The following is a 57,671-nucleotide window of genomic DNA, read 5'->3' on the forward strand; positions in this document are numbered from 1 at the left end:
CGCCGGTTCGAACCGGCGGGGTGGCCGGACCAATCGCACCGGATGATCACCGCTGGCTTCCGCGTCAGGAACTTTTCGTTCCGGTCGATTCCGAGCGTGTGCTATCGGTTGGCTGGAATCACCACGATCTCGCGACCGCATTGGATGAGGCCGGTGTCTGCGAGTTTCTCGAGCGAGTAGCGGGGTTACTCGCCTCGGCACTCGACCGTATTAGCTCCCAGACCCGTGACCCGACAACCGAGATCGCCTCAGAAATTCGCCTCGGTGCGTTTCAACAAGCGATTGAGGACGCCGCCGATGGCGTCGCCATCCTCGACGACGAGGCGTACGTCTATATCGACCAGACGCACGTCGATATGTACGGGTTCGACAGCAAACAGGAGTTGCTCGGTCGAAGTTGGCGAGAGCTATACGCTGCGGATGAAGCGGCACGGATCGAGAAGGAAGCTTTCGACGCGCTCGAACGCGATGGTCACTGGCAGGGGCGAGTAACCGGAAGTCGGCCCGAAGGAACAACGTTCCCGGCGGAGCTGTCCCTGACGATGGTCGCCCCGTCTCGAATGGTCTGTACGGTACGTGACGTGACCGACCGTGAAGCGCGGGAACACGAGCTCTCAGTAAAAGAGCGGGCGCTGGACGAAGCAGGGACCAGCATCCAGATTACGGATCCGACCCAACCGGGGAACCCGTTGGTGTACGTCAACGAAGAGTTTGTACAGCTAACCGGATACGAGCGGTCAGAGGCTCTCGGCCGAAACCCGAGATTCCTCCAGGGCCCCGGATCAGATTCGGAGACGACAAAGCGAATCCGTACGGCGATCGAAACCGAGCGACCGATAACAACTAAGCTGAGAAACTACACCGCGGAGGGTGAACCGTACTGGGTGAAGCTCTCCGTGACGCCGGTTCGAGACGGAAACGGAATCGTGACAAACTACATCGGGGTTCAACACGATATTACCGAGCAACGACGGCGGATCAGAGAGCTCAGAAACCAGACTGAGCGGCTAGAACTTGTTCTCAGCGGGACGGAGACGGGCATCGGTGAGTGGGACTTCAGTACCAACACAGTCACATTGGACGCCACTTTACGAGAGGCGGTCGGAGCGAGCCCGACAACAATAGACGAGTGGCAAGCAATAGTTTACCCGGAGGATCGCGAGCGTGCCGCTGACGCCCTGCGGCGCCCGATCGAGACCGGCGACCCGGCTACTGAGACGATACGAATCAGGGCGGATGACAGCGAAGTCACATGGATAGATCTACACACCGTTGCGAGTGATGCGGGTAATGGCTCTGCCAGTGTGCTGGCGATGGGGCGAGACGCGACGAAGCGCTCCGAGCGTGTAAAATGGGCGTCGAAACTGTTTGATCAGGGCCCGCTGCTGTTCGTTCAAACTCGGGCCGTTAGCGGCGAAGCAGTCATTGAGGCCTGTGACCGGTCGTTTTTCGATGCGCTGGGGTACGATCGCGAGGCGGTGGTTGGACAGCCGCTCAGTGAGTTTTATGACGATAGCTCGACTGATTCGCTCTAGTCAGACGGCTACGAACGCGCGCTTAGCGGCGATCTCACCGTCGCAGAACGCACACTCGTGACGACGGACGGTGACACGGTTCCATGTCTGTTACGGGCGATCCCGCGCACCGTCGACGACGAAGTCGTAGGTACCGATGTGCTGTTCATCGATATCTCTGAACGCGAGAAGTACACTCGGCGATTGGAGGCAGTGTTTAACAGCCCGCACCAGTTTACTGCGTTAGTCCGCCCCAACAAAATCGTGACTGACGTGAACGACACGCTGGCAGCCCGCATCGGTATTAATCGGTCGACAATAGTTGGTGAACCAATCGACAAATTCCCGTGGCTGAACCTTGACCCGAACCACGGACTCACAGTTTGTGAGGCGGTCAACCGCGCGGGTGACGGTGAACTCGTCCAGACAGAAGGAGAACTACAGGGTCCAGACGGTCTCGCACACATCGACCTGTTGTTCAAGCCGATTCGTAACGCCGCTGGTGAAATCACGCTGATCGCCGTTGAGGGGAAAGATATCACCGTGAAGACGCGACAGCGACAGCATTTACAGGTGTTACAGCGGGTCGTCCGACACAACGTCCGCAATGATTTAAATAAGCTCGTGGGATGGACGACGATGCTCGCCAAGGAACCGGACGCTGACTGTCGTCAGGGTCATCTCCGCCGACTGACGCGTATATTCGACAGGTGGGAACGACTTACGAACAAAATACAGGTGATTGACCGCGCGATACGGGAGATACCACACGACGATTCGACCGTTAACATCGCTGAGGTCACTGAAACGGCCGCAACGGCGGTACGGGATGACTATTCGGACGCAACGATCGCTGTTTCTGTCGACGCGACCGGCGGGACTGCCTCACGATGGCTTACACACCCACTTACCGAGGTAATAAAGAACGTGGTGGCCGCAGGAGACCGAGAAGACCCGTACGTCAACGTATCGGTGAGACAGGTTGACAACGGCTGGCTCCAGATCGTTGTGGCCGACGACGGGCCTGGCATGCCAGATATCGAGCGGGGAGTGCTCGTCACCGGCGAAGAGACGCCGTTACAGCACGGTTCCGGGCTCGGGATCTGGCTGATTCGGATGTTAGTCTCAGTGCTCGGCGGGGAGATCGGCGTCGACGTGACCGACACAGGTACCGAAGTTGTGCTTCGCGTTCCGACGTTGTCAGCAAACCGCAATCTGGGTTTAGTCGCACCCGAGCAGATGTCCTAGTAGGTGTAGTGTACAAATCGCGAGAAGTGTAGAACGGTCGATAAACAAAGCGCAATCTCACAACGAGGGTCAGCGATCCGAAACCCAGCAATCGAGGCGGGAGTGTGGCGCGGCTTCGTCGGGTAATATTAGTGTATTCACTCCGGGGTAGACTCGCCGCCGTCTTCATCAACTATCCCGGAAGGCTGTCGGTCCACTGCTTGGGCCGACGTTTCACTATCCGAGCACGGCGCGGAGCCAACCACCTGCCATGTGGGGACAACATTTCGCTTCCCACACACTCGCGCCTCAATCTGGCCGTCGCCGGTTCGCATCTCAATAACGTAATCGAAGTGTGCCGACCCAAACCAGCTGGAACCGTCGATGTCGCTGGCTGGTGGCAGGTGGATGAGCCCGCCGACGTCCTGATTTCGCCACTGGCCGACCAGTTCGTGGAGGAACCTATCGAGTGCAGTCGAGTCATGATGTGCCAGCAGTTGGGTCAACGTCGCGATCGCGAATGTTCCCGTTTGGTCACCCGTCGCGAGCTGCGTCGTCGCACGTTCGGCGGCGACCCCGAGTGAAGTGAGGTCACCGCATCGGACCGGTTCGGAGTCGGTAGTTCCGACCTCAACACCGCCGTCGGTCTCGGCACCAGGGGTGGAATCGATGACGAGCGGGTCCATCATCGAGAGCCGCGACCGAACCTCATGGCGTGGGTACTTCGTCGTCAACAACGCGCCTGTCTCGGTCATCGCCGCGTACATAGCGTAAAATAGGTCATCATATAATTGGGTGCTCGGCGCGGCGAATCCAACGATGTCGTCGTAGTGGACCGCGACATCGGCGATGAAAGCTGGTGCGATCCTCTCTGGAGACGGATGTAAAATGGCTTCGAAGGCCTCACCGGGGTGCCTTTCGGCTGTGAGAAGCCGGTGGACTAGCTTGTTCCCGTAGTCGTCGACGTAGACGGAAGAGTCGACCCATGACGAACGATCTTCACTCGTCGTAGTCGCAGCGGGGTCAGTGGACCGGTTCAGATACTCGTACGCCATCATAGTCAACTCAGACGGCTGAGTACTCATTCTATCTCACCTGTTCCGGTCGGTATTGAGGGCACTTTGACGAGATTCGCGGCGCGTCATTCCATCCTGAACTCATGCGTTCTATTCTTTCAGTATCAATACTATTTCTACGCCCGAAGATATGTGGTAGGCAGAATAGATACCGAATATGTCCGTATCTTAGTAGTAGCCTACAGATATACGTCACTCGAAGAAGCCGCGGATGATCTTCGACTCCGCGGCGCGCAGATGCTGGTGGAGCGTCGACGAGGACACGTCGAACCGGTCGGCGAGATCGGTACCTTTGATACCCCGCGGATCATCATAATATCCTTCTTGGAGCGCTGTCTCGACGATCTCCCGCTGTCGGCCCGTCAAGTCTGTATTCCCGGCCGACTCGTCGCGTCTACCGGATGACCCGGACACATGGCGCTTCGAGACGAGCTGACACGAATCGGAGACGGTAGACAACTCCTCACGGACCCGACCGATCACTTTCGAGTCCGTGGTCCTGAACTCCAAAACGTCAGCGTTCGGGCGGGAACGGACACTGCTCAGTTGTGTGTCTGTCCGCATGAGTACGTCGCGAACCGAGGCTAGCGACCGGTCTGGTGTATCTCTCATCCGCACGGCAATTTCGTGGACGCTGCTATCGATCGAGTCAATACTGTCGAGTTCGATACCCGGCGTCGCCGCGACGTAGTCACGAAATGCGGTCTCGGTGTAGCCGTCGACGCGACCGGTTAGGTGAAAGTTTTCCCTACCTGTTAGCGCGACGTGTTCGACGACGATTGTACCGGACGTCGAGAGGCCTGGGAAGAGCGGCGATGGATCCTGACATTCGAGGTCGAAGGCGATCAGTGCGTTCGACGCGCTCGCGGACTCAATCGTTGACAGCCGCATTCCGGCGGCGTCCACAACCGCAGCAACTGCTTGGCGTTCTGGTTCGGCGAAGCGCTCGGCATCTGTACTGATGAACTCGGCGACCGCGTGGACGGTCTCATAATGACTCACCGGAACCGCGAGCGATTCCCGGTAGCCGAAATGGAGCAGTCGGTTGAGCCACTCGCCGTGAGCTCCTCCGGTCGCTTGTCCGTCGACGATACGCTGTGGTTCGTTTTGTGAGGCAGCGGTGATCGCGGGGAGCGTCTGCCTGTCGCTTTCGTACAGCTTCGCCGGTCCACCTGCCTCAGACACTTCAACCGGGTCAATTCGCTCTGTGACCGGATCATACGTGCCAACGAACGCGTACTCCGCCACACGATCGCCGAAGCCGACAACCGCCTCATGTACTGCTGCCGATGTCTCCGCAGTCACGATCGCTTCAACAGTGTCAACCATCCCCTCCCACAGGTTTTGGTAGCGGTTCGCTTGTCGCTGGGTTCTGGCGACATCATTTGAGAGCCCCGCTATCGATGTCTCCTGGCGGAGTTGTGTGAGTGCTGCCGAGACCTGCTGGCTCACCGCCCGAATGAACGATTCCAACGTCTCATCCCGCTCGTCAACGACTACGCTCAACAGACTCGTATCACCAAGCTGTGTGACGAGTGCCTGCTTCTTGGCCGCGCCGTCCGCGTCGATAACGGCGTCGGCCGGGAGCCAGCACGTGTCGGACTCGGTGAACGCTCGCCAGAGGTCCGTCTCGCCCGGGTGAATTCGCTGTCGGCTACGTGATTCGGAGTTGTCTCCCGCAGTCGCAAGCCGCACCAACTCCCCTTCTGACGTATTGCGGTCGTATATCGCGAGCTCGTCAGCCATTACCACGTCGCCGACCGCCTTGACACACGCGTCGAACGCGTCTTCCGGATCCGTTGACTTGAATACACGGTTGCTCACGGCATAGAGGTTCGTCAGCCGCCGCTGCCGGTCAAGCTCGTCACGCGCATCGGTGAGATCGGTAATATCGTTGGCGACGCCGAGTACCGCGTCCTCATCGCTGTCGACCGGGGTGAATGGTATTTTCCACGTTTCTAAGACCCGTTCGTTGCCTGCGGCGTCGGTCAGTGACTCCTCGGTGCGGTGGAGCGGCTCGCCGGTCTCGATCACCCGTCTATCGTCGTCGGTGAATGCGTCCACCTCGTCGGGCTCGGCCGTGTAGTCAGCATCAGTCGAACCGATCATGTCTGAGACGGTAGTACCGTACGCGTCAGCGACCGCTTCGTTCGCGAGCAAGAATTCGCCGTCGGTATTCTTCGCGAATATCAGCTGCGGGACTGTGTTCATGACACGTTCGAGCTGATTGCGTTCAGACTCTATGCGGTCGCGCGCAGTACGTAGTTGATGTCGCTGCGCGACGAGCTCGATTGCCGTTTGGAGGTACTGTGTGACGATCAAAATGAGCTCGCGTTCGTCCTCGGCGAGATTGTCCGTTTCCGGCGACCCGACAAGAAACACGCCATCGTCGTCGATAGGGACGATAAATTCGGTACCGATCGGTGTCTCCCGGTTGTGAACGCCCACCTCGGTGGCGACATTCGGATAGTATGCCGGCGTCCCAGCATCGAACACCTCCCACGCAAGCGATTCACCAGGGCGGAATCGCGGTACCTCCTCGACAATCGACGCTGCGCTACTGGAGACAGACACGGGGGCGAGCACGTCGGTGGCAGTCTCCGCAGTTCCACCCGGAGCCGCCGTATCCGTCCCAGCCGGTTCGTGTGCCCAATACCCAGAGAAGGGCCGATCAATAATCTCCGTCACTCCTTTGATCGCAGTATCGATCACGCCCTCATAATTGTCCGCAGTCATCAGCTCTTCGGCGAGCAAACGTGTCTTCTCAAGGCGACGGAGTCGGCGTTCCTGTTCGGTGAGATCGAGATTAACGCAAGTGATTCCACCCTCGGGTAGCTGTGCGAGCGACACGCGCTGTGTAATCGGCGTACCGTCTCGTTTGACCCCGACCAACTCGCCGTCCCACGACCCCGTCTCCTCGACAACTGGGAGAACCTCGGTTTCGATCCGCTCGATGACGTCGTCCGCGTATATCTGCCGCCAAGTCTCACCGAGCAGCTCCTCGGCGTCGTCGTACCCGAACATCTTGACGTGAGCATCGTTGAGGTACGTGTACTCACCGTCACCATTTAATAACGCGATACCAGAGGTTGTCAGGTCCATCGCGGCCGCTTGCTGTTCAAGTCGAGCCAAGCTCGACATACGCTCGCTAACGTCTTGGAAGATTCCGAGGACATACTCGGTGCCCGCGTGCGTGAACGTCGTTGACCTCGCGTCGACTGGCACAGTCGACCCATCTGCACGCAGAATCGTCACCGGTTCCTCTGCGTCGGCACGGACGTGTTCTTTCCGCCCGTCCTGGACCGCCTGAAACCCTTCACGATGACGCGTCTCGGTCGCTGGCGGGTGAAGTTCGGTCTGGTGCATCCCGATAAGCGAAGAGCGGTTGCGACCGAACAGTTCGGTCGCCGCCTCGTTTACCGCCACGACGGTTCCGGTGGCAGCCTCTGCGGTGAGGATCGGTGCTGGACCCTCTATCGCCAGCCGCGCGAGGAACGCGTCGGCTCCGTGGTCGGGAGACATGGGTTCCGGGCTCATCCTGTTATATAATACACTATTCTGGACCGATTTGAGAGTATCGCCGTATGGCCCATAATTAGATTTTACAGCCTAAGAGTGGATTTCGCAGGTAGTAGATTTATATTTTATTATGATAAATATATTAAAATAGTTAAAAACGAGCTGAGAACGAGTAATGACTCTTACACCGGATTTTGGACATGTTAAAATCTATTGAATAGAAGGCACGCATCAAAACAATCCTCCGAGGTTGTGGCGAAACCACATGAACCCTCTTTCTGTTCTCGTAGAGTCCCAGCCACATCGGGTGTTATTAAGCACGGCTTAAACCAGTCTTACCGCGGTCACGTACGGATGGAGTTCGTCCAGTCCAGGCGGCCGGGCGACACAAGGACAAATATGTGGGCAGTCGACGCGGTCGCGTTAAGTTAGAGAATGAGGCGCTCGACTTCAGAGTGTCTATGGCCGAAATCGAACGCCTCAGCGAACGTATCGCGTGGATCGACTTGTCGTTTGGTGGGTTAGAGATGAAGATCTGGCGAGTGCTGCTGCGCCTCTCGGCGCAGTTACACGACACCGCCGATCACGCCACGATGGACGCGACGTTCTTCGATCGTGAAACCGCCAGCAAGCACTACTGTCGTCGGACGAACTATCGCGTTCAAGCGCTGAAAACGACCGCTCTCGGCGATACAAAAACGCAAGCTGTGCTCGACGTTCACTGTACGACCGAGAAACGCCACGACACGCAGATCGGCTGGCAACTCGCCCTTCGCAACGCGGGCGAGATTGCCAGCCTCGGCGCCGACAAAGGCTACGGTTGGCAGCGCTTACGCGAAAAATTGTGCGAAGAAGGCGTGAGGCCGCTGATCAAGAACCGTGAGTTCCGACCCGTCGATTCTGCGCATAACGCGCGAATCGACGAGTCTCTATACGGCCAGAGAACGCTGTCTGAGACCGTCTTCTCAACGATTTAGCGGACGCTCGGCCACGCGGTGCGTGCCCGAGCGTGGTACCGCGAACTTCGTGAGATCGTCCTGATGTGTGCGGTCTACAACATCAAGCGAGCCGTGAAAACGTGAAATCAGATACTTTCTGGCGATTCACCAGGGCTGAGCAGTGATAGACTTTCTGAAGTCGAACGCCTCATCCTCTAATTTTACCTAAAATTCAGGCGCTAATGCCCCATTCTCAAGGAGTAAACCGCGTCAACGGTGAGCGAGTAGGGTGGGGAAGATGTCAAGCGACCACCCCAGCGCCGGGCAGGACTTAATTCGGTAACTACCGTTCAGCGCGAGGAGAATGTCAACGGCCGAGTGGCGTCTCCGGGAATGCCAGAACCGTAACGATTGCCGGGGGAACGTGGAGCGACATGAGTCCGATGGCCTCGCTTAGTGTCACGCTATCGGTGAACAACACGAGTCCGAGATCAGGAATGAACGAGAGTACCAACACGAGAGCGGCAATCCGGACGAATACCTGGTCTGGGGCTGTCGACCGCTGTGTCAGCACTCTGTACACTACAGTTGCGCCGACCATCCCAAGCAGAGTCCACACCACGATAGGCGGATACTGGAAGAACTCCGTCGACGCGACAAGATTTTGTGTTAATGCGATCCAACCGAGGACGAGATTCACGATTAGTGCGATTGCTAATGCCACTACACCGCGTGTTATAAGCGTCTGAGTGTCGATGGGGCGGTAGTTTTCCGTACTCATTGCGGACTGGAGTTACTCGAGCAAGAGTCGACCCCAAATAGCGAGTAAGCGGGGCAGGTGGCTATCGACGTCGTAGTGAGCATCATTATCGCAATGATCCCCAGCACCGGCGAGAGCACTGTTGGAAGTGAGACTATCCCGGTAAGAATCGCGACTGAAACTCCTCCAGCAACAGCACCGACGACGGTTCTGAGAGTTCGGTCTACCGCGCCGACATTCGTGTTCACACTAACAGTGTGGACGGGATACTCATAAAAGTGGTGTTGAGTGACAACTACACTTCTATGATCGGCTTTTTGCTCAAAATACACTAAAACACGATTTAAATTCGTGCGACGATTCGCGTTGTGGTTCATATTCCACAATATTAAAACCAATCAAGCACCTAATGTGAGTGTGGATCACAGCGACAAGAGACGCACGTTCGGCACAGGGTCCGGACCCCTACAGGGAGTGATAACCGACCGCTTCGCGCAGACGAATGCCAACTGGTTTCATCCGACGGTGGATATGTGACTCGCGGTCTGTTATCGAGAGTGAACGTGGTTTCAATAAGGACCATCGCTTCGTTGCTGGTCCTGTTGACGCTCCTAACCTCTGTGGGAGTGGTCACGGCAGTGCCGGACGCGCGGATCACTGTCGGGGGGATCGGCGTGTCCCCGAGTGATCCGGCCGTAGATGAGCGGACGGCGCTGAACGTCACCGTCACGAACTCCGGCGGTAGCGCTGCGGCGGCAAACGTGACTGAGATCCGCGTTCGCAACGCCGACGGCGACGTGCTCGACAGCGTTTCGCGCGCTGGCGCGCTCTCGCCCGGTGACTCGCTGGATGCGACGCTGTGGACGTCCTTCGAGGAGCCGGGCGAAAAGCGGCTCACCGTTCAGGCCGTCGCGAACCAGTCGACGAGCGGCGAATTCGTGACCGTCAGCCGCGACACAGTCATCGAGGTCCAGCCCGTTGAGGTTGCGCTCGACCTCCGGACTCGCGCGCTCGACCCCGAGGACCTCCAGACCGAAGACGGGAACGACAACGCGGCCAGCGACCTCGGAATCGGCGGCATACAGGGTATCCTCGGTGGTGGCGGCGGACTCGAGACCGGCGACGCCGGCCAAGACGGGGAGACCCCCCCGGCCGTCGACTCGCCCGTCGAGGTGACCGTGGTCAACACCGGGACGACGACTGCCGACCGCGTTAGCCTCCGGGCCGCCGGAACCGCGACCAGGGGGGGCGGCGAGGGCGACCGGACCGTCTCCGTCGGTCCGTTCGTCGTTGAGGACGTCGCGCCCGGCGAGGAGCGACGCGTCATCGTCGATCTGGGCCCGCTCGACCATCGCTCGGCGGTGACGGTCACGGCTGCGTTCCGCGCTGACACCGACACGCGCAATGATCGGGGGGCCGACCGCAGCGCGGAGTCGACAGTGACGTACCCGGTCCGCGAGGCGTCGCCGACGGTGACCGACGCGACGGTCCGCCGGACCGCCGACGGCGTCGTCGTCGACGCCAACCTCGGGAACGCCGGCGAGGGCGAGATGACGGGCGCGGTCGTCTCTGTCGGCGACGCGCTCGGCGTCGAGGCGACCGCGGCGGGCGGCGAGTATTTCCTCGGAACGCTCGGCGCCAGCGACTTCGTCGGCTTCGAACTCGAAACGGCGGTGAACGACTCCGTTGCCGAGGAGATCCCGATCCGAGTCACCTACACCGAGCGCGGCGTCCGCTACACGGAGACGCTGACTGTGGCGGCGCCGGAGCCTGACGATGACGACGACGGCGACGCCGGCGGCACACTCAGCCGGATCGGCGCCGGCGGCGTGGGCACGGCGGGTGCGCTCGCCAGCGGAGTCACGCTCGTCGGCTTGTCCGGAGCGGTCGGCGTCGCGATCAGGACGGGACGCATCGGCGGGTCGACCGGACGGCGACGCGACGGGTCGGCGCCGTGACCCGAGACACCGCGGACGACGAGGCGGAGTGGAGCGACGCCGAGGGTGATGCGGCAGTGTGGGGCGACGCCGCGGACGACGGGGAAGGCTGGAGTGATGTCGCGGACGACGCGGACCATCTGAACGGCAACGGCGCGCGGGACGACGACGCCGGTGACGACGACGGCGTTCATGACCGGATCGTGCGCGATGATTACGGCGTCGCGCTCCGTGGGGTTATGAAGCGATACCCGAGCGGCGGCGGGGATCCGGTCGTCGCTCTCAACGACGTCGACTTCGCGGTCAGGCCCGGAGAGTTCGTCGCGGTGGTCGGCCCGAGCGGCTCCGGAAAGTCGACGCTGCTGAATGTGTTGGGGCTGCTCGACGACCCGACCGGTGGTCGGCGGTTGCTCGACGGCACCGACGTGACGAACCTCTCGGTCGGCGAGCGCACGCAGGCGCGCAAAGAGTCGATCGGGTTCGTCTTCCAGGACTTCCACCTGCTCCCGACGCTGACGGCGGTCGAAAACGTCTCCCTGCCGACCGCGTTCGACCCCGGCGACGCGACCGACCGCGCCGCGGACCTGCTTTCCCGGTTCGGGCTTGGTGACCGGCTCGATCACGAGCCGGGCGAGCTCTCCGGCGGACAGAAACAGCGGGTCGCTATCGCCCGGTCGCTCATCAACGAGCCTGCCGTGCTGCTCGCGGACGAGCCCACGGGGAACCTCGACACTGAGACCGGCGAGTCGATTCTCGCAGAGTTCGAGCGCGTGAAAGAGGAGGGCGTCGCCGTCATCGCCGTCACCCACGACTCGCTTGTTGAGGAGTACGCTGACCGGGTCATCGAACTTCGAGACGGGATACTGAAAGACGGTATCGCAGACGAAACGGACCCGTTGGAGGACATCACGTCGGACCGGAACGCAGATGCTGCGCTCGCACCAGGGGAACGATGACCGGCAGCAACACAAGAGAGATCAAGAGCGGGGGTGAAGCCACCGGCCGACTTCGCGGCTGGCGACCGGCTGTTACAATGGCGGCACGAAACCTCCGTCGAAATCGCGTGCGAACGGTCCTAGCAGTACTTGGCGTCTCTATCGGCGTGCTTGCGGTCGCGGCGCTGGGTATTTTTGGGAATGTGCTCGCACTCGGCGCTGCCGACGCTATCGGCGACATTGGCACGCAGGTGGTGGTCTCGCCGAACGCTGACACCGGGGTAGAGTCACTTTCGGCGACCGATGTTGCGGGGATTCGGCGCGCCGTTGACGATCCAGCGGTCGGGGACCCAGCAGTCGTCCCGCTGTACTCTGATAACGGGATCGTTGAGGGTGCGAGCTCACAGACTTTCGCGACCATCTACGGGGTCGAGGAGCCGGGGCTCGCGTTTGAATCCGCCGAAGGGAGGCTTCCGGACCGCCACCGGCAGGGCGCGATCATCGGCGCAGGCGTTGCCGAAGATCTTGGTCTCGGGGCGGGCGACACCGTGGGGATTGCAGGGTCACAGCAGCGCGTCGTGGCCGTGCTTGCTGAGACACAGACATTTAGCCCGGTTGCGCCCGATGACGCCGTCTTCCTCCCGGAATCAGCGTTTGCCGCTGATGGCTACGCGCAAGCCCTTGTGGTCTCGGAGTCTGGTGAGACGGCACAGGCTGCTGCGGACGCGATCCGTGAGGAAGTGAATGCCCGCGAGGAACGAGTCGATCTGTTCGAGCTGGCGGCGATCGTGGACGAGATTAACGGCTTCTTTGACCTCCTGAGTACATTCCTGCTTGGGCTCGGCGGTATCTCGCTCGTGGTCGCCGGCGTCTCGATCCTCAATGTCATGTTAATGAGTACGGTCGAACGCAGACAAGAGATTGGTGTGATGCGCGCGGTGGGGGTGACCCGCCGAGACGTGTTACGCGTGCTGTTAGCAGAGGCTGGCCTGATCGGTGCCGCGGGCGCGGCAGTGGGGACCGCACTGACCGTGGTGCTCGTCGCTGGGCTCGTCGCCGCGACGCCAGCAGTAGACACCAACCTGGTTATCGATCCGACGAATGGTTACTATCTCCTGTTAGCGCTCGGATTCGGCGTTGGCGTGGGAATCGTCAGCGGAGCGTACCCTGCATGGAAGGCCGCAAACGAGCGCCCCGTGGAGGCGCTGCGAAGTTAATCCGGGATTACGGTAACTGGCCTTCGAAAGGATGCTTCTGAGGCGATCACGGAAAGCAAGCGGTCCGTTGTCTCATCGAAGCTGTTCACGACCTCTTCGGGATCGAACTGCTTGACGGTGCGGAGATGAGTATCACCGTGGGGGACGTACTCTTCACCACGCCGGTACTGGAAGCGAGTCGCTCCCCGCGCGGTTCCGCACCGAACCATCCTCATGAACGTCTGTAACTTGAAAAATTGCGTGTCCTCGTACGAGGCGTTTGACGCTCGGCCCGAATCGAAGTGACCGAAGGCGTGATCACGCGCGAGGCGTGTCGTCTGGATGATCTCCTCTTGTGAGAAGGATTTGTCTTCTACTGAGTCTCGGTCTTCTTTTGTATCGTCAACGATCTCAGCCTTTGGACGAACTTCGGGCGCTGAGATGTTGCGATCATGGACTTCTTTGACAACGAAGTGAGCGGCAGCGTAGACGTATTCGTGGATCGCGTCGTCAAATCGGTTCCGCCATACCCGTGAGAACGCCGATTCGTCGGGCACTCGACTGAAGCCGAGGATAGTCGCTACTTCCGGTTGTCGGGTGAGTCGTCGAGTGAAGTTGGCGTATGAGTCACCCGTTATCTCCATGAACACGAACGAGAGGACCATCGCGCGAAAGGAGAGCGGCGCAGGATGCCACGCTGGATACCTGTCTTCAATCGCGTCTATCGTGTGATCGAAATCCTCGAACACGGTGATAAGATCGGTTTCTTTGAGTTTGTCCCGGATGGTAATCCCGAGCTGGTACACTTCGCACAGAGACTGCAGACGGGGTTCATCTTTGGAAGGAGGACTGCCGGAACCACTCATTTAGAAAATGGTGAGGTCGATAGCAAAGTTACCACACCGACATGACTACAAACATATTCTCTTCATCGTCAAATGAATTGTAAGCGTGTGGTGAATGGGTAGTTAACTGTCAGTCATCAGCCGTGGAGCTTGAGGATCCATCTTCAGTCGTGTCGTCTAGCCGCCCGGTTGTGTATCCCCGCCAGTCGTACCGGTCTTGGAGATACAACGCGACCTTCACCAAGGCGAGCAGCACCGGTACCTCGATAAGCGGGCCGATAACGGTGGCAAACGCGACACCGGAGCCGACACCGAACACCGCGACGGCGACGGCGATCGCGAGCTCGAAGTTGTTTGAGGCGGCGGTGAAGCCGATAGCCGTCGTCGTTGAGTAGTCGGCACCGATTCCACGGCCCATGCCGAAGCTGACGAAGAACATCAAAACGAAATAGATCGTCAGCGGCACCGCGATGAGTAGGACGTCACTTGGCTGCGCGACGATGCGCTCACCCTGCATCGCGAACATCACGATCACTGTAAAGAGCAGCGCGATCAGCGTGAGCGGGCTGATCGTGGGTTCAAACGTCTCTTCGTACCATTCAACACCTTTCACCCGCGTGCCGACGAATCGGGAGAAGATACCGGCGGCGAAAGGTATCCCGAGGAAGATCGCGATCGCCTCGAAAACCTGTATCGGTGTAATATTGAATGCGGAAATTCCGGCAACGAGCGATTCCATGCCCAGAATCGGGGGGAGAAATAGAGCGAAGAACCAGATGTACACGCCGTACGTAACGATCTGGAAGACGCTATTGAATGCGACGAGCCCCGCGGCGTACTCGTTCGAACCCTCGGCGAGCTCGTTCCATACCAGTACCATCACGATACAGCGGGCCATCCCGATGAACACCAGTCCGAGGAAGAACTCAGGTCGGGCAGGCAGTCCAGGGACGAGACCGCTAAAGAAGATGACCGCCAATCCGAACATCAGTGTGGGGCCGATGAGCCAGTTCTGGATGAGGCTCAGCCCGAGTACTTTCACGTTCTTGAAGACGGCGGGGAGTTGGCCGTAGTTGACCTTCGCGAGTGGTGGATACATCATTAACACGAGGCCGATCTCCACGAGATGGAGGTCCTGAATCGGCCCGGTCACCCACGGCGCAACGTAGCCGAGGCTGATCCCGATGGCCATCGCGCCGAAGATCCAGACGGTGAGGTACTTATCGAGGAAGTCCATCGAACGCGGGTCCCCGCAGGCCTCGCAGTCGCAGTTCGGCCCGTGCTCGTGGGCGGCGTCGCTCACGACGCCATCACCTTCGTCGTGTTGGGTGAGTCGGGTGGAGAGCGATACCGGTGTGTGGTCAGGTGAGTGTTCATGATGGGTGTGTCGGCAGCGGTCGTTACTCCTCGACCGCGATCACGTCGAGTTGGACGTCCGCACCGCCCGGGAGCGAACAGACGCCGACGACGGTCCGCGGAGGAAGTTCGACGTCGTCGTCTTCGACACGGCGCCGACGGGCCACACCCTCCGACTACTCGAACTCCCGTCCGACTGGAAGGGGTTCATGGACCTCGGCTCGCTGACGAAAGGTGCCGCGCCTGCGAAAGGCGACCAGTACGACGAAGTCATCGAGACGATGAAGGACCCCGAGCAAAGCACGTTCGCGTTCGTGATGTACCCCGAGTACACGCCGATGATGGAGGCGTACCGCGCGGCCGCCGACCTGAAAGACCAGGTCGGTATCGAAACCTCTCTCGTCGTCGCGAACTACCTCCTCCCCGAGGAGTACGGCGACAACGCTTTCTTCGCGAACCGCCGCGCACAACAGGCGCAGTATCTCGAAGAGATTCGAGACCGGTTCGACGCGCCGTTGATGTTGGCGCCGCTCCGGCAGGACGAACCGATCGGGCTCGATGAATTGAGCACCTTCGGCGAAGAGATCACCGGACTCGCAGACGTTGTCGAAGCGGACGCACCGGAGGTGACGCCCTCGTGAGCGACGCACAGGACGCGGAAGGTGCGACCGAGGAGAGCGTGGGCGTGTCCGATGAGGAAGACGTAGAAGCCAACGTCGAGGCGACGCTCCGCGAGTTCCTCGACGTCCTCGGCGAGTCGGAGACCTACCAATAGTTCGTCGAGGCTGACGAGGCGTTACAGAACGATGACGACGCGATGGCGCTGCTTCGCGAGTACCAGCGAAAGCAACAACAGATGCAGCGTGGTGGCTTCGACGAGTCGGTGATGGCCGAGCTGAAGCAACTCCAGACCGAGATGTCGAACAACGAGACGATCCAGCGTCAGCAGGCCGCACAGGCCGATCTGATAGAACTGCTTCAGCGGACGAACGACGCCATCAGCGACGAGATCGGCGAGGAGTTCGCGCGATCCACCGGAGGTGGGTGCTGTTGAGCGCTTCCGGTCAGGACGCCAGCGAGTCCGAAGTGACGGACGAAGAGGTCGTCACGGCCGCCGAGGCGCTCGGCGAGGAGCTCGCGGCGGCGAAAGAGTCCTCCTCGGAGTTCGCGTTCACCACTATGGTGATACAGTGTAACGAAGCGATCGGCGACGAGACTGGTGTCGACTACGGGAGCGTCTGCGGCACCGACGACGACGGCTGCTGTTAGCGGAGGTCACAGGGGCCGTTCCGGCTGACGGCCCTGCCAATTGTCACTCCGCGGATGGAGTTTGCGACAGGAGTTCGTCGAACAGCGAGACGACTCGTTCTTCGATCTCGTCACGGATCTCACGAACCTCCTCGATCGGACGCTTGTGGGGATCGTCGAGCCCCCAATCGCGATTCTCGCCGTTCCACGTCGCTGGGCACACGTCCGATGCCGAACACCCCATCGTGACGACGATATCGACCGCCTGTAGCTCGTCTGGCGTCACCTCTCGCGGCGTTCGGTCGCTGAGATCGATGTCTCGCTCTCCCATTGCTTCGACGACAATCTCGTGGACGTGGTCCGCGGGCTGTGTGCCACCGGTAACGATCTTAAGCTGATCGCCCACACCGCGACGGTCGCACTCGCGCTCAGCGAACGCCGCCGCCATTTGGCTCCGTCCTGCGTTTTGGACGCACACGAACGCGATCTGATGGCCCGTCCGCTCATCGGATTCTGTCACACCTTCACAAGCGAGTGGGATCGGTATAGCTGTTACTTCAGGCACAGCGGCTCTTGATGGACTGTTTGAGAAGTACTCTCAGACCCGTGTTGAGCTATTGAGACGGATATACATCACATATAAGTGCTCAAGTCGACGGCATCGATTCTGCTGTTTATGAGTGATGATTTGCCGGATACTCTAGGATTCGTTTGTGTACAAAATGCTGGTCGCAGTCAGATGGCAACAGCGTTCGCCGAACGCGAGCGTGACCGTCGTGGACTCGAAGACAGTGTTGAAATCATTACCGGTGGCACTCACCCCGCCGGTAGCATCCACGACGAGGTCGTGGCGGTCATGCAAGACCACGAGATCGATCTCTCGGATCGAGTCCCCCGAGAAGCCTCAACGACTGAGCTCGAATCATGTGACGTCGTCGACACAATGGGCTGTTCGACACTCGAACTTGATGCTGAGGACGTCGACGTTCGTGACTGGGCACTGGGGGATCCAGATGGTCAAGGCCCCGATCAGGTCCGTGCGATCCGAGATGATATCGAACAGCGAGTCACAAACTTGTTCGACGAAGTCGACATGAACGGTTCACAGTAAATCCAGGATCTGGTAGAACGGTAATCGGTTAACAGAGCGTTCTTGTCGGTATAATACCGCATTTTAGACCACTTTATTGAGAGAGGAATTAAGGCACGCATCAAAATCTATCCTCCGAAGTTGTGGAGCGATCACGCCATCTACTCGCGTCGTTATCTACCCATGCGGCATCACCTCATACGTGTGACCGGAAGATGATTCCGAAACGCATAGAGGATCGGTTCGGGAAATGACATCCGTTACGTATGCCCTCCACCCACGACGAATCCGCCATTCTGGCGACCGATCTCCGGAAGACCTACAGCTCAGAAGTCGCCCTCGACAGTCTCACGCTCGACATCCCGCACGGGACCGTCTACGGCTTTCTCGGCCCGAACGGTGCGGGGAAGACGACGACGATGCGGCTCCTTACCGGTCTCAGCGATCCGGACAGCGGATCGGTACGCGTCTGTGGCGTCGACCCGAGCGACCGGCGTGCGATCGCCGGTCGGGTCGGCTATCTCCCTGAGACGCCGCCGTTGTACGACGAGTTCAGCGCCCGCGAACAACTCGAATACGTCGCCGACATTCGCGACATTTCGCGGTCCGTTGCCCGAGAGCGCATCGGCGAGTACCTTGACCAATTCGGCTTAGCCGGTGACGCGGATAGGCGGATCGACGGGTATTCGAAGGGAATGAAACAGAAGACTGCGTTCATACAGAGCGTCCTGCACGAACCGGATGTCCTGTATTTAGACGAACCGACATCGGGGCTTGACCCCCGAGCGGCGCGCACTATCCGGGAATCGATCATCGCGTTTGCCGACGCAGGGACCACGGTGTTCCTCTCAACACACATTCTTCCGGTGGTCGAAGCCGTCGCTGACGAAGTCGGGGTGTTGTTTGACGGAAGACTCGTCACCGAGGGGACCCCCGCTGAAGTACAGGCCCGTGCGGAGACTGGCGAGAGTGGATCCCTCGAAGACGCGTTCCTCGCCGTCACGAGCGAACCCGAAACGGATGCGGCCTCTCGGAGAGAATGAGCGTCCGACAGGACGTTCGCCACGGGCTCCGAATTGGGCGAGCGGAGTTCGTCCGAAGCCTCCGTGGGTACCTCGGAAACCCTCGTCGAGTCCTTGGACTCCTGCTCACGGCGCTGTTCTTCGGCGGCGCACTCCTGTTCGCGCTGCCAACGGCGTATGTGCTCGGGCAAACCGCGCGCTCCGTGGCGGCAGTCCCGTTCTTTGCGCCCGCTGCGACGCTCGTTCCTCTCGGTCTCCTGTCGGTATCGGTGTTTCGGACCCTCGAACGACTCGGACACATCGACGGTGCGGATTTCGTCCTGTTGGCGGTTCACCCGCGAGCAGTCGTTATCGGGCTCATCACAGCGGAGGTGGGACGGCTTTCCCTGTGGTTCGGGATCCCGATCGGGGCAGTGGTCGTCACATTCGCACTCGGAATGGGCTCGCCGCTGCTCGTTGCTTTGGGCGGGGCGGTCACGCTGCCGCTCGTTTGCTGTGCCGCCGTCTGGGGGTACGCCGGGGGAATTGCTGTGCTGCGACTCCTGCGGAAACTCCCAAACCTTCGCCGTCTCCTGAAAGGGGTCGGTATCCTCGCGATGGTCGGACTCGTCGTCGCGTCGCAGTTCGCCGGGCAGTTCATCGTTGAATCCGACCTCTCAGTGCAACGGCTGTTGTCGACAGTAGCGTTCGATCCCCTCGTGGAATACGTTGCACTCGCGTTCGTCGGAACACCAGTCTCCAGACCGACCTCCCTAGGGGCGGTGGCGGTGCTCGCGGCGTTAATCGCTCTCACGCCGGTCGGTCTCGCCGTCTCGACCAAGCAGGTTTCTACGCTCTGGTTCACCGATTCAGTCGGTAACAACGAGTCGACGCAGGTGCGGCGATCGAGTGGCGGATTCTCTGCCCCACAGCCGTTCGCATGGACTAAACCCAGTCGTATCGCGTGGGGGATTCTTGTGCGCGGTCGCCGTGATCCGGCGGAGTTGAGTCATCTCTTGATTGCCGTCTTTTTTATCGCACCCTTTGGGACGATGTTTCTCGAGTTTTCGGGCGACGCCCTCGGACCCCTCATCACTGGAGGCGGCGTCGTTCTCGCAACATACCTCTCAGGCGCAACCTTTGGGTTGAACCCGCTTGGTGACGATCGGCCGCAACTACCGTTCCTCCTTCTCACCGAGACATCATCCGCGGCTCTCGTCCGTGGAAGGCTCCTCGCCGGTGTTGCGGTTGGAGTGCCGATCGCTGTTCTCAGCTCGTTCGTCTCGATCCTTTTCGGGATAACGGTGCTTGAGGCGGTGGCGACCGCCGCCGTCGGAGTTGTAATGTGTCTCGCTGCGTCAATGTTCGCGGTCGGCATCGGCTCGGCGTACCCCATCTACGAGGAGCGCGAGTTCTGGGGGACGGAAACGGTCGTCCCATCGACGCTCGTCATGATGGTGTACCTGTTCGTTGTGGGGGGCGGAACGGTTCTTGGGCTGTTCGTGACGTGGTTCGCAGTCACCGGAAACGTCGTGTTGACGCCTGTATTCGGCGTGCTCTTCGGTACGTATCTACTGTTGACAGGCGGCGTTTCGTATGGTTCCTACCGCTATGCGCTCCGGCGGTACCGACGCTATACCCTGGCGTGACCACGCCGTTTCAGATGGGCTGTCCGCCGAGCACACCTGCTGTCAAGCCGATTGATGACACACCGGTGGGACATTCCACCTTGTGAGCCCTGCGAGGTCAACAGCCTCGGGGTCAAGCCCCGTGGCATCTGCCTTGTTGATCTGTGAACTGTTCGGCGTCCCCAATTGGGGCGCGCCCGGTGATATCCCTCTAGAATGATAGCACGGGCCGTATTGATACCGGTCACTCGATGTCGTAGCCCCACTCTCGAAGGACATCGGCGACTTCGTCTAGATGTTCCATTCCGACGAGATACGCCGCCTCTCGGGCGTCAGTGAGTTCGACATCGTCACCAAGTCGTTCTTCAAGCGCAGGCCGGAGCTCCTGACGTTCCCGCTTTACGGTGTGTTCTGTGTAGTGGATCGTCTTGTGGTCCCGATCGTCTTTCACTCCATCGCGACGGTGGATCCACGGCAGCGTCGCCTCGACATCACCGGGATGATCTGGGACGCCCGGCATCGCTGTCGTCGAATCTGGCTCTCCGGTTTCCTCGTGGAGGTCCTCGTGGTGGGGCTCAGGAGCCGGATTCGCAGAGTCTTCGTCAACGTTGTCCTCCTGATCGTCATCGTCTGCGAACGGGTCATCGCCGGCACCGGACTTCATCCCGTTCGGCATCAGGCGCTCACCTCCTCAAGATGTCGTGCCAGCGTGTGGAGCTGCTCAAGCGTCTCCATCTCGTGATCGCGCTTTCGGTCGCGGACCTCATCGACGTACGAGAACGCCGTCCGCTGGGCGTCCCAACATCCCTCAAACAGTGACGCCCGCTCACCGATCGCGACCGGCGCATCGTAGCCGAGTTCGCGGATCCGTTCGAGGTACCGTTGCTGGTCCGCGGTCCGACCGACGCCGTTCGGAACGACCGCAAGGACGCCGACCGTCACACCGACTGTGTCCTCAAAGCCCTGGACGACGTCGCGAAGCCCCTCGATCGACTGCATCCCCTTCCCGGTCGGCTCTAGTGGGATCACAAGCGAACGCGTCGCGGCGATTGCGTTGTAGAGGTGTGGGCCCGCGGTCGCCGGCGGATCGACGACAATTGTGTCGTACTCGTCGGGGATGCCGGCGTCGAGTAGCACTTCTCGGAGCCGGTCCCAGCGGTCGAACTCCTCGCCGAGGTCCTCCGCCATCGACTCTGCCCGGCCGAGGAGATCGCCGAGATTCTCCAGCATGTTGTGGCTTGGTACGAGGTCGAATCCGTATGCTGTCTCCTCGACGAGCTCATGGAAGTCACCCTTCGGCCGGTCGATAAGATGTCGGGCGATGTTGTCGGCGTCGCCGTCCTCACGTGGGGTATCGACGCCGAGGAGGTACGTGAGCGAGCCGTTCTGTGGGTCAAGATCGATCGCGAGGACATCGCGACCGTGCTGGGCGTGGGCGTCTGCGAGATTCGACGCAAGCGTCGTCTTCCCGACGCCCCCAGCCTCTGAGTACGTCGTGTACGTGAGCATGTTATATTAGTTGGACTGTCTGATAATAAAGACACGTCAGACAAACTATCTGGTCTAACTAGTTGTACTAACTAGTACAACTATATGGAGAGATAGTATAACTACTTAGTACAACTGTTCAGACTAACTGATTAGTATGACTACTTCTGCTATGAGTAGTGAATTGCCACTCCCACATTCGCTATCTCAATAGCAAGTCGTATAGGCTGTTCTTTAGATCATATCTACTGATGAGTGCGCCGCTGCGTGACATCAGATTGGTTCGTAATGGTGAGCAGCAGCGGGCTCCAAACCTCATCGGTCTCGACGAATCAGTTACCACGGTTGATGGGACACGATACACTGTCGTGGTCGCTGTTCGTACCGCCCGAGAGAACGATATCTCCCTTCTTCGGGCTCTGATTGATAATGACCTCTACCCGTTTGAGCACAAATCATCGTCACTGCTCCGTTACGGCGGTGTCTCCCCACAAGAGCGTGCTACACGGGTTCAAGGACTTATTGAGGATCTTCGATCTCTCCCGGTTTCTTGGAGCGCTATCTTTTGGGAAGGTCCGCATCGGGCTGCTGAACTCGCAACATGTGCGGTTACCGCTGCGAAAAAATCGATTACCAATCCATTGCAGACCGGAGATATCGCGCATGGATGTGGCCGGACAGCCTTCCTTCATGATGGTAGCGAAGATTCTCACAGTAACTACTTCGAGCAACTGAAGGTGCAGGTGCCCTCAGCATTCGACACTAGTTTCCAGCAGTCTATCTGCCCGGTCTTGCTGACATTCATGGAGAATGCTGATCGAACATATCCCGCGACGAATACTGCGGACTACATCGCTGGCCACATTGCCCACCAGCTGGAAAGCAGTCAATCTGACCTCCCGTCTCAAGTTCTTGAGTTCGACCCGTCATGGGTAGATCCAGCCCCTCAAGCAGAGGTCCCCTACCGACTCGACTCAGTGCGACCAATTCGCGAAGAAGGTGGTCGTTCCCGTGTACTCGCCTGGATTCTGGGAAAGGGCATTCCTAGAAACCCATCACCAATAAACAGAGACCCATACCGAGACCATGTGGAACAAATTGCGGATGACGCTGTCCGATCGTATCTACTTGAGGAGTTCTAGATACAAAGACCGGATGTCGTCGGACCGTGAGCCACTACCTCACTATCCTAGCCGGGAGAGGCGGCGCGTTACGCTAACCCCCTCTCCCGCATCCTCACATGTAGATACCCCGGTCTGAATAATAAGCATTGCGGCTCTGTTGAAGCCATCAGCAGCTGATAGTTTACACTACCAATCGCTCAGTACAGGTGAAGGACCAATCACCGAGTCAGGAGAACTCTATTGAGGGTGTACTGGGTCCGGTAGTGGCCGAAATTCCGGCATCGTGCCTGACCGCTCAATTGTTTGGATTTCGATGTTGTTCACCGCAACAGTGAGCGTTTCCCAGTTACTCGGCACATTTGCTCCACCAACAAGACGAGTGACGGAACTACATTGCGAATCCTCGGGCGTTTCATCTGACGACGTACCGCTACTGAATTCAGCACTGGCGTTGAATCTCAAGACGAACTCATTACCAATGGAATGGGTCAGCTCCGGTTTGACTTCTCCCAACTCGGTACAAAGTCTCGCGTCGAACGTTAGATCCGCAGACTTGCCGTCGCTAACGATGTGGACCCACCCACTGTGAACCTCTCTTTCATTCGGATACGAGGAACTGCTCGTCGAATATGAACCCAGAGACACTTCACCCCCGTCGGCTGCGCTCTCCGATGTACTCGGGTTCTCAGAACGTGATCCACCTAAACAGCCGGTTAACCAGCTAATACAAGCGATAGAGGCACTGGCTAACACTTTGCGACGGGATAGTGGAGAGCGCATCAACACAGTATACACACGTTCTTGGCAAGGGCTTTTCCACTGCCAGCATCTGGGAATCACTCAAGACGCAGTAACAGTCTACCGGCTGTTTCAGGCAAGCATATGTCCGAAGAAGAGGACTTCAACAGAGCCTACAATCCCTATTAATTACCGGAGTGATCTGTCCTGAGTACAGCAGTTTAGTCACTTGTCGTGGTCAATATAGTTGGCTTCCCATTCAGCCCGAGCTTCAATCTCTCTCGTGCCACGGCGAGTAGTGCTGTACTCGTTGGTCCGTCGGTCGCGCTGACTTTTTTCGATGAGTCCCTTCTCAACGAGCGTATCGAGATTTGGATAGAGCCGACCATGATGGATTTCCTTTTCGTAGTAGTCCTCGAGCTCGTCTTTGATCGCGAGTCCGTGGGGGTCATCAAGTCCGGCAACTACGTATAGCAGGTCCCGTTGAAAGCCAGTGAGGTCGTACATGTCACAATTTACGTATTCGAGTTTTGAAATACTATTGATCTGGAGGCGGCGTGTCATAGAATCCCTCTCACACCCCTCTACGCAGTGATTTTTGGAGCTTCATCTCACGCTTGAGTCGGTGAAGTACCGTATTCTCGTCTCGATAGCTGGGCTATCGTGGAGTGGATGCTACAGCGGAGACTGGATCTCGGTGGAGAGCGTTTTGAGGTCTGCTGTCGCGAGCTTGTCGGTTGCGATGAGCCGGAGTCGGGGACGGCCGATGTCCAACGGGACTTTCTCAGTCTCGATGAGGTCAGCATCTTCGAGTGCTGATTTGGCTCGTGAGAAGGTTGCTTTCGAAGCGATCCCCGTATCTTCACCCCACTTTGAGATGTCGTAGAGGAGGACTTCGTTGCGGGCTGCGAGGATGAGCATGATCTCGACGATACTGAGGTATTCGTTGCTGTTGGAAATGTCTTCAGCGTGTGCGAGGACTTCGTCGAACTCGTCTGCGACATCGTCGCCGATCTCCTCTCGGAGCGTCTGTTTCACTACTGAGAGGGCAGGTGTCCGGAGATGATACTGCTCGGCAGCCTCGAATCTAGAGTCGAACTCACCGTAGACTGATGAGACCAGCTCGGGGTCCGAGCTCGAAATACTGTGCTTGTCCATCACAGGAACGACAGCCTCAGACTCGGTTGTGAAGATGGTATTCTGGACTGGCTCCGTGAGTGTTCGGAGGCTAAGTTGCTCCCGGTGGATGAGTTCGGCTATCTTTGATGCTGTGAGGAAGCTGTAGAGGGCGTCTTTGATTTCATCTGAGTCTGCGAGCAGCCGGACCTTGGGCTGGTCCTCAACCGTTACTGCTTCCTCTGCGAAGGCTGCGATTTGTTCAGAGCGGGGATTGATATACAGTGCTGGCTCGTCTCGGTCGGAGATCATCTGAGTGAAAATGTGTTATTGGGTCATCTTCTGTAACTTTACGTATATGTACTTAATAGATTTGGTATCTAACAGGTGTTGAGAAAAGGTGGCTCTGTTGAAACACTATTCTTCAAGCATATTCCTGTCTGAAACAGCCGGTCGATGGGGACTGCGAATTAGTCAAACTGTGAAATGAAGCTCGCACAAGATCGTTAACGCGCACCGCATCTGTGAGAACTTTTTACTCATATCTCGCATAGAACACCATATGGTAGAAACAACGATACTACGACAGGAAGTAAACCCGGATAAGGTGTCCAAACTGGTGGAGTGGATGGAAGAAGCAGATAACAGAGAGTCAGAAATTATTGAAACCCTCCAAGATGAGGGTGTGAAAACGGAATCAGCATTTCTTGAACGGTCTTCACAAGGAATATTCCTTGTAACATATATGGAAGCGGATGATTTACAGCAAGTTCAAGAGATATTTGAGCAGTCTACCCACGATATTGATATCGAATATAAGCAGATTGTTCAAGAGTGTTTGACCGATGGTCAGACCGTAGGTAGCTTCGAGCCTCTTTATCACGCGGCAGATCCTGATAGATAGTACGTCTGTATTGGGGGATTAAGGGCATTAAACTACCAACTTCTGAGAATTCTAACAGATCTGAAATTGCTTTAATTTCTCTATCAGCACGGGACATGTAAGATTGTAGAAGTTAGATATGATTTGCTCCTATCAATTGAAATATTCTTGATCGAACCAACTGGCGGCACGACTTGTGTTAATATTCTCTTCCGCCACACTTGGCCTACTTCTGAGTACGGGTCTATCTAATCTCCTGTTCGCAACAATTAGCGTGGTAAGAGGAGATTCCAGTGTCGAAGAAACGCTGTCATGGCGACGAGAGCACCGGCGACGAGCGCATAATGGATACGATTCACTGACGACCAGTCATCGGACCGCCACCGATCCACCGCGAGTCCGACTGAGATAATCCCGGTTACCGCGCCGAGACTTGGGAGGATGAACAGCGTCCGATAGTGGACAGATGGGTCAGAGAGGAACCCGAACGTATCGAATGAGAGGTATAACATCGTCACCACTATAAACGCAAGAAACGCCGTACTCCCAGCATAAACGAAAGCTTTCGACATCTTCTCTCGGTCCTCACGAAGTGATACAACCCATTCCCGGCGGGTTTCTCCGTTTTCACGGGACGGCGACCAATACGTGTGCCCAGATGCCAGTCCGACAAGTGAGACACCGAGGAACAGGAGGTGTGCTGGTGTTGACTCGTTCCACTCGATGCGTTCTTGGGCTGTGACCGACCCAGAAATAAATAGGTGTGTAACCGACCCATCAGTCGTGCCAAACGCAATTTTTCTCCCCGTGTCTTCGTTCTGAAACAGCATCGGCTCAATCTCTACCCATCGCGACGGGTCGTCCTCGTCGCCCGTGAGCAGCGCACCGTCCTCAGCGATTCGTATCTCTGTCGTCGGTGCCTGTAGCGTCGTGACAAGACTGTCGTGTGTCGTCTCGCCGACTTTGAGCGACCGGTATGTTCCCGGCAACTCGTCCGCATGTGTAGGAGATCCCGTGGGTTCCGGCACTACGGTGTCATCCCCTGAGAAATACTCTTCGAGTATCGTCTCTGGGATCGACTCTCTGGGGGCCGTAGCGTTCGCGCTGTTGAACGAGATGAAGAGTCCAAACCCAACTTCTGGGACGAGAATCAGGTTACTGTGGAACGTCGGCGTCCCACCGTTGTGGCCGATCGCACGAATATCGGCATCGTGTCGCTCAACGAATCCTAACGCCGTTCCTGCGAGTGTCTCGTGGTGCGTGAACCATTGGCGCTGAATGAGATCGATGACCTCGGCATCGAGGACCTGCTCGCCATCAATAATCCCGCTATTCACGTGGAGCTGCATAAATTGGGCCATGTCAGCTGCGCTGGCTGAAAGGGCCCCTGCGGGTGAGATACCGAGGCCAGCAAATTTGGCGTCAAGTCCCCCATCGTGCCCGGTCGCGTGAGCGGAGTAGAGTTCATCTGAAAGTGGCTGGCGGAAACTACTCGTTTCCATGCCGGTAGGGCCGAGCAGTTCATCCTCCATCACGGCTGGAAATCGATCACCGGCAACCGACGCGAGCACCTGTCCGGCGAGCGCAGCGCCGTGATTCGAATACGATCCGAGAGTACTGGGCGCTCGAACCTGTGCCGGCATCGGCGCGAGATGTGACTGGAGAGATTGGACATCGGCCGGATCCGCGTACCACATCCCACGGTTGGTCGACTCAAAGCCGCCGGTGTGTGTCGCCAGATTCGCAAGCGTAACTGGGTCCTCCCAGCTGACCAAGTCGTCCTCAAGATACTCCGAAACTGGCGTTTCCAAGTCCACCTCACTATCACCTGCGAGCCGGGCGATCGCCGTCCAGACGACGGGTTTCGAGACCGATCCAACCCGGAACGGCGTCGTCGGCTCCACCGAGTCCCCGGTCTCACGATCGGCAACGCCATATCCTCTAGTCATCGAGATCTCACCATCTCTGACGACTGCGACGGTTGCTCCGGGTATCTCGTACTCGTCAAGACTCTCAGTGACCAGTTCCTCAACGCGGTTCTCGATACCGGTCAGATCAATCTGAGCCAATTCCCCGTAGTCGACGTCGGTGACAGAATCTGTCTGCGGAGATTCTGCCTTTGTGTTAACAGAGGGAACAACCGCTCCTGCGGTGGCCGCACCGACACCCACAATAACATTCCGGCGAGTGGTGGCTGGGGAAGACGTGGAGGGCTTATCAGTCATGTTGCTGGTTATACCGTCTCTGTCTGGGATCATTTCCCGGTTGCCAGAAAACAATTTGGGCTAGGTATCTCACGTATTCCCCATCAGAGAGGTTTCGGCTCTCAGTGTGTTCGTTATGAGGCAAAGCGTTGCGATGGTACAATGAGCCCACGCTCATAGGAAGCAGATTGTTGGTCGCAGTAGTGAACCTTGATCCGGGGTAGTAGAATCCGTGGTTCGCCTACCGATACATCCCGATCCGCACCCAAATCGCCCCCTTGCTATCCCGGTTCCACATGATCTGTTGTAGGTTTAATCAGTAGAAACTACTATTCGCCTCGACTATCATCCCGAGCGCCAAGGCGCGAAGCGTGTCTGGCTCAACCAGACCGACGTGAACGACGAGGCTGGATCTCTAATTGATGAAGCGCAGTCCCCAACAAAGAGGGTCTCTTTTCGGCTCGGCAGACAGGCCGGTCTCCGGCGTGAGGAGGCCGCGAGCGACACAACGCAAATAGGACGAGTTCGGCTCACAGATACGCTCAGAAGCACCGAGGAGGATTGGGATCCTCGGTACCATGCCGTCCCTATGGGGTGGAGCTACCACCCATAGAAGACGTGAGAGGCAGATTGTATTGATGTTTCGGAAGGTTGTGAGCTGTCCCTCGGGGTAGGCCTTCGATGTGATCGGCACAGCTGTCGTTACAGATTCAAATACTGTTACAGGATCTAATAGTTGTTACAGGTGCTAATATGTGTTACAGTGGCTCTGTTGAAATCCTCAGCCGCTGATAGTTTGTTGGGGCTGTGCTACTACACAGCGCAAGTCGGTCATGAACTGGCTGGGCAGATTAGCATACAGTATAATAGTCCATTACGGAACAGTAACGGAGCAATTACGCTGTGCTTAATAGATTCTGCCGTAATCACGTAATGTGACCGATTTGGTATCGCTACAGGGGGTGTTGGCCATCTTCTTGTGGGCAGCACTGCTTGTCTACGGTCTCTCCTCACTGTGGTGGGTCGTCGAGGTGACTTTGCTTTCACGTGGATGGAAACAAGATACTGAGGAAGTGTGGGGGCTTGATGATATCCAAGTCCGTGTACTGACGATTGACGCTGAGTCTGTCGTCCAACAGACCGTCAACGCACTGCCCGACAATATCGCAGATGTGCGTGTTATCGCCGAAGCAGACATCAGTATCAATGGTGCTCAAGTCCATGTTGTTCCCGATGATTTTGATTGTAACGCGACTAACAAAGGTCGGGCCGTTGAATGGGCACGGAGAAACGTTGACGCTAATAAAGAATATCTCCTCTATCTAGACGAAGATACGCTCGTTACAGAACTTACTGGGCTTCCAGATGCTGATTTCATTCAGTTCACAGAGAAGCCAATTTACACCGGTTCACGTCTCACGTATCTCTGTGAAGTGTTTCGCACGGGTTATCAATTTGAACAGCTGGGATTTCACCGCCTATCGTATCCCCTATACGCGTGGGGGGGAGGTTTTGCAATCCGCCGTGAGATTGAACAAGAGGTTGGGTGGGATGTAGCCACGATCACGGAGGACACGAATCTGATCTGGCGGGCAGCGAGAGACCGCAATTTGACCTACCGGTTAGTCAATGCTCGGTTTCGGAATCAAGCTCCGCCATCGCTCAAAGCGATGATCAAGCAACGGCGGCGGTGGATGTCCGGCACAATCGGTGATGATCACTTACTTCCGCCACTATACCGGCCGCTGTACTTCACTCGGGTCATCGCGTGGGCGTTCTCACCGTTCGTACCGTTGTTGGCTATCGCATCGTACCTGTTGCCCGGGACAGCTCCCGGGATAGGACTGTATTCGCTGCTCTCTACAGCCCTTTTGGGGATTCTGTTCGTGTATATGTTCTTTGGCGTGGTGGGCTATCGGAAACACCCGATCTTGTGGCCAGTGTTCCTGATTCTCACGCCGCTGGCAGTTGTGCTCCACTCCGTCGGGGCGCTCTGGGGAGTCGTTAGCCCAGTCGAGGAGTTCGAAGTAACCGAAAAAGTCACTGCTGACGTTATAGAGCAGGCAAACCACCTCGATGAGGGAACACTTGCTGAGCACGATGGAACCGGTCGACTTCTCCGTGAGTCTGATGATGAGTTCGAAATAGGGATTTTCAGCGACGATGATTAGTCTGAAGATCCGACCACAATACCCTGAGAGGTAGTTCCCCTTCGCTGCTGGTCTTGAGGTAAGCACATTCCGTCGGAGAGTTCCAGTTTAGAGTAGAGGCTGAGGCGTTTCTCATGCTGAATGCACTCTCTTCATTCAGCACGCGACATTTGTCAGGCTCTGAGTATTTCAACAGAGCCTAGTGTCGATAAATCACTGAGACACCCACAATGTCCGTATCTGCTCCAAAAGCCCTTCAAGATGTACAGAGTATACCGGCCACTAAATTACCAAATCCAACGGTACAGACGATGAGCAGTTGATGTCTTGGTTCGTGTGAATAGAACTATGACAGTCTGTGACGAAATACGGGTTATGAATCGGAATTTGAGCGATTATCTCGGAGTGTCTCGACGAGATGTCGGTGCGGGCATCGTGGCCGGTGGTGCGGCGCTGCTTGGTCTCTTTCTGTTTAACAGCTTAGTATTAGGCGAGGGGTTCAGACATCAGGGAGTTATCTCCAGAAGTATGTTCGTTTACGTTTCGGTATTTCCCGTCCCGCCCACTGCCGTCTGTGTATCAACCGTGGTTTGGCGTGTGATGCTACCCGATGAGCCGGCACCGGTCCGCGGTGCCTTGGCAGGTACCGTTTCGGCGTTCGGGACGCTCATTGTATTAGGGATCCTACAGGGCGTTGTGAACTCGTTAGAGGTGCTTCTCGCTGGCGCACGCAGTGATGTCGTCTCTGAGTTCATCATCGCTTTTGCTGTAGTCGCTTTCTGGGGGAGTTTGTTCAGTGGCATTCTCATCGTTCCGCTGGGTGTGATCGGTGGATACGGCTATGAGCGGTTCCTAGCCGAACCTTAGTGGCATTTTTCCGACTTACGTTTTTCTAGTCGTTTTTTCAGTGTACGTAGCCAAACGACCAACCAGTACCTCGGAGATTCCTGACCCGACCTGCTGTATAACACACGGCAATACTGAGGGTCTGTTGAGTGGTAACAGCTTTTGCTGACCACATTCTGTCCTGTATTGAGTGATCTTGATTCGGGTGTGAGAACGCTTCTGTGACACCCCCTGTTTTTAGTCTAGATTCTCGACCTTCTGTTCGAGTCGCTTGAGTCGCTCGTTGAGATCTTCAGGAGGCTCAGCAGCGGGCTCGCTTAGTGGGCGAATATCCTCGAGGGCGGCGTCAACGCGATCGTCGTCAGCCTCGCCGCGGAGATATAGCTCCGCGCGGTCGTTATACAGTTCTCGGAGTGTACTCGCGGCGACACCGACGTCGTCGGCAACATCGGCGATCGATTCTCCGGCGGCGGCCCGTTCTATGCCGGCGCGAACTCGAAGGTACTCCTCGGAATCAACTCGGAGATGACCATCAACGACCCTGAACCCGGTCGGCGGCCGGCCGGTCCATTTACCGGCCTCCTGAGCAGCGTCAACTCCCGATTGGATTCGGCGGACCTTCTGTGTCTGTTCAATCCGAGCGAGGTCGCCCATGAGTCCAGCGATCATCCGGGTGACCGCTTGATCGACCATGCTGTCGTCGACGTCGAGGTCGAGGCCGACTTCGAGGTCCCGGACGCTCGTCTCGTGTTCGAGAGCGTGTTGGAGGAAGTTGTGGATCTCGCCACCACCGAGCCGCGAGAGTCGAGACAGTTCATGAACAACGACGACGTCGACTTCTCCGTCGGAGATCGCTTCACGAAGTCGGCGGTACTCTGCGCCACCCTCGGCGTCAGTCCCCGAAATAATATCAGCGAACCGTTCGACACTCGCGTCGGGATGCTCTTCAGCGACAAACTCTTCGAGCTCGTGGATCTGTCGCTCGTGGTCTTGACGATCGGTTGAGACGCGGGCGTATATCGCGACGTGAGTCACACTTTCCGTTTCACCCGGGTTAGTATATAAAAAATGGATACTTTTCGTGGTTGTCTTTTATCAGTACCTTTTCGACACTCTCCTCAGCGGTCGCGAACGACAAACACCGGTTTCTCTACCCTGTCCACGACGTGACCAGTTATTCGGCCGAGAATTCGTTCACGAAGTGACGGCTCAGACTCACCGACGATCAATACATCGTACTCTTGAGCAGTCGTGACGATCTTGTCTCCCGGTGAGTCCCCGCGGTCGACCTGCCAATTGACGCGGTCGGGGTCGATCCCGTTTTCCGCCAGTCGGTCACGGGCGCCTCTGAGGAGTAACTCACCGTGAGACGCGTCTCCATCTGACTCGGCAACGTTGTACAGCGTGGCCGTAACATCGCTCTGTCGCAGTAGATCGGTACTAAACGAGATGATTTTCTCAAGGTTCTCGTCGCCCCGCATCGGGACGAGCACACGAGAGAGTTCCTCGACGTACTCGCCGGGCGTGAGAACCGCATCGACATCATACTCGTCTGCGACGTGGTCAATCGTTTCATCTTTATCGTGCGTAAAGACCACGACGGACTCAACCTCGGCGCCTCGGTCGGTGAACTGAGAGACCGCGTCATCGATCGCGGCGGTTGCTTCCTCTTTGTGATTTGACCGAACTTGTTCCGGCGCCGCCTGATTCGGGACTAGATAGTAGCCGAGCACGACGATGTGGAGGGGCGCGAGCGTCTTGACCAGCGTCACCGGCAGATCCTCGGCCTCGGCAGCGTTGACTGGGATCAACACTGTCGAATCCTCGTCGCCTTTGTGTGAGTCACGGTCAGTCATATGTTACCACAGATTCCCGCTTGGGTTAAATAGAAGGGACGTTCCGGCTTCTCGTCGTATCTACCCCGTAAGATATGTATTATCGGCCCGTAGTACCACGTAAGATAAAACGGTGAATGACACACATTTAGCTCCATATAACCGGGGCACCTCTCTGTTGGAGAGATGACGTGAGCGAGAGCCAACTCGATCGGACGCTCGGCTTTACTGAGGCGATGACGCTGGGCGGGGGAACGATGATCGGCGCTGGGATATTCATTTTGCCGGCGATTGCGGCCGAAGGTGCCGGTCCGGCGAGTTCGATCTCTTTTGGTATCGCAGGCTTTGTGGCATTGCTCGCTGCGCTTTCGTTAGCAGAACTAGCGACAGGTATGCCCATTTCGGGAGGCAGTTACCATTACGTCAACCGCGGACTTGGGGGCTTCTTTGGCAGTATCGTCGGGTGGGGGATGTGGACCGGCCTGATGTTCGCTAGCGCCTTCTATATGGTTGGCTTTGGGCAGTATATTATCGAATCAATCCCGTTCCTCAGCGGTCGTGCGCTGATCGTTTTGACTGGACTCTTAGGTCTCAGTCTCATCGTCGGGGTAAACTACTACGGTACCGAGGAGTCCAGCGGCGCGCAAAATATTATGATTGGCGTTGAGTTCGTGATTGTACTAATCTACACCGGGGTCGGACTCTTCTTTATCGAGACGGCAAATCTCGTCAACTTCGCCCCGACCGGTCCCTCAGGTATTGTCGCCACGACTGGAGTCGTCTTCGTGACGTTCCTCGGATTCGAGATCATCGCGACTGTGGCCGGTGAAATCAAAGAGCCGGGCAAGCTCATTCCACTGACGATGGTGCTCTCGGTCGTTGGGGTAACGATCCTCTACATGGTCATCATGATCGTCTCGACTGGTATTATCCCGTATCAGGAGCTTGGTGGGTCGCTGGTTCCTGTCGCCGACGTCGCAGTCGTGTTCGCCGGATCGGTCGGTGTGGTTGCTATTGTCTTCGCAGCGGCTATCGCGGCTATTTCGAGCTCAAACTCCTCTATCTTGGCGGCCTCACGAGTACTGTTTGCGATGGGGCGAGACAACCTGATGAGCGACTGGCTGAACGAGACGCACGAGCGGTTCCACACGCCTCATAGAGCCGTCGTTGCGACCGGAGCGGTGACGGCGGGGTTGGTCGGTCTCGGGCTAGAGGTCGAGGCGATCGTCGCGCTGCTGGCCGAGGTGGCGAGTTTCAGCTTCCTCGTGACGTACGCGCTCGTCCACGTGGCATTGGTCACGTTCCGACGTGCCGATCCGCCGGAGTACGATCCCGATTTCGAGGTGCCCGGAATCCTGTATCCGGTCGTACCGGTTCTTGGTGTACTTTCGTCGGTGTTCGTCATCACACAGATGGCACAGATCGTCCAGTTTGTCGGTGTAGGAATCACCGGACTCGGAGGAATCTGGTACCTCGCATACGCTCGGACCAACGCGGTTGAAGAGGGATTGCTCCGCGACGCATTTGTTGGGCAGGACCCGACGTACAAAGTGCTCGTTCCGATTGTGAACCCGAGGACACAGCAGGGGCTCTTGGAACTCGCTGCGGCTAACGCATCGGCAAACGCGGAGAACGGATCGGTGGAAATAGTCGCACTCAACGTTCTTCAAGTGGCCGGCGACACGCAACAGAACGTTGAGGCCGACCGCCTTGACCATCAGCGTGAACTGCTGGAGGCGTCCCGCAGCATCGCAGAGAAGATGGATGTTCCCGTCCAGACTCGTGCCGTCGTGGGCCAAGATGTCGGTGAAACTATCCTCGAGATAATCGAGTCGGAAGGGGCTAACCACGCCCTGCTCGGCTGGCGTGGATCGTTCGGTCAAGGCGAGTACGCGTTTGGGCCAAACCTAGACAGCCTTCTAATGGAGTCCCCAGTGGATGTGACGCTGGCTAACTTCCAAGAACAGCCCATTGACGACGTAATAGCACTCGTCGGGGATGGGCCGAACACGCTGACGGCTGTACGTCGAGCAGCGGAGTTCGCGACGCTTAGCGACAAGGCGGAACGCCCGACGCTAGTTAATGTTCAGCCAACTGATGTGGCGGCGGGTAGTGACGCGACAGAGCACGGTGGGACCGCTATGGAGCAGGGTGAAGAAGCAATTGAGCGCGTTGCCCGACAGGTGGGTCTTAACCCTGGAGAGTACAATATATCGGTGCTCATCGGCGAAAACATCGAATCGACAGTTATTGACGTAATCAACAAAGGCGATCTAGTTTGTCTCGGGCTGTCCAATCGGTCGGATCTCCTGCGGGATCAATCCGGATCGATCGCAGAGCGGATCCATAATCAAGCGGCTTGTAATGTGGCGGTTGTGAGAGGAAATAGGGATGATATGGAGTCCAACCGACACGGCAACACATAGAATCTTGACTCTGTTGAAACCCTATTCTTCAGATATATTTTCGCCTGAAACAGCCGGCCGGTGAGAACTGCGAGTTGAACGGGATGACGCTTCAGTGAGTGTGCGGTCACGCTCATAAGGCCAACACCTACTCAACTTCTTCAAGAATAGATTCACCTGTCCCCTCTTGTGATTCCCACTCCCATTGGTCCTCAATTCGCACGCGTCCGTCGTTCAGTACCGTAATCTCGCCAATGGAATGGCCGGTCGCTGTTTCATCATTCTCGTTTATCTGCGCATATCGAATGTCCCACTGATTTCCTTTGAGAGTACCCACAAGATGGCCATCGATGATTTCTCCGCCCGAGTACTGCGCGTAGATTCGGTTACCGTCCTGCTCGAACCGGAATTCTGTGTCTCCACTCACTTCCCCTTGGTCGGCGTTCTCGACACCAACGAGCGTTCGACCGTCTAGTGAGATGTCATCGGCCATGGACACGTATTCACGCGGAAATTGGTAACTGTTCGCTTTGATCGATACGTGAACACCCTGTATTGAGCGATCTTGACCCAAGTGTAGGAACACCTCTATCACACCCTTGATCTTACTCTAGTTGGGCAATCAGCCGTAGTGCCACGTTTCGGGCTTGCGGCCCCTATCTCAACATGTGGTCCACCGATCCCAAAGATATGATTGCCGGACAAGTACGCCGGCGTCAATAGATGGGTCACGACGACCAACGCAGGGAGCCCTAATTAGCTACAATAATCCTAGTGTGTTTCAGTCCGTGTGGTCGATGTACTCAGATTCCCATTCAGCCCGTGCCTGGATCTCTCGAGTGCCCCGGCGAGTAGTAGTGTACTCGTTGGTCCGTCGATCGCGCTGGCTTTTTTCGATCAGTCCCTTCTCGACAAGCGTGTCGAGATTGGGATACAATCGCCCGTGATGGATCTCTTTTTCGTAGTAGTCTTCCAGTTCGTCTTTGATCGCGAGTCCGTGTGGGTTATCGAGGCCGGCAACGACATACAGTAGGTCTCGCTGAAAGCCAGTGAGGTCGTACATGTCGAAATTTACGTATTCGAGTTTTGAAATACTACTGATCTATGTGCTGATCACAGAATAATAAGGAATCTTTCAGAGATCTACCGACTGAAGTAGGAAGCGATTTGGCTATCTCGATATATATTACTTTAAGATCAATAGAAGCTATCCGTCAGCTACCCATCTGTTGTTGATACATCTTTCAGTTTCTCAAAGGTAGTCGCTGAGTAGCGAATATGGCCCTTAAACAGCCTTTTAGAGACATCCTACGGCTATTTCGCACAGCTCAGTATATCGGGTGTAGTGTAACTCTCGGAATATCTAATTATTAGATTCTTTACTATTCAGAAAAATCCGTCCACTATCTGTCTGTTCTACAGTCTTCGTTCGACCTTCTTTAGCTGATTGGACGAATCCCTCTGATTCAAGGCTGTCAACGTGGCGAGCAACAGTGCTTTTTGACTTCTCGAGTTCAGTGGCAATTTCACTGATAGACAACGGTGTGTCCAAGGCTGTTAAATCCGCGAGTAGCTTTGCCTCAGCATTGGAGACATTCCCCCGAAGGTTCAATTGAGGGACCCGACGCACACTACTGTCAATATCTCCGATTTGGAGGACGGTATCGATGTGATTCTCGTTGGAGAATGTGGCGACCGTTAGTGGCAGTAGGATTTCTCGCGCACCGCCACCGAGGATGACTATCGTTTCACTTTCTGCCGCTTGTATAAGCGCTGAACAGAGAAGAGTCGTTTCTACGAAATCTGTATATGGAAGTTGCTCTGATTCCAACTCAAGATCTGGGACCACTTGCGTCAACACATCTGTCACCTCTTCGAATGCGTCCTCACTTTGGTCGGAACTATTCGCGGGTTGGAGGAGTACAACCCGATCCGATTCATCTAATCCTTCACTTAATACTGGTCGAACGACACGTCGACTATCGAATCCTAGTGGTGCGAGATACGTTCTCATGTATGTGGTATTAGGCCCAACTCCCGTTACTGTTCTGGAATAGTACAACAGTTTTCGCGATATTAGGATAAAAACGCGATTCAGAGAAGCTAAACTCAGTATTTCCCTATACAGCCTCCAAACTGTTCCAAATCAACGCAACTGAGGTGGAACTGTTTCATCGCCGATAATTATTTCATGCCTGGGTAGAAAATGATGATCGTTCGCACACATCGTGCCGGTCGGTTATTACCACCGGCACAATAAGAGATATCTTTAGAATCATCAACTGAACGATACTTTTATCCTATCGGGAAAACAATTTTTCATGAAAGCATCCACCACGACCAGGCCAGAGAAGGCCTGTATTCCGTAGCTACCGCTATGTGAATAGACGCAAACGATCAGGCCAACCTCCCATATGGACGCCGCTAACAACCCAAGCATTCCAAGAGAATGACAGACCCACCCGACGTAGAGACGCCGGCACTCGCAGATTTCATCGGAACACGAGATTCATTTCTCGTGGTTCGGGATCCACAACTCTCAAAAACTGGCTCACATGCCCGCGCACAACTCAGGTCACTACCGTTCCTCGCACAGTTCGGTCTCCAGCACGTCGCCCATCCTGGGATCTACGATAACGGCCTGCGACTCGTCGAATACGACCTCGTGGCGAACGAGAACCTACGGGCGAACGGGGTGAAAGATGTCGGGTTCCCCTTAATCCACTACGTCAGCCAAGAGATGCTGACTGGCGAGTTACAGGATAGAGAAAGCGCCTTCGATGACCAAGATATTGTGCGGCGACTCCTTCGGAAGCGGCCCGAGGGAGTCCCGTATGTGCTTATTACCGACACCAGCACTCCCCGGATGCCTCGTCACACGCAGAAGCCCGGAAAGTCGTTTATCGACGAGTTCGAGTGCACCGTCACCGAATATAAAGGGTTGCTGAAGCGCTATCTTCAGTACAATCTCCACTCGGACTTATCACTCTCGTCGACGCAGAACCTGTACTTTCACCAGATTTCTGCTCATCACCAGCAAGCCGGTCTCAAAGCTAGTTCCATCCCCGAACTCTTCGACTACACAGAAATTCCAGCGGACAGTCCAGCATGGGACCCGCTGTACTATCTAATCCGGGAAGATGTCGAACAAGTGCTTGATGACTACTCTGAGCGCATTCGAGAGGCGCTTCGTTCATGGACCGAGTGGGGGCCGACACAGGAGATCGCGAACAGCATGCTCGACGCGCTCGAGCGGGTGGACTTCGAGGAACCCCGGCTCGACGACTACCGTTACCGCCACCAGAAGAACACATAAATATGACATACACACCAGCTAACTCAAAGCCAGACCAGTTGCTCACCGGGTACATCTCGGTGCGGGCGCCTGAGCTAAAACACATCTACAACGCCATCCAAGGCGCCACCAGCGTCAACGAACTAACGAACAAGTTTGGGCGTCCGACTGCGGAGGGACTGCAAACCGACCATGTGGAGGAAACGGTTCGATTCCTGAATGCGGTCGATCTAGTCGAAAGCCCGTCAGGTGATATCAGGAGCACTGTGGAACGAATCAATCAGGATCGCTTCACGGAGCTACCATTCGAGGCTCGTCTACTGTATCACTGTAGCCAGCAAGAAGGGCGGCAAACGCATTTTGCTGCCGTCTACCGTGCTCTGCTGAGTGAAGAGAGCCGAACGGTGAGTGTAGGCCGGGATGACTTAAAAACCGTCCTAAAGCGTGAAACAGACTACGACTTTAGCTGGACTAAAAAGAAAATCGACATGTGGGTGACGCTGTGTGATCAATTGGGTCTGATAACGGAAACCGATAACGACCTCATCTTGAGTCCCTGCCGTGCTCTGCTCCACGACGCACTCGTACTCGCCCCGACTGAAGCCAACGAAGAGCCAGACTACGACACCGTCGAGGTCGAGAACGGCGATTTCCGCCGCGCGCTCGACTGGATCAATGATAACCTGTTCAGCATATATGAGAAGCGAGCAGGCACCCCTCGCGTACACCCGGCCATCGCGGACGTCCTGCGAAATATGGAGAACGACGACGTAATCTCCCTATCAAGTCCTGGCGACTCACAGAACGCCGTGGAAATTCCACCCGAAGATCTCGATGACGACGTTCGTGGAAATCGACGGGATGCGACACGCATCTCAATCCACTCACGGCCCGACGAAACGGCATACCAGTACCCTCTCACTCAGCACCTTACCCGACAATGAGCCAGAACGTTCAGAAACCCTCAACCGGCGGAGAGATGCCTCGTCACTGGGACGACGATGAGGTCGATCACTTCATCACCTCGGAAGCCCACACGGCGAAGAAGACACCCGAGCAGTTCAGGGAGACCCATGTCGACATCGACCGGATATACGCGGATACGTTAACTCCGTTAGGCATCTCTGGCGACTTCGTCACCCAAGAGGACGTCCTCAACTCTATCACCGCCTCTACTGTCGGAGGGCCTGATAGTGATAATGACCCCGACCCGAACCGCATCTTCATCGTCCGCGGCGAACCCGGATCGGGGAAGAGCCAGTTCTGTGAGTGGACGAAGTACCAGATCAACGGCTACGGAGAGGACGACGAGGGTATCGAGGACTATGTGGCGCTTCACGTGTCCCGCAGTCAGACCCGGATGGACCAGATTATCGAGGTCCTCACCGAACCGCTCGATGTCGATAGGGACGTTCGGAACATTGAGGGTAGTGACCCCTACGAATTAGCCGAGCCAATCGTGGGGCTTCTTCGGGGTTACTGGTCTACCGATCTTCTCACCGACGAGGAATTACGTGAACTCACCGAAGAGCGAAGCGATGGACCCGACCTCCGTGACATCTTCGCGAAGAATATTCAAGAGTACCAAGATGCACTGAACACTCGGGATAAAAACCCAGATTTCAGCCTCCTTACGCGGAAAGATTACCGAGAGATACATCTGTCACTAGACTTCGGTGACAAGCTACGAGAAGAAAAAGAGCTGATTTTCCCGGCATTAAAGAACCAAGCTCACGAGTACCTCTCGAAGAATCTCGTAGGGGACTTCAAGGAGCAACTTCAGGAATACTCAGAACTGTACCAAGAGAAGGGTATCAGACCGGTCCTCATTTGTGAGGACCTCACGACGTTCAGCGTTCTCAAGGAGCAACTCCTGGACCATATCTTCGAGCTAAGTAGCAGTCACTACGACATCGTCCTCGGTTGGACGATTGGGTGGGAGCAGGAAAACATCGACGACGCGATGACTCGCTCAGACGCGGCCACGTACATGAAAGGTCGCTCCGAGGGGTATTTGACGATGACTGATGAGAACGGCGAGGCCTACTTCTTAGATGACGACGCCTCTGTCGAACTCACTCGCTCCTACCTCAACGCGATCAAGCGGCACTCCAGCGCCGACGCAGCACCGGACAATGTTGAGGACGCTTTCGACGGATTGTACCCGTTCAACGAGCGGTTCGTCCATGTGGCCTATCGCCAGCTGAACGACGAGGGGAGTGGCCGCAAGACACCCCGGTTGCTCCTCCTTCGGGTCGTGAAACACTGCTTGAAGTCGACGTTGCCCCCCTACGAGGCGATGAAGTCGAACTCGTTTGTCGATCGGCCAATGCTGGACATCGGCTCCGAGTACCAGCAAGTACATCAGGACATCAGTCGCTGGTATGGAGTCTCTAAGAAGGGCGGTGTTGGTGTCCAAAAGGGCATATTCGAGGCCTTCGACGTTACGCCCCCGGGCAAGAACGTCGAGGAGTCGGGCGAGTATATCATCTTCGAGAAGGGCCAGTGGAGCGGACTCGAGAAGAAAATCAACCCGGACCTGGACGAACGGGAGGTGAAATCTGACGACGATGCGGAAGACGGCGGAGAAGAAGATGGCGACGAAGCGCAGGAAAGTGGCGAAACAGAGGAATCGAAGGAAAGAGATGAAACAGAGGAAGAGCAAGGCTCGGAATCAGATCTCACCGAAGAGCAACGGGAGAAGCGACGGAAGGTACAGGAATTCCAAGACTGGGTAACTAACGGTGAGGAGTATCCGAGTTCCGACACACTTCACGAAGGGGCCGTCGAAGCCCTCGAACGTTGGCACGAGCCAACTCGCCTCGGGAACCCGAATGCATCAACTCGTTATACAGGTGGGATCTACTACACCAGCGGTGACGAAATCCCGGTATCGATTCAGGGGGACCAACAGCGGCAAGCGAGTATCGACATCGAGCTCGAATGGGGGGCCGAGCATGCTAACCTCTACACCTCGATGCTTGAGTACGGACTCTTCGGTACGTTCGACTCCACCGACACCAACTTCGACCAGTTGCGAGCGTGGGCGGACAACAATGTCGCACAGTTCAAACGGGAGATGCGTGAGGAGATTGAAGACGCACTCCCCTCCGAACTTGACATTGAGAAGACGCTGGTGTTAGCACAATTCTTCCTAATTAACGCCGCCGACGGGGTTGAGGAAGATGATCTGTCCACAGAGCTACTGTTTAGAGACTACGATACCGACTGTGACTACGAGAATCCGGTTGGCGAACACTTTGATAAAAACACTGCGTTCGGGCAAGCGTTCAGTGGATTAGCTACCAAGAACTCCGATGTTTCTGACCTAGTTGAGGGCTTCTTCCTCCTGAAGGAAAAGGTCGTAGACTATAACCGTTTATCTGAGGCACGCCGAGAGGTTACATCTAACTTCGAAGACTATGTCGATGCTGCGATGATGATTGATGGTGCTGAGCTACCAGCGGCCTACAAAGTTGGAACTACCCGGAGGCAAGCAGGTACCTCACTTGGAACCTACAAAAAAAGTAACGATGAGAAAATCACCGGCCTGCTCGATAGAATATCAAACTACGCAGCGGAACTCCAGCGTCTCACCACTGAGGAAGACGCGTCACACATACAGGAAACTCTTGAGCCCGTCGAGCGCTGGTATGACAGTAGTCATACAGTGAATGATCTCGCTGGATGGTTCGAGACTCTGCACAAGTGCGCCGGTGCAATGGATGTCCCAATAAAGTCGAGTTACGAAGACGCCTACGAAACGCTCACTGAGTCGCGTGAGAAGGTGAAGCTCACGGACTTCCAGGAAGACGTTGAGCGGTTCCAAAATATGGACGATGTCGACGGTGTAACACTCATCGTACGCCTACATGACTTCGCTCGCAGTCAACACGAACAAGCAGCCTGGGAAATCTACGAGGCCCTCGACTCCCTGATCGACGACCTTCAGGACCAGGAGCATTCGACCGGCGTCGACCTTGAACACAGGGTCAGGCAACTCAGTGAGTTCACCGAGTACGAACAGAAGCGGCAGGAGATCACCGACATCACGGAGAACCTGTAAAATGTCCGGCACTCAGTCACTACCCACGGTCGTCAGGGCGCTCGAAGACAAGGCCAAGGAGCACAAGCAGGCAGAGAACACCCAGTTCCACGTTTCGGTGGCGCGGCACAATATTAGCGAGGTCAACGGGGAACTCGACGAGCTCGTCGAAAGTCTAGAAGACCTACTGTACTACAAGACCGTACTCGAGAAGGCCTTCGACGGTTCTGTTCCAACGATGACCAGCAGTGCCGTACAAGCCGCCGAGAAAGCAGTCAAGACGACACAGGACGATCTGCTAGAGAATGTCCAGAGTGGCGAAGTGGGCGATGACGAAGCTGACCTCGACTCGGACGAGGACCAGAGCGATCTCGAGGTTCAGTTGACCTCCGAGGTCCAAAAGCAAATTCAGCAGATTCAGTCAGCGAAGCAGCAAGTCGATAACGTCAGAGAGACCATCGAAGGCAAGCTTGAGGCCGAGCAGGAGGAGTGGAACGAGAAGATCAACGCTGCCGAGGAACTTCAGAAGATTTTGGGGGGCCAGAATGGCGACTTCTCGCGCACGCTCAACCACATGTATAAGCTCCTAAACCGGAAGCTGATGAAGTCGACCGGCACAGGTTCACCATTCGCGTCCAAGTGGAAAAACGCAGTCAGCAACTGGGAGGAGCACCAGTCACTCCAGAGCTTCGAGGATTTCCAAGAGAAACACAACCTCTCCGACTCGACTGTTGAGGACGTAAAGACGCTTAGCAAGTCTCAGCAACTCACGCTGGCTGATGTATCCCTCGACTCCCTCGAGGAGATGAAGCGCGTCGACGAACTCGAATCGGCGGTCGAACTGAGTCTCTAACCATGAAAGACCCCGTCACCCGTGCGGAACAGATGCAAGAGGCCTACCACGACTACTTTATCGGTCGTGGTGGGCGAGCAGCGCGCAGCGTCGCCAACCGACTCGGCGATGGCGAGGACGACCTCACGGGGATGCGGGGCCCGTACCTCCAAGCGCTCGACATCCAGAACTGGAGCGGCCGTTCATGGGAGACCTTCGCCCGGTCGGCACGCCTTGAGCCGCACATCCGTCGTGCCTTCACGAAGATCGGCTTCGAGCGGCTCTACGACTTCCAGGAGCGCAGCATCGAGGCCATCCTCGACGGCGACGACACCGTCATCACCGCCGCAACGGGGCGGGGAAAGACCGAAGCTTGGCTCATCCCGATCCTCAACCGTATCCTCGAAGACAAGCGGTACGGCGAGGATGGCGACGACACAAGTGTCAAAGCCACGCTCATCTACCCGACGAAGGCGCTCGCACAGGATCAGTTGAAGCGCCTCCTACAATACCTCTACCGGATCAACAAGCAACTGACATCGGAGCAGCAGATAACGGTCGGTATCTACGACGGAGACACACCCCGGAACGTCGGTGAATCAGGGTCCGAGGGATACCTCAACGCGACGTTCCGCCACTTCGAGTGTCCAGGGTACAACGACGAACTCGACAAATGCCAGGACTGCGGTGGTGGTGTCCGAATCCGGAACACCGGTTCCCGGTTTAAGCTCATTCCGGAGAAGGCCCACTGCGAGGACGACGACCCGAACGACGTTCCGCTCGATTTCCTGCGACTGACGAAGAACGACATCCTCGAGAATGGCGTCGACATCCTACTGACCAACCCGGACACGATTAACTACCGACTCATTAACACCAACGCGGAAGACGAACACGAACGCTTCGTCTATGAGCCAGAGTTCCTAGTCTTCGACGAGGTACACACTTACGACGGGATCTTCGGGAGTTACACGTCGACGCTGATGAAACGGATTCAGTCGCTCCGCGAGGATCGGGGCGTCGACGATCTCCAACTCATTGCGAGCAGCGCGACCGTCGAGAACGATGTCGAGTTGTTCCAGAAGGTCAGCGGTGCTGTCGACGTCAATCAGGTCAGTGAGTCACCACGCGATCTCGACGGTACCGTCCCGACGGAAGTACCGGAAGAACTGACGTCGCACAGTCTGTCTGTCGGCCGCATTCTGCGTGCGACGGCCGACCCCGACGACTCGGTTCCGGGGCTCGACGCGTTCGACTACTCCCTAGACGATGCGTCGAGCTACGACCGCGATCGGCGGGAGACACTGGTGAGAAATGCCCTCTTCGACCATCTCACCGAGATCGAGGACGACACGGGCGCGCAGGTCGTGCGCTACGTCCACCAGCTACTGTACGACGAGCCGCTTACGCGCACCCAGTTACACGACGAGTTAGCGGCGACGCTAGACCTCGGCGCCGAAGAAGCGTCGACGCTGGTGTCGAACGTCCGTGTACTCGGGGAGTTCTCCGGGATGCTGGAGAACCGAAGTCACGTGTTCTCCTGGCCAATCGACGGATTCTACGCGTGCCCGTCGTGTGACGCGACGTATCGGTCACCGCAGGACGACTGTCGCAGGTGTGGGTTCGACTTCGTCACTCGGTCGACGTACTGCCGTCACTGTAGTGACGAGCATCTCGTCGCCTGGTACTGCCAGAGTTGTGATCAGCTCGAACCATATACGCCGACGGAACACGGGTCGGTCGACCAGGACGAGACGCACGTCTGTCGCCGGTGCGAGGAAGCACGTGAAGACGTCGTCCAGATGGTGCGCACGACGTTCCAGCCGTCCCTCAGGTGCCTAGACTGTGGGCACCATACCGAGCGAACGACAACACGAGACTGTCCTGAGTGTGGTTCCAAGACGGTCAGGACCGACGACGAGATGTTCACCTGTGTCAACCCGCAGTGTGGGTCGACTCACGAAGTCGAGCGTGCCTGCGACCATTGCGATGGGTCTGATTTCGAACTCGTTACCACTCGGGGACAGTTCGACTGTCCGGACTGTGGGGCATCCTACGAAAGCGCCGAACGGGCTCCGGCCGAGTGTGTCGACTGCGGTACATCACTCACATCGACGAGGTATCTTCCTTGGGTCTGCGATAATTGCGACCAAATCTACTTCGAGGACGACCCCGGACAGTGCGACTGCGGAGAGACCACGCTCGTGAAGCGTGGACTCTTCGAAATTCGCCACGACCAGCACTGCCGATCGTGCGAAACGGGGTTCCTCGGGGAAGAGGGCTGTAACTGTGGTGAGCCGGACGTCCATACTCGAATCGGCCACCACCAGGCCTACAAGACGATCGACACCCACGGCTGGATTCACACAATGAGTTCGCAGCCGTCGGCCGTCCCGTGTCCCCACTCCTACGCGCGATACGAAATCGGCCGTCGGTTCGACGAACTGATGCGGGGTCCGAGCAACCTCGCCGTGACGACCTCGCAGTACATGCTCCGTGCTGTTGCTGACGAGGAGGGTCAGCAGGCTGCGAAACTCCTGTCCTTCGCCGATTCCCACCGCGACATGAAGGAGCTTAGTCGAGACTTCTCGGAACCGGAGGCCGAGACGCTCCTCGACCAACTACTGATCGAGAGCGTATCCACCGACGACGAGACTGCATGGGTACCGTTCGACCAAGTTCTCGAAGATGCAGTCGACATCGTCGACGAGGTCAACGATGCACTCGAGCCCCCGCGGGTCGCGAGGAGCGTCGAGTTCAACCTGAAGTCGCGGCTGAAGGACCAGCCTCGGCAGCGGTGGGACGACGATGACGCACTTCGGGACCGACTGACTCGCCGCGCACTCAGACACACCTACAACCAGCGTTTCGGCGAGCGAGACGGGTCCCTTGCCGAGGAAGGACTATTCGACATCCGATTCGCACCTGAACTTAACGAACTCGATAGCGACGAGCGGGCCATCGTCCGCGAACTTGTCGAGAACGGCAACGATTACCGAGTTAAGAATATCGACGATCCGAGCGCTGGCCGATCCGCCAAGGAAATCATCGATGAACTGGTCGAACGAGCCATTCTCGTCTACGGGCACTCGGAAGACTACGTCTCGTTTGACCCCTCTGCGCTCGTCGTCGCCGTTGCCGGAGATTGGGACGGTATCCGGTTCGACCCCTCCACAGAGCGATACTATACGACGCTCCAGCATCAGTTCGGCTTAGATACCCAGTCGGCTGTCCGGTCGGAGGCATCGCTCTCGGAACGAGCGTCGGTCTCGCACCCACGGTTCACACAGCGAGCCCATCGCGCCGAATACTCGCAGACGCGAATCCTCATCTCCGAAGAGTACCTTGGAGCGACGGACAAACGGAAGCGCCGAGAGTTGGAGTACCTATTCAGGGAGGAGAACTACCCGCATCACCTCTCCTCAGGTCCGACGATGGAACTCGGCGTCGACATCGGTGATCTCGACGCACTCCTGCTGTACGGGACCCCTCCGAACATGAACGCATACCTCCAGCGAGTCGGGCGCGCAGGCCGGAGTTCACACTCTTCCATGGTTCACTCGGTCAGTCAGCGCAACCCGATCGACTACTATTACTACGACCACCCGGACGAGCTCATCGACACCGAACCGACGCCGGTGCCTCTCAACGAACACAACAAGGAGGCCCTTCGTGTCTCGCTCTCGTGGGGCATTTTCGATTACGTCGCAGCCAACTTCACCATTCCATGGGATGTCAGCCGGCACGGCCGAGCACGCTCGGTTGAGGGTGGTGACACCTACCACCGGCGCACCATGCTCGATGCGACTGAACGCGACGACGCCAGCAAGTTGACCCACGTAATGTCGCTCGACGCAGATACGCTGTCACTCGGCCGCGAGGACTCGAAACTCGAGATTCTCAGTGAGGTCGTCGGCGACCACCAACGCGACATTGCTGACTACCTCGAATCACTCCTCGATTACCGCTACTGCGAGGAGTGTGAGCGACGGTACGGCGTTGACGACGAGCGCGAAACGTGCGAACGAAGCGACTGTAACGGCGTAATCCGATACGCTCAGTCCGAGTTCGGCCACCTCATCGACGATGTACTCTCAAACTTCGACGAGCGTTACATCTCTGGGTACCGCGACTACAAGCGATCTCTAGAAGACGAGCGGTCCGACCTGAAGCGACGGAACAACAAACTTCAGCGTGAGATGCGGCGCGCCGGGACCGATAAGCGCCGACGCATCAAGCGAGAGCGCCGGGGCCTGAAGAACCGCATCGAAGTGCTCGACGACTACCTATCTGACCTTGGCAAATCAAGCTACTTCGACTTCCTCCGGGAATCGCGCGAGAGTAAATACGACTACTCGATGCGGAGCGTCGCCACCACGGCGGGTCTGACCCTAGTCGACGAGGGATACAACCGACGGAACGTCGGGGACCAGGAGAACGGCCGCGCAATGCAGATGGCACTGTCCGAGCTCCACCCTGGAGCGGCGTATCTCGACGGTGGCAGTACGTACACGGTGTCTCGAGTTCGACTCGACGACAAAGCAGCGTCAGATCTCCGTGACGTCGTGAGTGGAGCAACCGATGGCGAACACTTAGCCGAAGAACTCGTCTGCCCGGCGTGTCACGCCGTCTACGATCTCGACGCCGACGGATGCGACTGTGAGACCGATGCACCGCTCAAGCGGCGTCGACTCGCGATGCTTGACTCGGTCGACGCCTACCACGATAACCTCCAGCTGACCGAGGACGGCGACGAAGCACGGTACCTTCACGGCGAACCGAACAACCCGGTACAGAACACCTACGCCGAACGCGAGACGTCAATACTCGAGTTTACCCCCGACCGAACGTTCGAACTCCAGACTGCCGACGGGGAGCGGCTCGGGACGCTCGCGTACGGTGACTACTCGGTCCTACTACACACGGAGAGCTACAAGACGAAGTACAAATCCGGCGAGGTAGACCCACAGGAAACGCTTTTCGAAGTCTGTGGTGAGGAGAACTGCCCTGGCGTTATCTACCAGGACGATGACGACCGTCGCCGGTGCAGCGCGGATCCCAACCACTTCCCTGAGGGCCGCGGCGTTGATTCCGATTTCATCCGACTTGGGTATCAGTACGACACCCAGGGAATCCGGGTCGAACTTGAAGAGCGGGACCTGTCACATACGCTCGCTCACGGGGTTCGAGTCGCATTACAGTACCTCGGTGGTGTCAATATCCGTGATCTCGCCGAATACGTCGGGGAAGATCACATCGACGTCTTCGAATCACAAGAAGGGGGTTCCGACATCGCTCGACTCCTATTTGAACAGATCGACGGCGAATTCCGCGCATTTGGTCGTGCGGTTGGCCTCATGAGAGATCAATTCGACTGCGATTGTGAGAATGGGTGTCCGTCCTGCCTGTATCAGTATGGCTGTGACGTCAGGAACGACCCGCGTTCCTTCGACCGTGACCGACTCCAGAACGAACTCGCTCGTGGTGACGTGTCCATTCGATCCATCGAGACCCTCGAAACGAGCGAACCGCTCACCGACTGACCAACATCCCACATAAAATGCCACCGATGAACTTCGACCCAATCGCTCTTGCCAATTCGATGCGAGAATCGTACGCCGAACACTACGCTGGCTCTCAGCCACAACGGGCCGTCAAGAATCTCGTCTCTCGGTACCACGAGGGATCGGGAGAGTCGCTGGAGAGTGACCTCCCGGAGTTCATCCGGACGAAGGGACCCTATCTCCAAGTATTAGACCTACCCCGGATGAGTGACACTCCGTGGGAAACGTTTGCCGACGACCACGGACTCCACGACGACATCGCCGAGACGTTCACGGCGGCCGGCTTCCGGACACTATACGAGTTTCAGGAAGATGCTGTCGAATCAGTTCTCGAAGACCACCACACGCTACTGACCGCGAGTACCGGCCGTGGGAAGACCGAAGGGTGGCTTATCCCCATTCTCCAGTTCATCACCGAGGCGAAAGCTGGGGAACATGAAAACCACCCGCCTGATAGTGTCAAGTGTGTTCTCACGTATCCGACGAAGGCGCTGGCACAAGATCAGCTGAAGCGGTTGATTGACTATCTCTTCACGCTCAATCGGGGTCGCACCTCGGACGACCAGATCACGGTCGGCATCTACGACGGCGATACCAAGCGACGAGATCCGGACGAACTGTCGTACCTCCAGACGACGTTCCAGTATTTCGACTGCCCGTGCGGGGAATGCGACTCGTCCCTGACGGTTCGTCAGCGTGACGATGATTCGTTCGTGGTCGAGCCGTTGGCAGATCATGAGGACGACATCACGTTCGGCTTCATCAAGGTCACCCGGGACGCGATCGTCGAATCTCCGGCCGACATCCTACTAACCAACCCTGACACAATCAACTACCGGTTATTCAATGTCAACGAAGGCGACGAGCAGCGCCGTTTTGTCGCCGAACCGAAATATTTCGTTTTCGACGAGATTCACGAGTATTCCGAGCTTTTCGGTTCGTTCACGTCGGCACTCATGCGGCGGTACATTCGGGAACGCCAAGAGCTCAACGGGTACGATACCGAGGACGAGGACGACCTCACCATCGTCGGTGCGTCCGCAACCGTCGAGAATAAACGGACGGTTTTCCAGCGTATCAACCCCTTCGTCGATCCCGATGTCGAAGTAATCGAGGAAGAGGAACGGACAATTGACGCCCCGTTCCCGACCGACATCCCTGACGACTACCTCTCATCAGAAGTATCGGAAGACGAACTTCGAAGTGGAGAGACGACAGCCGCTGCCCAAGCTCTCGATGCTGCGGGAGTTTCAGGGGACCAAGAGGATGTCGACGACGCACTCTACGAGCTCCTCGTAGAGGAGGACGGCGGTCCCCTAGAGTTTGTCCGTGGTATCTACGCGGCGCTCCGTGAGAAACCGCTTCGGCCTGTTGGCCTTCGTGACCGTCTCGTAGACGAGACTGGTCTCACAGAAAACCAGGCAGAGACAGTGGTGGCGAACTTCATGACGATCGGAGAAGTGGCGGGGATTCTAGAGCGACGGGCACACCTGTTTAGCTGGCCGCTCGACGGTTACTACACGTGTATCAATTGCGGAACGGTGTACGATACACCCCAGTCGTCCTGTACCGAGTGTGATCACCACTTCGTGACGAAACTCTCCCTGTGTAACGAGTGTGGCGAGGAGTCACTCGAATCCTGGTTCTGCCCGAACTGTGAGCGACTCGCACCGCACACTGTCACCTCAGAGGAAGGCCGTTTCGAGTATTTCCAGCGGGAAGAGTGTCAGTGTGAAACCGTCGATGGTGAAACCCCAGAGATGGTACGTGTTCACTGGCGGCCGTACTACGAATGCACTGACTGTGGTGAACGCCAGAAAATCGATCATCAGCACGACTGCCCAGTCTGTGACGCCGCACTGGTCCTCGACCATTCGATGGAGAACCACGTCTGTACCAACCCCGACTGTGATGGGGAACTAACTGTCGAAGAGGCTCAGGAGCCCGAATGCCACTCCTGTCACTCCGCCGCTCTGGAACCGCTCGCAGACGAGGATGTCAAGTATTGTACCGAATGCGGCGAAGTCTATGAAGATCCGGAGGGCCAGGAGTGTACCGCCGAAGACTGCGACGGCGACCTTACACCGAAACGGTTCCTCGGATGGACGTGTGGCGATCCCGGGTGTGACGAGGTGTACTTCGGCCGCACCCCTGCGTCGTGTAGCTGTGGCAAGCGGAAGTTCGTCCGGTCGGCGTTGTTCGATGTCAGTATGGTCGATGAGTGCCAGTCGTGTGGACACGAGTTCCTGCCTGATGGCCCCCACAATTGTAATTGCGATACTCCTAAAATCAGCCGGCGAGCGAGGGGATATGGGAACTTCCGCATAATCGACGACAACGGTCGGTTACGAGAAGCGAGCCAGTTCCCAGGCGGACTCCCGTGCTATCACAAGGACACGAGAGAGACGTACTCGAAGACCCGTCGGTACGAACCGATGCTCCGTGGTCCGGCCAACGCTGCGGTAACCTCCGGTCGCTATCTGCTTCGGTCCCTGGCTGACCGCGACGAGCCCGATACCTTCTCAGAGTCGAAGGTGCTCTCGTTCGCGGACAGCCAGTCCGACATGAAGGAACTGGAGCGGAACTTCCGCGAGCCCGAAGAATCGTTCTTCTTCGACCAGTTGTTCGCCGATAGCATCAGGTCTGAGGCCGACGAATCGGGCTGGGTACCACTCTCCGACATCGTTGAGTGCGGAGTGAGTGACGCACAGCAGTACGAAGAAGAGTTGAAGGGAGAAAATGGGAACGCACCGAAGATGTACGAATCTCTGACTGGGTACGACCAGTCCGTCAGTGAGTACCTGAAAGAGGAGATGATCTCTCGTGCGTTCAACGGTAAGTACAGCAACCGTTACCGTAGTAACCGGCTGAGTGGAGAAGGCCTCGTCGACCTTCGGCTGACTGTCGACATAGAGGACCTTGACGAAGGCGAGCGCGAACTACTTGTCGAAGCGGTCAACCAGAACCATCGCTACGAACCCAGCCTCCTCGACGAAGTTGAGGAGGGACATGACACTCTTGCCTCACTCGTCGACAAAGGGATTCTACGCCGCGTCGAGGACGATGGGAGTCGGTACGTGATGGTCGCCGAGGACATGGTTGAGTGTGCGGTCGTCGACGACGCGACGCCCACCAACTTTAGCCCTGATGAGGAAGAGTACGCGACGACTCTCGACGTTTCTCTCGGGGAAGCTCCCGATGATGTCGTCGAATTCTCAGCGACCATCGAGGAGCGTGCCGAATTCTCGCATCCACACTACTCGCTGACGGCACAGCAGGTCTCGACGTCCGATCCGATGATGCTCCTCGCGCGGGCGTACTACGGCGAGACCGACCGTGATGAGCGACGAAAACTCGAGTACCAGTTCCGTCAGGGACGGTATCCACATTTTCTCTCGTCGGGCCCAGCAATGGAACTCGGCGTCGACATCGGCGACCTCAATACGCTTCTCCTCTACGGGACGCCACCGAACGCCAACTCGTACCTACAGCGAATCGGCCGTGCGGGACGCTCTTCAGGTAATTCGCTGATTCACTCGGTTAGCCAGCGCAACCCCATCGATTACTACTACCACGAGCACCCCGAGGAACTCATCGCTGCGGATCCACAGCAGGTTCCGCTTAATGAAGTGAACAGAGAGGTCCTCCACCAGTCGCTCACCTGGGCTGTTCTTGACTGGGCTGCGACGACCCGCTGGGTGCCGTGGCGTCGCGAACAGAGCGGGCTCGAAGACCTCGTCGTCTGCCAAGATGATCCGACTCCGCGGACAGACTCTCGGCCAAACGACGTGATTCGGTTCACGGGACTCCTGTCATCGACGAACTTTGAGGTCCAGAGCTTCGACGACGACGCGCCACTCGAGGCTCTTCGATCACTACTCAACGAGAACCGAAGCGAAATCGAACAGTGGCTGCGAGACCTCCTCTCGTTCGGAGTCTGTTCCTCATGTGGCCGGAAACACGCGGCAGGCTACGGCGGAGTATGTCAACGGGAGGGGTGTAAGGGTGTGGTCGAATCAGTTCTGGATGAACACGGCGACCTTATCGAATCGATCCTCTCGGGGAACGGTGAAGAGCCGAGTTTTGAAGAGACCATCATCGACATCTATCACGACCAGCAGGACGCTATCTACGATGACATTGACGACCTCGAAGACGAACTGGACGACTTGAGACGGAAAGAGCGTAAAACCCGAGACCGCGACGAGAAACGACGACTCCGGGAACAGCGAGATCAGGTCGACCGTCAGCTCGACCAATTGTATGACTACCTCGACCGACTCGAAGACATGGACTATGGTAGTTACCTGAGTCAGGAAAGTCCCGCCGCTTTCGGCCTGCGGTCAGTCGGGGACTCCGTCGATTACCAACTGTTCGGTGAAGACTTCGAGCGTGTTAGCGATGGGTCGCGCGACCGGCGCATCGCGCTCTCCGAACTCCACCCTTGCGCTGCATATCTCCACGACAGCGAGACGTATGTAGTGACTCAGTTGTCCTGGGAGCCACTGGAGTCAGCACAGATTAGCGATGATCTTGAGGACGCGGCAATCTGCCCGACATGCGCCGCCGAGTACGACAGCGACACAGCTAACTGTGAGTCATGTGGCACGCGACTGAAGCCGCTGGTTACGCAAGTTCCCGAGCGAGTGACTGCGTATCAGCACGACCTCCCCCTCAGCTCAACACCAAGCACAAAGCAACTTCGCCCATCGGCGGTCTATCAGAACGATAGCGAACCACAGAACACCTACGCTCCTGTTGAAACTGATGCCGGTGATTCGTTTGAACCGACGTTCGCGCGAAATATCGTCGACGAGAACGGGACCGTTCACGGCCAGTTCGAGTACGGTGATGTCACCCTCCTCGCATCGACGAACAAATACTGGGCGACCTACAAAGACGGCGGTTCAGACCCGCTTCCCAACGTGTTCGAGATGTGTGGTGTCGATGGGTGTAACGGCGTGATTGCGAGGGTAGGGGACTCGGCGTACTGTACGAAAAACGTTGAGCACCCCGCTGAGGAGAGCGTCGCTGTACGGCCCGCAACGAAGTTCGCAACCAAGGCGGCTCGTGTCCGGTTCGACAGTGAAGAACTGGAACATGGCTTCGCTCACGGACTCCGAGTCGCGCTACAGTATATCGGCGGTGTCAGTGTGAGACAGGTCCCGGAATCTGTCGAGGATGAAGGGACACTCGTGTACGACTCTGACGAAGGTGGGGCCGGAATCACCGTCTTGTTGACCCAGGACGATGGCGAGAAGTTCGAGAGAGCCGTCCGACTCATGCGCGAGGCATTCTCACCGGCCGAGTCGAAGTGCAACTGTGAGAACGGCTGCCCGTTCTGTATCTTCCAATACGGGTGTGTGGAGCAGAACGATCCCGACTCATTTGACAAGGAAGAACTCCTCGAACTGCTGTCGCACGACTTACACCTCGAGCCACGAAAGAATGAATGACATAATCGACATCGCCACCGACCTTCGAACACAGTCACCAGAGCGTATCTGGGGGCTATCAGCTGGGAGTGTCTACTCTGCCCTCTCTGCAAAAGCAGTTAGTGAGCCACTAGAAGAGCGACTAACTCCCCACGTCCGCGCAGAAACACTCCGAACAAACGACGAACGAGACCTGAGTGATGTCGTTGAGATACACGAGTGGGGTCTCGAAGAGCTCGGTCTCACTGACGGCGGGAGGCTCACACTGCTCGGCTCCGTAGTCGCTGTATCGGACAATCCCAGACCACTCATTCGAGCGACGGCAGTGGCGAGGATTCAGTCTGCCGAAACGGTGTTACGTTCGTGCAGCGAGATCGAAGAAAACGTTCCTCGGCGTGAATTCGACAGTCTGCTTGCTGACGAGTGGGACGAGGTGGTCCTCGGTCCCCTCCTCGGTTCACTCGGGTTCGCTACGATCCATCCGGACAGCGTCGAATTCTCCCTTGAACGCATCAAGACCGCACTACATGTACAGCAGAGAACGTCTCGAGAGGTAGCGATCTCAGAAGCCTACTTCCGTATTCTCCCCAACCTCACAAGTCTCACGGATGAATCGTGTATCCAGGATTTGGTCAAGCAGATAACTGGTGAGAGTCCGAGCGGCGAACTATCTGGAACAGTAGTCGCGGCGACACTCACGAATTCGACGACGACTTTCGTCGACGAAGACGAGATTAGCGACGCGATTCTCGAACAGCGCCAAGAGCACCAAACAGAGTTCGACACCCTTCGGTCGCTCCTCACACCAGCGGCTAAATCAGCCACGTCGCACGTCGAAACGGATCATCCAATCGAAATCGACGACGTGTCCGATATCGCTCAACTGGATGATGAGACCCGCTCACTGCTACTCGACATTGTCGCTACTGTTTCCACCCATCCCGACCTCACAAAGTTCGCCGTTGGGTTTCTTACCAGCCAAGGCGCGAGTATAACGCCATACGCGATTTACCAGGCACTTTCATCAGTTCAGGGAGTTAAGTGCGAAGTCTCCGATGCCGTTGTCGAGTTCGAATCAGTTCCCCAGGAAGTGTCCGGTGACGACTTGCGAGAGGAATACACCACCTATCTCGTCGAGGAATGTTCGGCAGTTAAACACAGAATAGAAACCCTATCGGACGCCTCAGTTACGAGTACCCCGACACCGGTCGCGGCCGAGATGGTAGTAGCTGAAGAGTGTGAGTCACTCAGAAGTGGCGATGTCACGCCGGTCTACTTCACATATACACTACCTGCCCCGGACGCTCTCGGTGAGAAGAAGATGGGTGACTATGTCGGAGATTCACGGGGACTCGGTCGAGAACGAGCACGCCTTCGTCGCTGGCACGACGAGCGGTCGTCAGGTTTGCGGTCCTACACAGCGATGACGGACCGCCTGTTCAGCCATGGACTGGAGCACGACATCGAGGACAAGGTTCTTCGGATTATGACACCGTTCGACGACGATACATTCAACGAATATGTCGCCCAGATTCGGCGTCTTCTCGACCACGGATTCAGACTGCGACTGCTTACACGGCACACAAAAGAGCCATGGGAGTGGCGTCGACTTCAGCGAAACTTACTGAGCGAAATCAAAGAACACCGAGATCGAGTCACCGTCCGCACGTACTCCCGGTTCAAAGAACACCAGCGTGTGACCCCTGATATGGACTTCCGAGACCTCGGTGAGTTCGGGATTCACGGAAAACTCCAGACCGTCGGTGAACCCGAAGAAGGTGCTGCGCTCCTTGGTTCAGCGAATTTTATGGAGAACAGCTACGACTGGAACCCGGAATGTGGGGTCTATACCGAGCGAACGCAGTTCGTCGACGCCGCAATCGAGTTCTTCGACATAGTATGGGACATCTCTTCGGCAGATGAACTGTCAGTCGATCGATTACAGGAGATTCCGGATCACCCGCTGATTCCAACCTACTACAGTTGATTAGTATACGGCGAGTTATTCAGCCACCTCAATCGCTAGGTCACTAGGGGTGAACAGGATGGATATGAATCGATCTATGAGTTGATGAGCCACATGGTCTCAAAATTGGTGCCGATGAACCGTTGCTCAACAGCCGCTATTCAACAGAGCAGTAATTTCTTAACAGAAATCACTCGGTCTAGAACTTATCATGGACAGATTGTAGGGACTCCGCTCTTCGGCGTCGCAAGCAATTTCGAACATCGGACAAAAAATCCCCCTCCGTCGAGTGTCTGATTCTGTCAGCTCTGAGAGAGACAATTCCTGATCCGGGCCCGACTGAGCCTTGACTCCAGCCCCGCATTCCGGACATTCAGTCACATCTCAATCTGAAGACATAGATTAGACCTCAATTACTCGTCCAGAGACACTTACGCTACTCGTCCGAGTAATCGAACTCTCGGCTATCGTCATTATACTCCTAGATGGTTGAATCACTGGGGGAAAATATATTCTAGTTGCCATATTATTGTTTGAAGTGGCGAGAACCCCGTCAGTTAGATATTTAGAAACAATCCAACCGGATTGGGATGATCTTCCGCTGGCTTGCGAGTTGCTTGAGCTACAGCATCGTGGTCCGAGCGAGAATTTGAGAACCTTAGCTCTTAACAGAGGTGTTGTAGGGTCCAGAAAAGTTCAGCACGTGACTCGACTCCTACACCTACTCGAACTATTGGAAGACGGTGAGCTGACTGACCGAGGTCGATGGCTGGCCGAAGCGTATGAACCCGCTATGCAGCAGAGTCGACCAAGAGCAGGGTTAGGTATTGGGGTGAAGGATTCACTCTCACGTCGTGAGCAGGCTCTCTTCTGGATGGTTATTTATCACGAACACCGTCTGCCCATGTTGGCGGTTCTCCACCAACTTTCTGTCGAGACCGTCCCCAAAACACAAGACTCACCGGTAGCACAAAGACTCGCAGAGCGAATCGATCATCTCTATCCCGATGTCGATAGTGAGAGTTCCTGGGTGCCGCGTGCAAAAGTCCACTACAAGTGGCTAGTTCACTTGGGATTCGCGAAGGTTCGCTCAAACAATTACGTACTGACAAGTAATGGTGACAGTGTCCTTGAGCAAGTTGTGGCAGAGTGCCCAGACCATTGGGATTCTATACAGATCCACATAGGTCCGACACTGTCGGACTTCGATTAGAGACTGTCATTTACCAGATATCTCTGAGTGAGGTACTTCAAACGGATTTATACGATGCCCACCCATCGCAACTACTGGTGACTATCTAACGTGCGGTTCTACGTTCCCGAGTGGGACGACGCAGTCGACGCCCACTACGATTTTGAGCACGACGAACTCTCTACGCTAGACCGTCAAGAACGCGATTTAGACTACATATGGGATATTTTCGATCCGGAAACAACACCAGTCGATGGGGTTCTCATCTCCCGTGAGCAGGTCG

The 57,671-nt window shown here is 56.7% G+C and carries 38 protein-coding genes and 5 pseudogenes (1 of these 43 running past the window's edge); 25 read left to right on the forward strand and 18 right to left on the reverse strand.

Annotated elements, in window-relative coordinates; translation table 11 throughout:
- Together EXE51_RS07865 and EXE51_RS07870 are read left to right on the forward strand one after the other, a co-directional pair.
- On the forward strand, nt 1-1,535 hold a 1,535-nt coding region (locus EXE51_RS07865), incomplete at its 5' end, for a PAS domain-containing protein (RefSeq protein WP_137692369.1).
- A gap of 138 nt (nt 1,536-1,673) precedes the next feature.
- A complete protein-coding gene (locus EXE51_RS07870) occupies nt 1,674-2,762 on the forward strand; it encodes an ATP-binding protein (RefSeq protein ID WP_158413886.1) in 1,089 nt (362 codons plus the stop codon).
- Between the two features lie 137 nt (nt 2,763-2,899).
- On the opposite strand, the gene EXE51_RS07875 is transcribed toward EXE51_RS07870, so the two are convergent.
- Nucleotides 2,900-3,799 (reverse strand): hypothetical protein, encoded by a 900-nt coding sequence (locus tag EXE51_RS07875; protein WP_158413887.1) that lies wholly within the window; start codon nt 3,797-3,799, stop codon nt 2,900-2,902.
- A 210-nt stretch (nt 3,800-4,009) separates the two neighbouring features.
- Complete coding sequence (locus tag EXE51_RS07880) at nt 4,010-7,339, reverse strand: PAS domain-containing protein (protein ID WP_158413888.1); 3,330 nt, start codon at nt 7,337-7,339, stop codon at nt 4,010-4,012.
- A gap of 527 nt (nt 7,340-7,866) precedes the next feature.
- Between EXE51_RS07880 and EXE51_RS07885 the strand changes: the two are divergent.
- Nucleotides 7,867-8,418, forward strand: a pseudogene (locus tag EXE51_RS07885) (IS5 family transposase); the annotation flags it as partial.
- A 223-nt stretch (nt 8,419-8,641) separates the two neighbouring features.
- On the opposite strand, the gene EXE51_RS07890 reads toward EXE51_RS07885, so the two are convergent.
- Nucleotides 8,642-9,055: a DUF6069 family protein gene (locus EXE51_RS07890; protein ID WP_137692373.1), complete on the reverse strand. Its 414-nt coding sequence runs from the start codon at nt 9,053-9,055 to the stop codon at nt 8,642-8,644.
- Entirely contained in the window at nt 9,052-9,282 is a 231-nt protein-coding gene (locus EXE51_RS07895) for a DUF2892 domain-containing protein (protein ID WP_137692374.1), read from the reverse strand. Before EXE51_RS07895 ends, EXE51_RS07890 begins: the two co-directional genes overlap by 4 nt.
- A 324-nt stretch (nt 9,283-9,606) precedes the next feature.
- Here EXE51_RS07895 and EXE51_RS07900 point away from each other — a divergent pair, with 324 nt between their 5' ends.
- The 3 genes from EXE51_RS07900 (at nt 9,607) to EXE51_RS07910 (ending at nt 13,123) form a co-directional block, all read left to right on the forward strand.
- The gene (locus EXE51_RS07900) at nt 9,607-10,992 is read left to right on the forward strand and encodes a hypothetical protein (RefSeq protein WP_394348082.1); all 1,386 of its coding nucleotides are present in this window, start codon (nt 9,607-9,609) and stop codon (nt 10,990-10,992) included.
- 218 nt (nt 10,993-11,210) lie between these two features.
- A complete protein-coding gene (locus tag EXE51_RS07905; protein WP_137692510.1) occupies nt 11,211-11,927 on the forward strand; it encodes an ABC transporter ATP-binding protein in 717 nt (238 codons plus the stop codon).
- Nucleotides 11,924-13,123 carry an ABC transporter permease gene (locus tag EXE51_RS07910; RefSeq protein ID WP_137692375.1) on the forward strand — a complete coding sequence of 400 codons (1,200 nt, stop codon included), beginning with the start codon at nt 11,924-11,926 and terminating at the stop codon, nt 13,121-13,123. Before EXE51_RS07905 ends, EXE51_RS07910 begins: the two co-directional genes overlap by 4 nt.
- Here EXE51_RS07910 and EXE51_RS07915 read toward each other — a convergent pair.
- The 3 genes and pseudogenes from EXE51_RS07915 to EXE51_RS18175 all read right to left on the reverse strand — a co-directional run.
- Nucleotides 13,123-13,968: pseudogene (locus EXE51_RS07915) on the reverse strand (transposase); the annotation flags it as partial. The gene EXE51_RS07910 and the pseudogene EXE51_RS07915 sit on opposite strands and share 1 nt — an antisense overlap.
- A gap of 109 nt (nt 13,969-14,077) precedes the next feature.
- Complete coding sequence (gene arsB, locus EXE51_RS07920) at nt 14,078-15,250, reverse strand: ACR3 family arsenite efflux transporter (RefSeq protein ID WP_137692376.1); 1,173 nt, start codon at nt 15,248-15,250, stop codon at nt 14,078-14,080.
- Between the two features lie 97 nt (nt 15,251-15,347).
- A pseudogene (locus EXE51_RS18175) lies at nt 15,348-15,443 on the reverse strand (RidA family protein); the annotation flags it as partial.
- Here EXE51_RS18175 and EXE51_RS07930 point away from each other — a divergent pair.
- The 3 genes and pseudogenes from EXE51_RS07930 to hcsS form a co-directional block, all read left to right on the forward strand.
- Nucleotides 15,432-15,944, forward strand: a pseudogene (locus EXE51_RS07930) (ArsA-related P-loop ATPase); the annotation flags it as partial. The pseudogenes EXE51_RS18175 and EXE51_RS07930 sit on opposite strands and share 12 nt — an antisense overlap.
- Nucleotides 15,941-16,357, forward strand: a pseudogene (gene hcsL / locus EXE51_RS07935) (halo-CC-star protein HcsL). The pseudogenes EXE51_RS07930 and hcsL, both read left to right, overlap by 4 nt.
- Nucleotides 16,348-16,572 carry a halo-CC-star protein HcsS gene (gene hcsS / locus EXE51_RS07940; protein ID WP_137692377.1) on the forward strand — a complete coding sequence of 75 codons (225 nt, stop codon included), beginning with the start codon at nt 16,348-16,350 and terminating at the stop codon, nt 16,570-16,572. The pseudogene hcsL and the gene hcsS overlap by 10 nt, the downstream one beginning before the upstream one ends.
- 43 nt (nt 16,573-16,615) lie before the next feature.
- Here the strand turns inward: hcsS and EXE51_RS07945 are convergent, their stop codons facing one another.
- On the reverse strand, nt 16,616-17,038 hold the full coding sequence (locus EXE51_RS07945; RefSeq protein ID WP_394348083.1) for a low molecular weight phosphatase family protein: 423 nt from the start codon (nt 17,036-17,038) through the stop codon (nt 16,616-16,618).
- Between the two features lie 189 nt (nt 17,039-17,227).
- Between EXE51_RS07945 and EXE51_RS07950 the strand changes: the two genes are divergently transcribed.
- From EXE51_RS07950 to EXE51_RS07960, 3 genes are all read left to right on the forward strand, one after another.
- Nucleotides 17,228-17,662, forward strand: coding sequence for a low molecular weight phosphatase family protein (locus EXE51_RS07950; RefSeq protein WP_137692379.1), 435 nt, complete (start codon nt 17,228-17,230; stop codon nt 17,660-17,662).
- A 245-nt stretch (nt 17,663-17,907) separates the two neighbouring features.
- A complete protein-coding gene (locus tag EXE51_RS07955; protein WP_137692380.1) occupies nt 17,908-18,684 on the forward strand; it encodes an ABC transporter ATP-binding protein in 777 nt (258 codons plus the stop codon).
- Nucleotides 18,681-20,291, forward strand: coding sequence for a hypothetical protein (locus tag EXE51_RS07960; protein ID WP_137692381.1), 1,611 nt, complete (start codon nt 18,681-18,683; stop codon nt 20,289-20,291). The genes EXE51_RS07955 and EXE51_RS07960 overlap by 4 nt, the downstream gene beginning before the upstream one ends.
- Nucleotides 20,292-20,514: 223 nt before the next feature.
- Here the strand turns inward: EXE51_RS07960 and EXE51_RS07965 are convergent, their stop codons facing one another.
- Nucleotides 20,515-20,946 carry a hypothetical protein gene (locus EXE51_RS07965; protein WP_241990603.1) on the reverse strand — a complete coding sequence of 144 codons (432 nt, stop codon included), beginning with the start codon at nt 20,944-20,946 and terminating at the stop codon, nt 20,515-20,517.
- Nucleotides 20,946-21,779, reverse strand: a complete 834-nt coding sequence (locus tag EXE51_RS07970) for a ParA family protein (protein WP_053773029.1) — start codon at nt 21,777-21,779, stop codon at nt 20,946-20,948. The genes EXE51_RS07965 and EXE51_RS07970 overlap by 1 nt, the downstream gene beginning before the upstream one ends.
- A gap of 230 nt (nt 21,780-22,009) precedes the next feature.
- Between EXE51_RS07970 and EXE51_RS07975 the strand changes: the two genes are divergently transcribed.
- Nucleotides 22,010-22,900 carry a hypothetical protein gene (locus EXE51_RS07975; protein WP_137692382.1) on the forward strand — a complete coding sequence of 297 codons (891 nt, stop codon included), beginning with the start codon at nt 22,010-22,012 and terminating at the stop codon, nt 22,898-22,900.
- Nucleotides 22,901-23,845: 945 nt separating this feature from the next.
- Here the strand turns inward: EXE51_RS07975 and EXE51_RS07980 are convergent.
- Nucleotides 23,846-24,127 (reverse strand): helix-turn-helix transcriptional regulator, encoded by a 282-nt coding sequence (locus tag EXE51_RS07980; protein WP_137692383.1) that lies wholly within the window; start codon nt 24,125-24,127, stop codon nt 23,846-23,848.
- Between the two features lie 168 nt (nt 24,128-24,295).
- Nucleotides 24,296-25,048, reverse strand: coding sequence for a DUF5821 family protein (locus EXE51_RS07985; RefSeq protein WP_241990604.1), 753 nt, complete (start codon nt 25,046-25,048; stop codon nt 24,296-24,298).
- Between the two features lie 250 nt (nt 25,049-25,298).
- Between EXE51_RS07985 and EXE51_RS07990 the strand changes: the two genes are divergently transcribed.
- Nucleotides 25,299-25,640, forward strand: a complete 342-nt coding sequence (locus EXE51_RS07990) for a DUF6176 family protein (RefSeq protein ID WP_137692384.1) — start codon at nt 25,299-25,301, stop codon at nt 25,638-25,640.
- A gap of 248 nt (nt 25,641-25,888) precedes the next feature.
- Here the strand turns inward: EXE51_RS07990 and EXE51_RS07995 are convergent, their stop codons facing one another.
- Nucleotides 25,889-27,877 carry a serine hydrolase gene (locus EXE51_RS07995; protein ID WP_137692385.1) on the reverse strand — a complete coding sequence of 663 codons (1,989 nt, stop codon included), beginning with the start codon at nt 27,875-27,877 and terminating at the stop codon, nt 25,889-25,891.
- An 881-nt stretch (nt 27,878-28,758) separates the two neighbouring features.
- Here EXE51_RS07995 and EXE51_RS08000 point away from each other — a divergent pair.
- Both EXE51_RS08000 and EXE51_RS08005 read left to right on the forward strand, forming a co-directional pair.
- On the forward strand, nt 28,759-29,994 hold the full coding sequence (locus EXE51_RS08000) for a glycosyltransferase (RefSeq protein ID WP_241990605.1): 1,236 nt from the start codon (nt 28,759-28,761) through the stop codon (nt 29,992-29,994).
- Between the two features lie 327 nt (nt 29,995-30,321).
- Nucleotides 30,322-30,840 (forward strand): hypothetical protein, encoded by a 519-nt coding sequence (locus tag EXE51_RS08005; protein WP_137692386.1) that lies wholly within the window; start codon nt 30,322-30,324, stop codon nt 30,838-30,840.
- A gap of 216 nt (nt 30,841-31,056) precedes the next feature.
- On the opposite strand, the gene EXE51_RS08010 is transcribed toward EXE51_RS08005, so the two are convergent.
- Complete coding sequence (locus tag EXE51_RS08010) at nt 31,057-31,854, reverse strand: recombinase family protein (RefSeq protein ID WP_137692387.1); 798 nt, start codon at nt 31,852-31,854, stop codon at nt 31,057-31,059.
- An 83-nt stretch (nt 31,855-31,937) separates the two neighbouring features.
- Entirely contained in the window at nt 31,938-32,675 is a 738-nt protein-coding gene (locus EXE51_RS08015) for a universal stress protein (protein ID WP_137692388.1), read from the reverse strand.
- A 170-nt stretch (nt 32,676-32,845) separates the two neighbouring features.
- On the opposite strand from EXE51_RS08015, the gene EXE51_RS08020 reads away from it, so the two are divergent.
- Nucleotides 32,846-35,080: an amino acid permease gene (locus EXE51_RS08020; protein WP_241990606.1), complete on the forward strand. Its 2,235-nt coding sequence runs from the start codon at nt 32,846-32,848 to the stop codon at nt 35,078-35,080.
- Nucleotides 35,081-35,207: 127 nt separating this feature from the next.
- On the opposite strand, the gene EXE51_RS08025 is transcribed toward EXE51_RS08020, so the two are convergent.
- The 3 genes from EXE51_RS08025 to csa3 all read right to left on the reverse strand — a co-directional run bounded on the left by EXE51_RS08025 (nt 35,208) and on the right by csa3 (nt 37,073).
- A complete protein-coding gene (locus EXE51_RS08025) occupies nt 35,208-35,552 on the reverse strand; it encodes a hypothetical protein (protein ID WP_137692389.1) in 345 nt (114 codons plus the stop codon).
- Between the two features lie 288 nt (nt 35,553-35,840).
- Nucleotides 35,841-36,122, reverse strand: a complete 282-nt coding sequence (locus EXE51_RS08030; protein WP_137692390.1) for a helix-turn-helix transcriptional regulator — start codon at nt 36,120-36,122, stop codon at nt 35,841-35,843.
- Between the two features lie 300 nt (nt 36,123-36,422).
- Nucleotides 36,423-37,073, reverse strand: coding sequence for a CRISPR-associated CARF protein Csa3 (csa3, locus tag EXE51_RS08035; RefSeq protein ID WP_137692391.1), 651 nt, complete (start codon nt 37,071-37,073; stop codon nt 36,423-36,425).
- A 435-nt stretch (nt 37,074-37,508) separates the two neighbouring features.
- On the opposite strand from csa3, the gene EXE51_RS17930 reads away from it, so the two are divergent.
- From EXE51_RS17930 to EXE51_RS08075, 8 genes are all read left to right on the forward strand, one after another.
- The gene (locus EXE51_RS17930) at nt 37,509-38,375 is read left to right on the forward strand and encodes a hypothetical protein (RefSeq protein WP_137692392.1); all 867 of its coding nucleotides are present in this window, start codon (nt 37,509-37,511) and stop codon (nt 38,373-38,375) included.
- A 2-nt stretch (nt 38,376-38,377) separates the two neighbouring features.
- Nucleotides 38,378-39,298 (forward strand): hypothetical protein, encoded by a 921-nt coding sequence (locus EXE51_RS08045; protein WP_199234035.1) that lies wholly within the window; start codon nt 38,378-38,380, stop codon nt 39,296-39,298.
- Nucleotides 39,295-42,420, forward strand: coding sequence for a hypothetical protein (locus tag EXE51_RS08050; protein ID WP_137692393.1), 3,126 nt, complete (start codon nt 39,295-39,297; stop codon nt 42,418-42,420). Before EXE51_RS08045 ends, EXE51_RS08050 begins: the two co-directional genes overlap by 4 nt.
- Nucleotide 42,421: 1 nt before the next feature.
- A complete protein-coding gene (locus tag EXE51_RS08055; protein ID WP_137692394.1) occupies nt 42,422-43,252 on the forward strand; it encodes a hypothetical protein in 831 nt (276 codons plus the stop codon).
- Between the two features lie 2 nt (nt 43,253-43,254).
- Nucleotides 43,255-48,774 (forward strand): DEAD/DEAH box helicase, encoded by a 5,520-nt coding sequence (locus tag EXE51_RS08060; protein WP_137692395.1) that lies wholly within the window; start codon nt 43,255-43,257, stop codon nt 48,772-48,774.
- Between the two features lie 26 nt (nt 48,775-48,800).
- On the forward strand, nt 48,801-54,251 hold the full coding sequence (locus EXE51_RS08065) for a DEAD/DEAH box helicase (protein WP_137692396.1): 5,451 nt from the start codon (nt 48,801-48,803) through the stop codon (nt 54,249-54,251).
- A complete protein-coding gene (locus tag EXE51_RS08070) occupies nt 54,244-56,217 on the forward strand; it encodes a phospholipase D-like domain-containing protein (protein ID WP_137692397.1) in 1,974 nt (657 codons plus the stop codon). Before EXE51_RS08065 ends, EXE51_RS08070 begins: the two co-directional genes overlap by 8 nt.
- A 1,282-nt stretch (nt 56,218-57,499) precedes the next feature.
- On the forward strand, nt 57,500-57,671 hold the beginning of the coding sequence (locus EXE51_RS08075; protein WP_137692398.1) for a DUF6884 domain-containing protein. It continues 2,732 nt past the right edge of the window; only the first 172 of its 2,904 coding nucleotides appear in the window; it begins with the start codon at nt 57,500-57,502; its stop codon lies off the right edge, out of view.

Source organism: Halorubrum sp. CGM5_25_10-8B (assembly GCF_005435095.1).
Classification (GTDB): domain Archaea; phylum Halobacteriota; class Halobacteria; order Halobacteriales; family Haloferacaceae; genus Halorubrum; species Halorubrum ezzemoulense.

Bases quoted from the DNA above. Each gene is read 5' to 3' on its own strand.
- EXE51_RS07970 (WP_053773029.1), bottom strand. From the start codon at position 21,779: ATGCTCACGTACACGACGTACTCAGAGGCTGGGGGCGTCGGGAAGACG.
- EXE51_RS07950 (WP_137692379.1), top strand. From the start codon at position 17,228: ATGAGTGATGATTTGCCGGATACTCTAGGATTCGTTTGTGTACAAAAT.
- EXE51_RS08030 (WP_137692390.1), bottom strand. From the start codon at position 36,122: ATGTACGACCTCACTGGCTTTCAGCGAGACCTACTGTATGTCGTTGCC.
- EXE51_RS08060 (WP_137692395.1), top strand. From the start codon at position 43,255: ATGAAAGACCCCGTCACCCGTGCGGAACAGATGCAAGAGGCCTACCAC.
- EXE51_RS07905 (WP_137692510.1), top strand. From the start codon at position 11,211: ATGAAGCGATACCCGAGCGGCGGCGGGGATCCGGTCGTCGCTCTCAAC.
- EXE51_RS08045 (WP_199234035.1), top strand. From the start codon at position 38,378: ATGACATACACACCAGCTAACTCAAAGCCAGACCAGTTGCTCACCGGG.
- EXE51_RS07985 (WP_241990604.1), bottom strand. From the start codon at position 25,048: ATGATCTCCGACCGAGACGAGCCAGCACTGTATATCAATCCCCGCTCT.
- EXE51_RS08065 (WP_137692396.1), top strand. From the start codon at position 48,801: ATGAACTTCGACCCAATCGCTCTTGCCAATTCGATGCGAGAATCGTAC.
- EXE51_RS07960 (WP_137692381.1), top strand. From the start codon at position 18,681: ATGAGCGTCCGACAGGACGTTCGCCACGGGCTCCGAATTGGGCGAGCG.
- EXE51_RS07975 (WP_137692382.1), top strand. From the start codon at position 22,010: ATGAGTGCGCCGCTGCGTGACATCAGATTGGTTCGTAATGGTGAGCAG.
- EXE51_RS07890 (WP_137692373.1), bottom strand. From the start codon at position 9,055: ATGAGTACGGAAAACTACCGCCCCATCGACACTCAGACGCTTATAACA.
- EXE51_RS07965 (WP_241990603.1), bottom strand. From the start codon at position 20,946: ATGCCGAACGGGATGAAGTCCGGTGCCGGCGATGACCCGTTCGCAGAC.
- EXE51_RS08015 (WP_137692388.1), bottom strand. From the start codon at position 32,675: ATGACTGACCGTGACTCACACAAAGGCGACGAGGATTCGACAGTGTTG.
- EXE51_RS07955 (WP_137692380.1), top strand. From the start codon at position 17,908: ATGCCCTCCACCCACGACGAATCCGCCATTCTGGCGACCGATCTCCGG.
- EXE51_RS07980 (WP_137692383.1), bottom strand. From the start codon at position 24,127: ATGTACGACCTCACTGGCTTTCAACGGGACCTGCTATACGTAGTTGCC.
- EXE51_RS07880 (WP_158413888.1), bottom strand. From the start codon at position 7,339: ATGTCTCCCGACCACGGAGCCGACGCGTTCCTCGCGCGGCTGGCGATA.
- csa3 (WP_137692391.1), bottom strand. From the start codon at position 37,073: ATGAGAACGTATCTCGCACCACTAGGATTCGATAGTCGACGTGTCGTT.
- EXE51_RS08055 (WP_137692394.1), top strand. From the start codon at position 42,422: ATGTCCGGCACTCAGTCACTACCCACGGTCGTCAGGGCGCTCGAAGAC.
- EXE51_RS07995 (WP_137692385.1), bottom strand. From the start codon at position 27,877: ATGATCCCAGACAGAGACGGTATAACCAGCAACATGACTGATAAGCCC.
- EXE51_RS07990 (WP_137692384.1), top strand. From the start codon at position 25,299: ATGGTAGAAACAACGATACTACGACAGGAAGTAAACCCGGATAAGGTG.
- EXE51_RS08070 (WP_137692397.1), top strand. From the start codon at position 54,244: ATGAATGACATAATCGACATCGCCACCGACCTTCGAACACAGTCACCA.
- EXE51_RS17930 (WP_137692392.1), top strand. From the start codon at position 37,509: ATGACAGACCCACCCGACGTAGAGACGCCGGCACTCGCAGATTTCATC.
- EXE51_RS08005 (WP_137692386.1), top strand. From the start codon at position 30,322: ATGACAGTCTGTGACGAAATACGGGTTATGAATCGGAATTTGAGCGAT.
- EXE51_RS08025 (WP_137692389.1), bottom strand. From the start codon at position 35,552: ATGGCCGATGACATCTCACTAGACGGTCGAACGCTCGTTGGTGTCGAG.
- EXE51_RS07910 (WP_137692375.1), top strand. From the start codon at position 11,924: ATGACCGGCAGCAACACAAGAGAGATCAAGAGCGGGGGTGAAGCCACC.
- EXE51_RS07875 (WP_158413887.1), bottom strand. From the start codon at position 3,799: ATGATGGCGTACGAGTATCTGAACCGGTCCACTGACCCCGCTGCGACT.
- EXE51_RS08050 (WP_137692393.1), top strand. From the start codon at position 39,295: ATGAGCCAGAACGTTCAGAAACCCTCAACCGGCGGAGAGATGCCTCGT.